Source organism: Bacillus altaicus (assembly GCF_042136375.2).
GTDB lineage: Bacteria > Bacillota > Bacilli > Bacillales > Bacillaceae_G > Bacillus_A > Bacillus_A cereus_U.
This window is the reverse complement of the sequence record NZ_CM143394.1, coordinates 2,588,433-2,646,103: the sequence shown is the minus strand read 5'-3', so window position 1 is coordinate 2,646,103 and position 57,671 is coordinate 2,588,433. Positions and strand designations below refer to the sequence as shown.

The window sequence follows — 57,671 nt, the reverse complement described above, 5'->3', positions numbered from 1 at the left end:
TTTGTATAAAACTCTATTGCCTCATCATAGTCTTTTACTACTAATGCAATATGAACTATCGATTGAATCATTACTGTCCCTCCTAAGCTTACTCACTGATCGAGTTTATATTATAACATTTCTAGTTTTAACCTGTCCGTTAATTCTTCTTACATCACATGCGAATCATTCTCTTTATTCAATATAAATAACCATCTATCAGTATGCAGATAGATGGTTATTTATTCGAAAGAATATAATTAAACAAATGTATTTTTACGACTGTTGATAAGCCGATTTCGATGATTTCACATAATAAACCCCGTGCTCAACCTTAATGATATGATCTGGCTTCGGCTTACCGCGGCCCGCTCTATGTCCAGCTAAGTGCTCTTCACTCGTTTCCCAGTTTTTCCATGCTTCTTCCGATTCCCAGCGAATCATAACTACAACTTCTTCGTCTCCGCGTCTTACTTTTTTCACGAGAACACTTAAGTCGATGAAGCCTTCAAATTTTTCAATAATGCCTTCTCCTGTAAAACGCTCTACAACTATATTAGATGTACCTTCTTTTACTGTAAATGTTTTAGTTTCGATAAACATTTAATCCCACTCCCTTTTTATAATACGAATACTAGTATTCTTCCATTATAATTGATTATGATAATTGTTTTCAATTATAAAGTTTTAAATTATTTGAATTATGCCGATTTCTTTTCAATTGACTCATCCAAAAATTTAAAATACGGAAGCAATATCCCACTTAAAGAAGTGGCACATATAATCGCACCGATGATAAAGTATAATACTCTCACTCCCCACATTTCACTCAGTATTCCCCCTAAAAAGACACCTAATGGCATTGCCGAGCGTATGAAAAATAGTCGCACTGAAAAGACTTTTCCTATCATATTATTTGGGACAGTTTGTTGGCATATCGTCGTGTTATGAACATTGAAAAATGCAATACATATACCGGCAATTACTTCGATTACAATCGCAATAATAATACTATTATTTAAACCTAGTGAAATGTAAGTAAGGCCCCCTACGAATAATCCTCCAAGCATAAGTAGTCGCCTGCTTCTATACTTCACTTTCCCAACTAACATGGAACCAACTACATAGCCAAGCGGGAATCCTGCCATGAAGTAACCGTACTCAGCATATCCTGCTGAAAGTTCGTCTTTTATATAAGGAAGATTTGTAACCATCGTTACCCCTACTCCGAATTGAACGAAAGTAAGAAATACCCCGAGCCAAACGATAACTGGTTTTGTGAAAAAGTATGTAAAGCCGTGAAGAAACTGTTCTAGCCACGTTTTTCGAAGTTCTTGCTTTATCCTCTTTTCTGTAATGAAAAGTAATAATCCTCCACTAATAAATAGACAAACGCACACAAAAAATAGTGTAAGCTTCATTCCAATTAAATGAATTACGATACCACCTAATACTGGCGCTAGAAACATCATAAGGCGAGTCATCCCATCAATATACGCATTTGCGTCTTGAAGCTGTTCTTTACTTACAATGCTTGGTGTAATCGCTTGACTGGCGGGTGTATAAAGCGGCGTAATGAGCCCTACTATAATTTGAACAACATAAACGTGCCACACTTCTACACTGTTAGTAACAAGCATTACTAAAGGCAGTAAGAAAACAGAGGCCCGCATCCACTGCGAAAAAATCATAATCCACTTTCGGCTCCATTTATCAATATATGGCCCGCTTATAAGTTGTAGTATGAGCGACGGGATAAAGTATAGTAACCACATGCTACTTAATGCGGTTTTTGATCCTGTTAATTCATAAACGAGAATTGAATTACATAACGTCCCGAAAGCCCCGCCTAATTCCGAAATCGCACTGCCAATCCACAGAAAAAAGAATGAACGGTTTTTCAATACACTCTTCACTATAACTCACCAACTTTTCTATTAAATTCCTCCCTTTATGTACATTCTCGTTGTATATTATCTATTCAAAAATGCATCTAATTCTTTCGCTAAAGACTGCACTGCTTTCTTTCTCAATACATATTTTCCGTCTTGAATATCAACTAACTTTGCTGAACGTAAAAGTTTCAAATGATGATGTACTGTCGATTTCCCTAGTTGTAATCTTTCCGTTATTTCTTGCAGCGTACGCTCTTGTTCAAATAGTAGTTTTACAATACGCAATCTTGCCTCATCCCCGAGCGCCTTATGTTTATGAACTAAAAAATAACTCGGCTCATACGGATCCTCTGGATGTATACTTTCATTTGCGACCGGATAATGAAAAACTTTCGTATCTTCAATATCAGCTTCTATGTTCCACGGTCTGTATGTAATTTGCGGGATAAGAAGTACGTGATGAACACTTGGCTCTGGCATATATGTAACTCCACCTGTTGCCCACTCTACAAACTCTTCAGGTTGCATCTTTTTATTCATTTCATTTTTCGCTTCATAATCTCGTTGTAGTATAAAAACAATTTCTTCTGCCTCTTTTTTAACAACACTGTCATACCACCCTGTCATAACGGCGATTAAATGCGTTTTTAGTTCACGCACATCAACATGACATACAAACTCTATATACGTAGAAAAAAACTGATGATCATGTGTCAGTTCCTTTAGTTCGTGTATTGCAGATGCTTCCCCGCTTACTGCTAAACGTCTTTTTTCCTCATACACTTCTCCTAAAAACGGTAAACATATATACTTTAAATCTTCTTCTGAAAGTGAATCGATATTTGCAATAAACTGTGATAGATCCTGAAAATCTCCCTCATACAATAACTGAAGCAATGATTTCCATGTATTATTTTCTTCTACAAACTGTAAATGCTCTATCATTTCATGAGGTAATGATTGTCTAACTTCTTCCCATTCACTTTGAGTCTTTTCAAGAGTATCGATTAACCTTTTATGAGTAATTGCCGCAATGCCAAGTGCACATTCGAAAAGTATCGAATACCTCATTTGAACGTTGTATGTTTCCCTCTTTCTACTCGTCACGTGAAAAACTTCCATTTAATCCCCTCCTTATTTGCTATGTATTGAATTCTATATTTATCGAATTATACCTTCTAACTTTTTAGAATTTTAAAACTTTCTGAAACTTTATATTGCTACAAATTTTTAAATTTAAGTTGCACTTGATTTTCTTGTTCAACTATGAGGCAGGTTTCTTGAAGAGAAAGGAGAATTTATTACATTTAGAAAAATGATTTAGAAAGCATAAGTTTATTTCTGCAATTGCTACAACGGCGCCATATTGTTCTTTTAGAAACTTCCAAACATCAATCAGATGATAATTAGGTACGTTTCTATCTACTTTCTATAACACTTATTGTTGGTCTATCTCATAGTTAAGGAGGCTATACGAATGGGTAAAAAAGAAATATTACAAAATGGAGTCAAGCAAGTTTTTTACGAAGAAGAATGGTATCCACCGATATCAGAAGCGTTAAAGAATCTTACTGCTGCACAAGCATGTTGGCACCCAGAAGGAAAGGCCAGTAATTCGATTTGGGAAAATGTAAACCATTTACTAACCTTTAAAGAGCGCTTACTGTCCCGCTTACATCAAGATGACACATTTGTTGCTCCACAAAATAATGATGACACGTTTGTCCAAGGTGGACCTAACGATGATGATGCTTGGCAACAAACAGCGAAGCGAACGATTCAAGTACATGATGCCTTACAATCTTCATTAACATCCCTTCAAGAAGCAGAACTGGATCAACCAAGTCCGTCTCTACCAGTTTGGCAACAATATCTGAATATCCTATTGCACGATGCTTATCATACAGGACAAATTGTACAACTTCGTAAACTCCAAGGTTCATGGCCATCGCATCGTTCATATTTATAAAGTGAAGGCTAATAATCAGTGGGGGTTTACGGACAGTTGATCTCCCACCTAACTACTTTGCTCCACCTGAATTTTGAGGTGGGAGTTTTACTGCCCACAAATAGCGGGATAAGCGATGATAGACAAGCATATGATTCTACATTTAGCAGAATAAGTACAAAAAAAGCAAATGAGATTCTAACTCTCATTTGCCTTTTTGTATGTTGGAGAAACGTCCTACAATGAATTATTAACCCTAATTAAAATTCAACAAAGAATGTTCAATGGATAAAGTAAAACTTTAATTAGGCATTTCCGGGCCATTATCTCCCGCCTCACTTCCTCGTATTCGCCAAGTTTTGAGGTAGGAGTCTTACCGCCCATTAATACAATTCATTTACACTTATTAGTTCATCTGCGCATCGTTCAATAGCCCAATTATTTCACTCAACATTTCTTCTGTAAAAGCACCTGCGCTAAAGTTCACTAATGCTCGTAATGGCATATAGTTCAGCATAGCATCCATCATTTCAGAGACATCACTATCCCCTTCAGCCATACTACCAAACGGACTGTCTTTTAATGCTTTTTCCATAAGCCCTTTTGCGATTGGTGCTAAGATTGGGTCCGCAAATATGTCCCCGAGTAACGTATTACGATGTACTGGCTTTTGAATTATAGTCGTTGATTGAACATACATGCTATCATGTAAAACAATCTCTTTTGAAGACTTTCCTACTAAAATTTCAAATTCACCTGTTTCAACATGCCAGTCCTTTAATTCAACATTATAATAAGCAAATGATCTTTTATTTAAAGTAAAGCTAACCGTTTTTTCTTCTCCCGGCTGCAATTCTACTTTTTCAAATCCTTTTAATTCTTTTTCAGGACGAATCATAGTGCTTTCAACATCTTTTATATAAAGCTGAACAATTTCTTTCCCTGCTGTACTACCAGTATTTTTCACGTTTACACTGATAGAAACAGTATCCTTATCCGTTATCTCTTTCTTATTTATTGAAAGATTACTATACTCAAAATTTGTATAGCTTAATCCAAAACCAAATGGGAACAACGGTTCAATATTTTTCGCATCGTAATAACGGTATCCGACGAACACACCTTCTTTGTATTCCACTTTGTCCCCTTCACCAGGGAAGTTTAAGTAAGAAGGATTATCGCTTAATACTTTCGGGAATGTTTCCGCTAATTTCCCACTTGGATTCGCATCGCCAAATAATAAATCAGCAATTGCTCCGCCTAATGCTTGCCCTCCTAAATAGCCTTCAAGTATTCCTTTTACTTTACCTATCCATGGCATTTCAATTGGAGCACCGTTACTTAAAACTACAACGATATTACTTTGAACTTCAGCGATAGCCTCAATTAATTGCACGTGATTTTCTGGCATCTGTAAATGTTTTCGATCAAATCCTTCAGATTCATAACGATCTGGAAGTCCAACGAAAAGGACCGCTGTATCTGCTCGCTCCGCTATTTTTTTCGCTTCATTAACCATGCTTTCATTTACATCATCACTTGCAATGTCATAGCCTTGGGCAAATAATATGTTAGTTTTTTCACCTGATACCGTTTCAATTTCTTCGAGAATACTTTCAAGATTTGTTGGATTAATATGAGAGCTTCCGCCGCCTTGAAAACGTGGTTGCTTTGCAAATCCTCCGATTACTGCTACCGTTCCCTCTTTTTTCAGCGGAAGAATGGAATCTTCATTTTGTAACATAACCATACTTTCACTTGCAACTTCTCTTGCAAGCTGATGATGCGCGTCCTTACTATATACAGCGTTTTCTAATTGGTTATCATAAGCTTTAAAAATAATGTAAAGAAGACGCTCTGCCGCTTGATCAAGCTTTTCTACGGATAGCTCACCACAATTAACTGCATCAACAATTTTCTTCTCACCAATTCCAAAGCTTGAAGGCATTTCTAACTCCAAACCGTTCGCTAAACTTGCAACACGCTCATTTACTGCACCCCAATCAGAAACGACAAAACCTTCAAATCCCCATTCATCTTTTAAAATATCATTTAATAAATAGTTATTTTCCGAAGCGTATTCACCATTTACCTTGTTGTAAGCGCTCATTACTGTCCAAGGCTGTGCTTCCTTAATGACATCTTCAAAGCTAGCAAGATAGATTTCACGCAATGTTCTTTCATCAACAATTGCATCTACAGACATTCTGCGATGCTCCTGATTATTAGCAGCGAAATGTTTTAATGACGTTCCAACCCCTTGACTTTGTACGCCTTTAACATGGTTTGCAGCCATTTGTGATGATAAATATGGGTCCTCTGAAAAATATTCAAAGTTTCTTCCGCACAGCGGCGAACGTTTTATGTTTGCACCTGGTCCAAGGAGAACTCCTACATTTTCCGCCTGACATTCTTCTCCTAATGCAATTCCTACTTGTTTTATTAATTCTTTATTCCACGTACTCGCTAATCCTACTGCTGAAGGGAAACAAGTCGCTGGAATACTGTTATAAATCCCTAAGTGATCTGCTCCTTCTGCCTGTTTTCTAAGCCCGTGTGGTCCATCAGTTACCATAATTGAAGGAATTTCTAATCGCTCAATCCCTTTTGTATTCCAAAAGTCTAATCCAGAACATAGACTTGCCTTTTCTTCTAATGTCATTTGTGAAATGATTTTCTTAATATCCCTTTTCATGATAGCCCTCCTAAAAATAATTAAGTAAACGCTTTCTTAATATTATTATAGTTATTATTTTTTAGATATTATGGTATATTTTTTAGAATAATTGTAAAAATTTTATCCAATTTTTACAGAATAGAGGTTAAAATAATGAGTTGCTCCAAACTAGAGGATTTATATTATATTTGTAAACTAATCTTTGACGTACATAAAACACCTGTCTATTTTCTTAATAACAAAGGAGATTTAGTATTTGAAATCTCTTCCAATATTCAGCATAACCCTATGTATTCTTCAAAAGAGGCGATACTTAATGAACTATTTAAGGAACAGCCTCACTTTACTTTTCCGTCATTAGAAGAGACAGCCTTTCTTGAAAATTTTTTCGCAATTAATCTACGTTTGAACGACCAAATTAGTGGGAATATCATTGTTGGACCCGTCCTTTATTCCAGGCTATCAGAAACATCAATTAAAGGTATCGTTAATGATCTTCAACTAAAAATAGATAAAGAAGAAATGATTCGATATTATCGTTCTCTATCCATATTAAATAATTTGAGTTTTTTAAATATAAGTTTAGTGCTTTATTACATGCTGTATCAAAAACAGTTGAACATAGCAGATGTTCTGCAAAAAAACATGCTTGTAAAAAAGGTGGAATTTAAAATTGAACAGCCCGAAATACATATATCGGAGCAACGTCAAAGTACATTAACTCATATCGATCCACTAGTTGAAAGGAAAATATTTGAGTGTATTAAGCAAGGGAAAAAGGATGATTTAATTAAAAATCTAAGGAGATTACCTGAATCAGGAGAGCTTGGGGTGTTATCAAAGACAAGTCACCTGCGAAGCCAAAAAAATTCTGCCATTGCAGCTATTACACTTGCAACTAGATCTGCTATAGAAGGAGGACTTTTCCCTGAAATCGCATATACTCTTAGTGATTTATTTATACAAAAACTCGAAGAAATACATAAAAATGAAGCCATTTCCCCTTTTTTGGAGAATGCTTTACTTGAGTTTGCAGAACGTGTCAAAAACGGGACTATAAAAAAACATTCCAAACCTATAAACGAATGCCAAAATTATATATTTACTCATCTTTATGGTGATATTACACTAACTATCCTTGCAGAAATAGTCACATTAAACCCTAGTTATCTATCTTCTCTTTTCAAAAAAGAAGTTGGAATTTCTCTAAATGAATATATTCAGCGTGCCAAAGTAGATGAGTCAAAAAAGTTAATGACTTATACGAGACATTCTATATCCGAAATTTCTACATTATTAAATTTTCACGACCAGAGTCATTTTACAAAGATCTTTAAAAAACATACTGGTATTTCACCTAAACAATATAAAAATAGATGTTTTTAATGTTTATCCTACTATAAAGAGCAGTCTTCCCTCATTCGACCATTAGAATTATTTATTTGCTTTACAAAATCCCCTCGACTTATGTTGAGGGGATTTTACTTATTAATGTAATATACGTTTTTCTTTTTCTTTTAGTTTCTTCTTATATCTCCTAATGTATGAGTAACCTTATTTTCGTCCAGAAAATTCAAATTCAATTTATGAATTGTTTGTCATTCCATATACAAGCCCTGAAATATATGGAATTAACCAAATGAACCACACAATTACACTAAATGTGTGAAACTTTGCAATCATTTTTATATCCTTTTTCTTCAAAACTACAGTAGCCCACACAGCATGAAATAGCATAAGTAAAATTGCTGATAAACCCGTTATGCCATGAAAGCTTAATAGAGAACCTTCTGAAGCCATTTTCTCCATTAATGTAGTACCAATCGTATCGCATGCTAATCCAACCCAAAATATAACCACATGCCAAGGTTTTAATGTCTTTTGAATCTTTTCACTCCAAACCCCAACTGAATAAAAAATAAGTGCTGCCGTAATAAATGTAATAGCTGATGCTAGCACATCAATCACCCCTTTACAAAATTTCTCTTACTATTACAAGATTTATATTATCTAAGAATTATGAACAGAGTATGAATGGGGCATTATCCTTCCAAATATATATCGGATTTTCATTCGTATTTTAAGGTGTATCCTTAGCATTTCTGAAAAAAATGGCTAAACAACAACGCTAAGCAAAAAATACAATAACGACGATATTGTTGCTTACAAAATTACATATAGGGAGTTAGCTGCATCGACAGGCATGCCGAAGAATCATTACCTAACACAAACAGCACACCTGAATGATTGAGTCAGGTTAAAAAAAATAAATTAGGGACAGTCATAACTGCCCCTAATTATTAAATAGAAAAAATCCTATTCGAAGTTTTTATTGCCTATAAAGTTAGCCCGCCATCTACAAGAACAATTGAACCAGACATATAGCTTGCCTTATCTGATGCTAAGTAAGCAACCATTTCAGCGAGTTCTTTCGGATCAGCATAACGCCCCATTCTCATATTGGAAATCTCTTCTGGAACGTATCCACCTTTTGCAAACTGAGCTTCAACACTTGTTGTTAATGCTGTTTTCACACCGCCAGGACAGAGTGCATTAATGCGAATTCCTTTTTTCGTATATTCTAATGCAGCACCCTTGGTTAAGCCTACAACCGCATGTTTGCTTGCAGAATATGCAGCTACACTGTGTTCAGGACGAACCCCTGCAGTAGAAGCAGTATTAATAATTGAGCCACTTCCTTGCTCCTCCATCACTTTTAACACATATTTCATTCCAAGGAAGACCCCTTTTACATTGATAGACATAATGCGGTCAAATTCGGATTCTTCTATTGAAGTGAAAGGTGCGAACTTTTGAATAACACCTGCATTGTTGAAAAATATATCAATACGTCCATATGTTTTGACTGCTTTATTTACATAGTTTTGCACATCTTCAGTTTTCGAGACATCGGCCTGAACAAAGATACCTTCTCCACCTTGGTCTTTCACAAGTTTTAACGTTTCTTCTCCTGTTTCCTGATTGAAATCGACTAATACAACTGTTGCACCGTTGCTAGCAAGTTTCAAACTGCTTGCTCTTCCGATTCCACTTCCTGCACCAGTTATGACAGCAATTTTATTTGATAATTCCATGTTTAATTCCTCCCTACTTATAATTTCTTACATCAATCATTTTATTGCTTGTATAAAAAGAAATATTGTATTATCTTACGAATAATAGTATTTATTTAAGTATTACAAAAATATAACCAATTTCAAAAAAATGAATGGAGTTTATGGAATCGATGGAAATAGTCATAGAAGATTTACAATATATATGTGAGCTTATTTATGAAGCTCATCAAATACCTGTTTATTATGTCAATCAATTTGGTGAGATTGAATACGAATTTTCAAGTAAAGACTTACGGGGACATTCATATTACAGCCAGTTCAAAGAGCAAATCAGTGTCTATACTTATGAAGAGAATCCTAAGGATTTTCCTATTTTCTTTTCGAATTCAAATTTGAACTTTTTCTTTGTCAATCTAAAAAAAACGAACCTATTTTTAGGTACCATTATTTTAGGCCCTACCCTTGATTCACAAATATCTGATGAAAATATTAGTAAGATCCTTGATACTTTTAACGGAAACCTGAATAAAAGGAAACTCATTGAATACTATCGTTCCATCCCCATTATTGATAGTCAACAATTCCTGACGATTAGTCTATTGGTTTATTATTTGATGTACCATAAAAAGCTTGATAAAACGATGGTCATCCAAAACAATAAAGCGTTGACCCTTGATATGATTGAATTAGAGAATCCGGATCTTGAGCTTTCAAAAGGGAGAAGGAATTTCATTTTCCATTCCAATCTTTCATATGAACGAGTTTTGCTTGATTATGTCAAAAAAGGACGGATAAATAAATTAAAGGATATCTTCGATTACTCTATTGTCGGTGAGGCGGAATTAGGGTTATTATCGAAACGAAATCGCCTAAGAAGTGAAAAAAATTTAATGATAACTGGAATTGCTCTTGTTTGCAGAGCGGCCATTGAAGGTGGTTTAAATGATGAAACGGCCTTTACCTTAAATGATTTCTATATTCAACAACTCGAGGAATTAGGAAGCTTAAAAGCAATTTTAAAATTAATGGAAGAAGCCATAATGGATTTTACCAATCGTGTGCACCAATTAAATGAAGAAAAATATTCTGCAACAATTACAGCTTGTCAACATTATATTTATGACCATCTTTATGACAACATCACACTTGATCACCTTGCACAAATGTGTCATTTAAGCCCAAATTACTTATCATCACTTTTTAAAAAAGAGGTTGGTAAACCACTAAGTGAATACATTCAACGGCAACGAGTTGACGAAGCAAAAAAACTATTACTTTTAACAAATTATTCGATTTTAGACATCGGCATGTGGCTGAATTTCAACGACCAAAGTTATTTTATAAAAATCTTTAAAAAATACACTGGTATAACCCCCAGGCAGTTTAGAAATGATCATTTTCCCGATCATACACCGACATAATTATCTATCAATGAAAATTTGAGCAAACTATCAAATAGGGGTACCAGCACATCACTATCAACCTAAGATAAAATTATATCCATAATTCACAGAAAAATGGACGAAAAGACCATCTTGATATTTTAGGTGTCGTTTATCAGTACACTGTATCCAATACCGAGTAGAAAACTGCATAATCTAAAAAATACACCTTATCAAGGTTTATTTGGTATGCGTATTTTTAAAAACAAATAAATAATAATTCAATCATGTAGGTAACAAGGACAGAAGTTTATAGAAAACTCAATCTTGATGGACATGGAGGTACCTCCATCATTTTTGAAAAAACAACGCTAAGCAAAAAATATAATGAGCTGTCCATATGAACAGCTCATTTACACATAATTATCGTTAGCAGAAGTTATTTACTTGCTAATAAATCTTCTGCGTAACATTTAATCATCATATAGCCTGCGGCACCTAGCTGACCGTACGTATCCGCTTCTTCTTGAGTCGCCTGCCTAAGTACCGAGTATCCTTTCATCAACATGCAATTCTCATCATGAACCAGTTGTGAAGTGAAATAATCTTCTTCAATCCCATCTAACTTTAAAGAACGATAGCCACTTATACAACCATCCAATGCTGTTTCATGAATGGTTTTAATGTGAACATTCAGTTGTATTAATGTTTTACACCCTTTTAAATCCTCAGCTATAGGTGGACTATCCCCGACCCAATCCATCAAGCCTGCTAAAAATCCCCTTCTACTATTTGGTTCCATTTCAATTACCCTGCCACAAACAAATTTCCTGTTATCTAAAGGAATAGCCCAAATATGTTTTCGATTTATGAATATTACTCTCTATCCTTTTTACTTTGGGCTTAACCTACCTTGTTAGATTAATAGACCTATTACTCTATAAAGTGAAACTTTAATCAACCCGACTCTCACCTAACTTTCGTGCTCCAGCCGAATTTTGAGGTGGGAGTTTTACTACCCACAAATAGCAGGATACTTTTTTCATCCACGAATCACGTATTTTAGTCCCATTGATCCCCTTACGTGTAGTTTTTGCGTACTGATACCAATTTCTGCTCCGAATCCGAATTCAAATCCATCAGTAAAACGAGTTGATGCATTATGATACAGTGCAGCAGCATCAACAGATGTGAAAAACTTTCAATTCCACCTGCTTGTTTGCTATGTATTAAGTTCTTTTTAGTATTTAAAAATAATATGAATTAATCCCTAACATCATTTACATTCTTCATAACTTATCGTTGTAATCTAAATTAGGAAGAATAGGAGCTTTTTGATATACAAATAATAACTCTCAAGGAGTTGTTGACATGCATTTCATATTAAATATGTTAGGGATTTTCGTTGTAATATTAATCGTTTTCCTATGTTCGCCTAATAAAAGAAAAATAAAATGGAGACCAATCGTTATTCTAATAATATTGGAGCTTTTTATTACGTGGTTTATGTTAGGCACCAAATTGGGCAGTATTATCATTAATAAAATTGCGTCATTTTTCAGTTGGCTACTTTCATGTGCGAATGAAGGTATTCGATTTGCATTTCCTTCAGCTATGGAAAATCAAACAGTTGATTTCTTCTTTAGCGCATTACTACCTATCATTTTTGTTATCACTTTTTTTGATATTCTTTCGTATTTTGGAATCTTAACTTGGATTATTGATAAAGTTGGTGCAATCATTTCAAAGATTTCTCGTTTACCAAAGTTAGAAAGCTTCTTTTCCATTCAAATGATGTTTTTAGGAAATACGGAAGCACTTGCAGTTGTTCGTGATCAATTATCTGTGTTAAAAGAAAATCGTTTGTTGACTTTTGGAATTATGAGTATGAGTAGCGTCAGCGGATCCATTCTTGGTGCTTATCTATCAATGGTTCCAGCGACATATATTTTCAGTGCTATTCCTTTAAACTGTATTAACGCATTAATTTTAGCCAATGTTTTAAATCCTATTGAAGTTACTAAAGAAGAAGATGTTATTTATAAACCTTCAAAAAATGAAAAAAAAGATTTCTTTTCTACTATTTCTAACAGCATGTTTAAATGGTATTTTGAGCTTTTTTGTAGCAGGTTTAACAATTCAAAAAATCTTCTCTATTATCTTTAGTCCCTTCGCTTTTTTACTCGGTTTAACAGGCAAAGATGCTATGTATGTAGCTGAATTAATGGGGATAAAAATAACAACGAATGAATTTGTTGCAATGATGGATTTAAAATCAAACCTAAATTCTTTACAACCACATACAATTGCAGTTGCAACTACATTTCTAGCTTCTTTTGCAAACTTTAGTACAGTAGGTATGATTTATGGAACTTACAATTCATTATTTGGCGGGGAAAAATCATCCATAATCGGTAAGAATGTTTGGAAGCTTCTTGTTAGCGGAATGGCTGTTTCCTTATTAAGTGCTATGCTTGTGGGGCTTTTTGTGTGGTAAATAATCTTTAAAATAAAAGACACTCACTATATGTTAAAGATATATAACTACAATTAAGTATTATAATTAAAAGCCTCTATCAAAAATTACTAAGTAACTTTTGATAGAGGCTCCTTTTATTTAGGTCGCTCTATATTCATCAAAAAAATTGAATACTACTTTACAGGGTTCCGCCAGTATTTCGAAAAAAAACCACGCTTAGAGCATGCAAGATTTTATACAGTTTTTCGGCTAATTCAGTAACAAACGAGCAACCTAAAAACGCGCCATAATAGGAATGTATAAAAAAATGCATAGCTCCATAGAACGAAAAAAGGAGATTCTCTTGTGAAAGTAGGGTTCCTTCTTTTTCCTCTCTACCGATAATGATGCGTTATGTTAACTGAATATACATGATTCCTCGTTAAACAAAAGAGACAGGTTATTTAATAAAAAATGATAGTTTGGAAATACTACCTGTCAGAACATCAAATTAGAATCGAGGTAATAAATTGATAGCTCCATTTCGTTTATTCATTACCTTAATACTTTTAATTAGTTACCCAATGACAATCATTGCTAAAGAAATTAAGTATAATCACAACAGCACTACTATTCCAGAAGTACAGAAAAAAGTTAATTTCACTATTTTATCTCCAAAAAAAATTCCAGATGATTGGACATTAGATACAAAAACATCTCCTTGGATAAGCCTACATTATATGGATAGCAAGGATACAAAGCTAATGGTTGCTATTTCCCTTAATAGAGGAATTCCATTATCCGCTAAAGACTTCCCCCATGCTGAACAAATTGTGATTAACGGAAATAAAGGTTATTTTTCAGCATGGGGAAATAGTGGAACACTGGACAAGAATGGAGAACTCATTACAGGTGGTTTACTCTGTTGGACACAAGCTGGAACATATGTAGAAATGCAAAGTACAAGATTACCAAAGGAAAAAATGCTAGAAATTGCAAGGTCAATGAATTAACGTTATTTACTTATAGAGCGAAAATAAATATTGAATAAATTAAATACGATAACTTCCTATATCGATAATTATGTAAATAAGCTGTCCATATGGGCAGCTTATTGTATTTTTGTCTTAGCTTGTTTTTTCAAAATGCTGCCGATCCCCCTTTACTACGTCTACAATTTTGACAATTTACCAAGTAAAATGGCATAGTCTTTTTTTAATTTTTTGTTTTCTTCATCCACGACCTTTTACTAAGCTAAGCATTCATTTTTTAGGTAAGGTCCTTAAAATAACTTTTATTACCAATCTAAAATTATGCATAAAAAAGGACAGTAGGAACATCGTTCCTTACTATCCTTACTCATATATACAATGTATTTTTAAAACTAATTGAGTGTCTTTTATTTTCGAATCTGTCCATTCCCACGAATCACATATTTTCTGGAAGTTAATGCAGGTAGCCCCATTGGTCCCCTTACGTGTAATTTTTGTGTACTGATGCCAATTTCTGCACCGAATCCGAATTCAGATCCATCTGTAAAACGAGTCGATGCATTATGATAAAGCGCTGCGGCATCAACAGATATGAAAAATTTGCTGACGTTTTCCTCGTTCTCTGTAATAATCGCTTCGGAATGCATGGATCCATACGTATTTATATGATGAATTGCTTCTTCCGTAGTGGAAACCACTTTAACTGCCAGTGTGAGAGATAAAAACTCTGTTTCCCAGTCTTCTTCTGAAGCTAATGCAATAGAAGAATCAATTGCCAATGCTTTACTATCCCCACGTAGCTCCACGCCTCTTTCCTTCAAAGAAGAAAACAGCTCGCTACCAAATTGCTGCGCCCAATTCTCATGAAGTATAATCGTTTCAATTGCATTACATACAGATGGACGCTGCGTTTTTGCATTTGTAATAATATCAATTGCCATTTGTTTACCTGCTGTTTCATCAATGAAAATATGACAATTTCCCGCACCTGTTTCAAGTACTGGAACAGATGCTTCTCTCACTACAGTATCTATTAACTGCTTGCCGCCTCTTGGGATAAGAACATCCAAGTACTCATTCAATGTAAACAACTGCTTTGCACTATCGCGCGTTGTATCTTCTATGAGCTGTACACTTTCTGAAGGCAAGCTTGTTTGTTTGAGCGCCCGGTGAATAACACTAACGATGGCTTTGTTAGAATGAATAGCAGAAGAACTACCACGTAGTATTACTGTGTTCCCTGTTTTTAAGCAAATTGTAGCAGCATCCACTGTCACATTCGGCCTTGCCTCGTAAATCATTCCGACAACACCAAGTGGTACACGCATCTCCTGAATAGATAATCCATTTGGTCTTTCCCATGCACTTACACATTCTCCAACAGGATCACGTAAATCAATTAGTTGCCTAATACCTTCAGTCATATCAATGATACGCTGTTCATTCAGCATAAGGCGATCAAGAAGAGAATCAGAAAATCCTTTAGCCTTACCTTCTTCGATGTCCTGTTTGTTTTCCTCTAAAATATAAGCTGTTTCTAATATCAACTGATCTGCAATCGTAGCAAGTGCTTCGTTTTTTTGATTTGTAGATTTAAGCACAAGTTCTCTAGCAATTTCTTTCGCCTTTTTCCCCTTTGCCAACACTTCATTCATTTTTATTTCCTCCTTTTAAAAAGTTAATAAGTAAAAATTCGAGACCCGTTTATCTCCACCAACTAAGTGTTTCCCGCCTATGGAATTAAAGAATTTGAGCAGTGGACTCTGCCCTCTCTATTCTTAAAATGAAACCCAATGATCCCTATGGATAACTTCATAACTATGCCTTTCCCCTCTTGCTTGAATATCCTGGCTCTGCATACCTTTTAGATCCTTTAGTTCCTGTGCACTATATGTGCATTGGCCTTTCCCTATTACGCGCCCTTGTTGCGTGATTACCTCCACAACCTCACCCACTTGGAAAAATCCTGACACACTAGTAACACCAGCAGGAAGAAGACTCTTTCCATGTTGAATGATGGCAGTGGCTGCCCCCGCATCTACTTCAATTTGTCCGCTAACAAGCGAATGCAAGGCGATCCATTGCTTGTTCATCTTAATCACTTTTTGAGGAGCATTCCCGATATATGTTCCATCACCTTTTCCCTTCATAACATCTAAAAATTTCTCCTGTCCACATCCCGTTCCGATAAATACACTCACTCCAAGAGATAGTGCCGTCTTTGCAGCATCGATTTTTGATTTCATACCACCAGTCCCTAGTTTTGAGCCAGCATCTCCTGCAAGAGAAGCAATTTCTTCCGTTACCTCAGGAAGGAAATGATATTTTTTCGCATCCGCATTTTTCTGAGGATTTTGGTCATATAAACCGTTCACATCTGTAAAAATCATGAGCATATCTGCCGAAACAAGCCCGCTTACTAAAGCTGACAGCATATCATTATCACCGAACGTCAGCTCTTCTAAAGAAATGGAATCATTTTCATTGATTATAGGAAGAGCGGAACGATTTAGTAGCTCTCCTAAAGTAGCGTAAGCGTTACTGTATTGTTCTTTTCTAGAAAAATCACTTCTCGTTAGTAAAAGTTGTGCAGTAACGATACCATATTTACGGAATTCCTCCGTGTACGCCTGCATTAATAAACTTTGCCCGACAGCGGCAGCAGCCTGTTTCCCTTTAATTGTCACAGGTCTGCTAGGATACCCTAGAGCAGAAAAACCTGCAGCGACGGCCCCAGATGTAATCAACAAAACTTCATGCCCTTCCTCTTTCAATCGTGCCAATGCAGCAACGTGATCTGAAAGTTGTTCTTTACAGATGCCTCCATGACTTGCTGCCAAGGAACTGCTCCCAATCTTTACAACAATTCGTTGTTTTTTCACTTTTTTATCCCCCAATTCTAAAATCAAAGTTTTTATGAATTACACTTTTATTTATACAGTTTGCAGCTATGTCTATCCTCATCAATGCTGCACCTATCGTATTAAAGGGCAAAATAAAAATGACCGCTTCGCCCTTAATAAAATAAAAAGGACGAAACGGTCATTGTTCCGCGGTACCACCTTAATTGATATACATAGATATCCACTTGGCGCCTATAACGCAGGCGTACGCCTAAACTTTCATTTAAGACTCAGGGATAGGTTCGATACATTCTATACGAGGAATCTTTCAGCCGGTGAATTCCACTCTCTTTCGCAAGAAGACATATGTACTATTTCCCTTCAACGATTTTCAATTTAATTTTTTATATTATGCTATATATTTCGTTTTTGTGTCAAGAGGTATTTTGCAAAATGAATATGATGACAAGTTTCTTGTATGAGATTATGGACATACTGGATGATAGTGAAAATTGATATAACTATACTCATATTCATAAACATAAAATCTTTAAATATAATGCGTGTACTTACATAATGTCGAATATAATTTATTTTTATCTTTTGTATTGCAAAAAGGCACATACTCTCTTAAAATGTTTCTTTATATTGCATGGAGATATCATTATTATTTTAAAATAACAATATCAGACCGATATAATTTATGATAAAAGGAGCCAGATTGAGTTATTATGGACAAACAAATTGGATTCATCGGATGCGGAAATATGGGAATGGCTATGATTGGCGGGATGATAAACAAAAATATAGTGTCTTCAAATAAAATCATTTGTTCAGATTTAAACACTACGAATTTAAAACATGCTAGTGAAAAATATGGACTAACTATAACAACTGAAAACAATGAAGTAGCTAAAAATGCTGATATTTTGATTTTATCAATTAAACCAGACCTATACGCATCAATAATTAACGAAATAAAAGAAGTAATCAAAAACGATGTTATCGTCGTAACGATCGCTGCAGGAAAAAGCATTAAAAGTACTGAAGATGCTTTTGATAAAAAGTTGAAGGTTGTACGAGTAATGCCTAATACACCTGCTCTTGTTGGAGAAGGAATGTCTGCGCTATGTCCTAATGAAATGGTGACGGAAAAAGATTTAGAAGATGTATTAATCCTTTTCAATAGTTTTGGTCAAACAGAGATCGTAAGCGAAAAATTAATGGATGTTGTAACATCTGTAAGTGGTTCTTCGCCAGCATATGTATATATGATTATAGAAGCGATGGCAGATGCAGCTGTATTAGATGGTATGCCAAGAAATCAAGCATATAAATTCGCAGCTCAAGCTGTGTTAGGCTCTGCAAAAATGGTACTAGAAACAGGAATGCATCCAGGTGAATTGAAAGATATGGTTTGTTCCCCTGGCGGAACAACTATAGAAGCTGTAGCAACATTAGAGGAAAAAGGCTTACGAACAGCCATCATTTCAGCTATGCAGCGTTGTACGCAAAAGTCTGTTGAACTATCCGGTCAAACTAAAAAGTAACAACTGCAAAAAAGACCAGATTAGCTGAATACACAAATCTTTAAACAGCTTTACACTTTATGCACATGTGGTTTACATACTCCCCTGTTTCCACTAAAAGATAAACGGACAAATTCATGAATAATTGAGTTTGTCCGTTTTGTATTTTATTATCTCAAAATAACTTCATGACTCTTATTGTTATTTATTTTGCAGATTAAGATACTCTTGTTATTACGTTAACATCATTTTCATGTCTATTGAAATATTCTCAGGGACTAAGCATAATATCCATTAAAAAAGGTTGTGGTATCAATCGTCTCAAATTATTAACATAATAATTTTATCATCTTCTTATATTAATACCTACTATTTCCTAATCCACCTCCATTACAATTTAAATCATTCAAGTTTTCTCCATATCGTGCATCTACTAGTTAAACAAAAACTCCCCTTAAATCGAAAATGATTAAGGGGAGTCAGTCATATTTGATGAAGTTATAGTTTTGATTTTACTGGAATAGAAACATTGTTTTTCACTAATTTTTTAACGTCTTTAAAGGTAACAAAATTGTTGTTTTGCTCATCCCAAAGACGGAAACGGATTGACCGCAAGCTTGTAGCAAGAGTAATCGTTGGTACATTTTTTAAAGGAAGCGTATTATTGTGTGCCTCTTCTAGTTTATAGTTAGGTACTCTTGGACTTAAATGGTGAACATGATGAAATCCAATATTACCAGTTAGAAATTGCAGGATTTTGGGAAGTTTATAAAACGAACTTCCTTCCACTGCCGCTTTCACATATTCCCAATCTTTATCTTCTTCAAAATAAGAATCCTCGAATGTGTGCTGTACGTAAAACAGCCAAATACCTATTGAACCTGCTATTAAGAATATGGAACCGTGTACTAAAAGAAACGATTGCCATCCGATTGCCCAGCAAAGTAACCCTACTAAAGCAACAATTAAAACATTCGTCAAATAGGTGTTCATGCGTTCCTTCTTTCTAGCACCTTTTCGGTTAAATCTATTTTTAAGTAGGAAAACATAAATCGGACCTAATCCAAACATAACGAATGGGTTGCGATATAAACGATATGCTAAACGGAGTCTAAATGGCGCTGCTAAATATTCGTCCACTGTAAGGGTCCAAATATCTCCTGTACCTCGCTTATCCAAATTACCACTTGTAGCGTGATGAATAGAATGCTCATGCCCCCATTGATCAAACGGGAATAACGTTAACACACCCATACATGTCCCTACTATTCTATTTGCACGTCGACTTTTAAAAAATGAATAATGGGTGCAATCATGAAAAATAATGAAAATTCGTGTCATAAATCCAGCGGCTAACAGAGATGGAACTAACGCTAACCAATAAGAAACGGACAAACTTTTATAAGCAAGGTACCATAAAATAACAAATGGAACTATCGTGTTGATAAGTTGCCAAACGCTTTTTTTAATCGTTGATTTTTCAAAAGGAGCAACTTGTTTTTTTAAATTTTTAGTATTTTGTAAGGTCATTTTTTCTAATTCCTTTCTTGTATGTTGCTAATTCGTATTATAACACATCGTTAGTAGTAGGTGCTATACGTAGGTATAATAAATATTTTATACTATGAAAACCTCTTTTTTCTTACTCATTCCTTACAAATTACTTACGTCCAGAATAGCTTCTATTATAGGATAGAAGGAGCATTTGTGCCGGGAATTTCGAAATTTTTCCCAATAAATATATTAATTAAAAAGAAACACAGAGTTTTTTCACTTCTGTACTGCCCCGTTTCCACAATAAGAAGTGAGCATATCATAAGTCGGTGAACGTAATGTTCACTTGTTGCAACTGATTTTATCGGAACTGGATCTATTTCATGAAACAAATCAAATTACATTTAAAATAAAAAACTAGTCTATTTTGAAAACTTCCTTCACTTTTATTTAACTGTTATTCTATATAAAATATAAAAATTTAATGTCCGTTTATTTAATTTTAAATATATGATATATTCAAAATATTAATCGTACAAAGTTAATAAAATGAAAACAAGGGAAATTTATGAAAAAACGCATTTTATATTCATACTAAAATCACAGAGTTTTTAGTATAGAAAGGAGATTCAAAATTTGAATAAGAATTTAACCAAAATTACATTAATAAGCGGTATCGCTCTTATACTTTATCATTTTTTTAAATGGTATTTAGTTGAATTCCTTACCCCATTTGTTATGCCATTTCTTTCAATAATAGTTCATGGATTGTTTTTCTTAATATTAATTTTCACAATCATACATCTCATCAAATACAAAAATTGGAAACCGTTAATTATTCAACTAATCATAGTAATTACTTGGATATGTATACCATTTAATGAGATTTATATAAATTTAGATTTTATTATCTATAAAGAAGACCGTGAAAAAGTTATAGCACTTATAGAACATAAAGAGTTAACTCCTAATGTTCATTATGATAGTAAACAAATTCATTTACCTAAACAGTTTGCATCCACTTCCAAAAACGGTGGGGATGTAATTATTCAACAAAATAAAAATGGTATTTCTGTTTTCTTTTTTACTTATCGTGGTATATTAGATAATTTTTCAGGATTTATTTACACACCAAATGATACTAGACCAAACAAATACGACTTTAATAATGAATATAAAGAAATCACAAAAATAGAAAAAAGCTGGTATTATGTCACATCATATTAAAGAACACAAAGATTTTCTTTTAATTATATTAAAAACATACCGTATTTATAGAAAGGGAATACTTGTTCTGTACTGTATTCCCTAATTAGACCCGACACGAATTCTTGTCGTATTAGCTCATTCAAGGTGATGCAATTTTTTTACAAGCGATACATCTTTTTTATCATATAGATCGCTTTAACGCCACTCAATATAGAGGTTGCTGTTTCAAATGACTCGAACCCTAACATAGGAGTAGCATCACACATCCATCAACTTAAGAATTTTCTCAGTTTGGATTATTTGTTTTTCTCAGCTTGATTGTGACAGGGCACTACCAACAAAAAGCAATTTTCGTACGCTAAGCGATCTTTTATATAAAAAAGCCGATTTCCTGTAAATTAAAGGATAATCGACTTCTTTATTGTTCATTTAATTGTAGTATTTGAAGACACTTTAAAAATATTCTCACCTTAATTATTATCTAAAAAACAATCCGTTTCTCAGTTTCTGAATCAAAGTAATGAACTTTTTCCATGTTTAATCCGAGCTCTATATTTGATTGACTTTGCACATCTAAAGATGTGTCCACACGTGCTACAAAGGATTGTCCATTAATGTTAGAATATAGATATGTTTCTGCTCCCATTAATTCTGCTACATCAATCGGTACTGTTACTTTTGCGTTATATGGTAAAGCTTCGATTGCTTTTCCATAATAAAAGTCTTCTGGACGTATTCCTATTATGATTGCTTTATTTGTATATCCCTTATTTCGCAAGCCTTTCATCTTCTCTTCTGGTACTTCAATTTTCCACTTATCAATCATAACTGCATTATCTGCTAATACTCCTTTGAAAAAATTCATTCCAGGAGAACCAATGAATCCGCCGACAAATACATTCTCTGGATTATCATACACTTCTTTCGGTGTACCGACTTGCTGTATAATCCCATCTTTTAGTACAACTAAGCGCGTCGCCATCGTCATAGCTTCAATTTGATCATGCGTGACATATACAGATGTCGTTTGTAGCTGTTGATGTAATTTTGTAATCTCAGCACGCATTTGAACGCGCAATTTCGCATCTAAGTTTGATAAAGGCTCGTCCATTAAAAATACTTTTGCATTTCGAACAATCGCTCGTCCTAAGGCAACACGCTGGCGCTGCCCACCTGAAAGTGCTTTTGGCTTTCGGCTTAAATACTGCTCAAGTCCAAGAATTTTTGCTGCATGTTGCACACGTTGGTCAATTTCTTCTTTACTATACTTTCGTAGTTTTAATCCAAATGCCATGTTTTCATACACACTCATATGCGGATAAAGCGCATAGTTTTGAAATACCATTGCAATATCTCTATCTTTCGGTGTAATATCATTTACACGTTTTCCGTCAATATAAAAGTCGCCCTCTGAAATCTCCTCAAGTCCTGCAATCATACGTAATGTTGTAGATTTCCCACACCCTGAAGGGCCAACCAAAACGATAAATTCTCCATCATTTACTTCTAGGTTAAAATCTTTTACGATTGTCACATCATGATCATATTTTTTGTAAATGTTTTTGAATGATAGTTGAGCCATAATATCCTCCTAGAATTCGAGCTATATTTATAGATATTGTTAAAAATTATGATGACATGAATTATAAAATCTTCGAAATATCCTTCATACTGTCTAAAATATAATCCGCTTTTCCTTCTAAATCTTTCTTGCTGCTCGCACCCGATAAGACTCCCACTACTTTAATGTTACTATTTCTCGCAAATGTAACGTCTGTTAATGTATCACCTACCATAAGCACATCTTCTTCAGTTAGTGAAAATTTTTCTTTAAACATATGATAAAAGTCACTTTCAGGTTTTGTTCTATTCACACCATCATCTGCACCTAAAAAATCTACATAATCATATAACTCAGTCATTTTCAGAGAATGAATAGCTGCATCAACATCGTCTGCCGTAACAACCCCAATAATATACTCATTGTCTTTTAAATATCGTAACGTTTCCTTTGCACCTTCCACTTCTGTAAATACAAGATCATCTGCTGTAGAGTACTTTTTGAATAGAAGACATACATTTTGAATGAAATCCTCTTTATCCACATATTGATTTTCTAACAACGAATACCATGCAGCCGCAATAAAGTAATTTGTGCGACAAGCTAGTAAACTCGTACTCTCAAAATCGTTATCATTCATACCAATAATCGTTAAGTAGTCATCTCGTTTACTTTTTTCATTTGGATGCGTTTGAAATATATCATCTAACACACGATGCACAATTTTGTACCAAACTGAATCTAACTGTATTAACGTTCCATCTTTATCAAAAATAATCGCTTTATTCACCTTTTATTCCCCCTATAACTTCATTCCATGTTTTTATATTTTTATTCTGAACTTTATTATGAATAGGATTAATAAACGCTACTAATTCGTCCTCTTCCCATCCCTCAACTCTAGCGTACGCCCCTTCATTTAAGGAGAATGCAAAAGTTGCATCGCTGCCGTATTCTTTTTCAATCGTTCTTCCATTTATAAGTAGTCTCCACTCACACGGTTTATCTGTTTGAACGTTATAAATAATATTTCCTTTAGCCTCATCGCCGACAGCAATCGTTTCACCTTCGTTTTGAATATCTATCGCTAGTTTTCTAAATCGAGAGAAATAAATTCTTCCGTTTTTGATCGCAAATTTCAAGTTTTTAATTGATAAACCGTTACATAATACATATGTTCCTGGATCACCGTAAATGGATGGGTCTTTTGATCCTGGGAATGTTTTAGATGGATGTAAATGAGAATCACTTCCTCCTATTCCCCAGATTTTAAGACCATTTGACCACATTTGATCGAAACAACGCAAAGCTTCTAAAGTAGATGATTTACTTTTTTTATACGTTGGATCACACATAATTTCCATCGTATGAACATTTTCTAAGTTAATATTAACTTGGTTCGCCCAAGGCTTCATAAATGGATGATTCACACTCAATAAATACCCTTTTTCTTTCATGAGTGAAAATAGTACATTCATTTTTTCAGCACTAAATGATTCATCTACATACTCTGTAAAATCAACAAATTCTCTTATACCAAATATGTTGTAATGACCATAAGGAGTTGTGAGTTCCATAGATGGTATAATTAATGTGTTTCCTTTTTCATAAGATGGCATAACAATATTGTGCTCCGTCGCATATAAAAAATCTAATTCTTGTTTTTCACATACTTTCATTCCAAGTTCATCATCTATCTCGCCATCTGTTAAATCTGTATGTTCATGAAAATCCCCTTTGTACCAGCGATGCTCTTCATTTACTACCTTATTAAAACGGTCTTCATCGATAAAAACATTGCCCTTACAAAAATGCTCTCTATTATACTTTCGTTCCAACTGATCATTCACTTCTATATTTACTGTATAGTCAACTTTTCCCCCAGTAAATTTCACTACTTTCTTTGCACAATGAGGGATATATACGACTTCTAATTCCCAATTACCTGACTGTATGTCTCCTCCAATACAACCAGCAGAACAAAACTTTGAATCTTTCGAAACGACTAGTTTTTCATTTACAATTGGAGTTTGATATTGTATACGTACATAACCGTTAGGATCTCTCAAGATTAGTAAAAGCGGAATCTTTCGGTTATCCCCTTGATCAATAGTTAAAGTAAAGTTTGTAATATCAGTTTCATCTATTTGGAAACAATGTTTATTTTTTATGAATGGAGAAAGTGTTATCGTACTTGTTATTTCGATCATAGTTCTCACACCTTTTCAAGTGAATTTTAGAGGCACTTCCTTCGTTCAAAAGCACCTCACGTTCGTACTACAAACAGGTTTATTTCTTCTTTTTCAGAACTTTATCTAATTCTTCTTGCGCAACTTTAGCTGCTTCATCTAATGCTTTTTTGGCTGGAACTCCTTCAATCTCTACTTTATCTTTAGCTACATTTAAAGCGTCATTGATTTTCCCGCCCGTTGGATCTACAAATGTTCCCACTCCATTATTGTTAGCTTGTTCTAACGGAACTAATGCTTGTGGTTGTTTTTTAACAAATTCAGCATATGGACCGTACTCTGTTACATTGTTACGAACAGGAATATAGCCTGTTGCCATTGACCATTCAGCCGTTTTCTCCGTACTTGTCGCAAATTTCATAAAGTCATATGCACCTTTTGCTACTTCTGGATCAATATTTCTCGTTAATGTGAATAAATATGTTTCTAATTTTGGTGCTGGTTTATTATTACCCCAAGCTGGTTGTGGCAATGCGTCAAACGTGTTAAGACGTTCTTCTTCCGTCATTCCTTTACCTAATGATTTGAAAACAAATCCTTGGTCACCAGATGATCCTGTAAACCCTAATGTTCTGCCTTCTACTAAATCAATTACTGTTTTATCCCAATATTCCCATCCAGTACCACCTGAATGTATTTTCATAATTTTATCTTCATGAAGCCATGTGCGGAATTTCTCCCATACCGTAACCCAAGTATCATCGTTAATTAATACTTTTTTACCATCTTCACTTAATACATTGCCACCAGCACTACGGACTGCATCAATTAAGTTTGATGTCCCCCACATTGGCATCCAGCCAGCATATGAAACATTTCCGTTTTCACCACGTTTTGCGACTGTTTTTGCTACCTTTTCTACACCTTCCCACGTCTTTAAATCATCTTTTGTAAAGCCATTTTCTGCTAATGCCTTTTTATTGTAATAAAAGATTTGTGTTGTACCGTAAAAAGGCATTCCATATAACTTCCCGTCAATTGTTGCTTGCTCCATAAAACCTTTTCCGTAATCTTCCTTTTTAAAATCAGTATCATTTTTAACAGATTCATCTAAAGGTACGATTAACTGTTTTTTAACATATTCTTGAATGACGTCTGAACCTAGTAATGCGATTGCTTCTTGGTTATTCGCTGCAAATCCACTTTGTAGCTTTTGATAAGACTCATCGTAGTTACCCGCTTTCGTCGTTTTCACTACATATTTTTCCTGACTTTTATTGTATTCTTCCACGATCTTGTCTACACGATCTGCAAGAGAACCACCCACTCCATTTATGAATGGAACAACAACCTTCTCGCCTTCTTTACTTGCTTTAACCGTACTTCCTTTTCCGCCTGAACAACCCGCAAGTGCACTAACAAACAATGTTAAAACTGTTAGAAGCATGAATAGTTTTTTCATCCCACATATCTCCTTTAATATTTAATTACCCCTTTATTCCTGAATCAGTAACACCAGATAAGAACCATTTTTGTAGAATTAAAAATACGATTAAGAGCGGCACCGTTGCGATTGTACTTGCAACCATAATGTGTGACCAATCTCGTCCTAAAGAACTATTAATGAAATAATCAGCAATTCCATTCGTAATTAGTTTTTGTGTATTATCTTTCAAAATAAGAGCTGGCCAAATGTAATTATTATAGTTACCAATAAATGTGACCAATCCTAGAGTTACAAATGATGATCGTGTCATTGGAAAAATAATCTTCCAAAGAATTCGCCAATCACTCGCTCCGTCAATTTTGGCTGCTTCTACTATTTCAAAACCAACTTTGTGGAACGTTTGTTTCAAATAGAAAATACCGAATACGCTAACAGCCATAGAAATCATGTATCCAAAATGTGAATCAAGCAAACCAAACTTCCCTAACATTACATATACAGGAACATACGATACAGCTCCAGGGATCATATAGGTTGCCATCACAACACTAAACGTAAGATTTTTACCTTTAAACTTATAAAATGCCAACATATAAGCAAAAAGCGCTGACGAAACAAGTACATATATAGTAATGATGAAAGAAGTATAGAAACTATTAAATAAATATGTGCTAAATGGAAGTATATCTAATACTTGCCGATAATTTTCCCAGTGAAATTCCTTAGGCCAAAAACCTCCTTGTAATACTTCACTAGATGTTTTAAACGAACCAAGCACCATCCATATGAATGGAAAAATAAATAGTATACTTGATAACGCTAGAAAGAGATGCTTTACGATTAATGGACCTTTTTTCATATTATTCACCTTAATAGTTCACCCACTTGTCACCTATTATTTTGTTTATAACAGATAGTAGTATTGTAATAATTAGTATGATAAATGCGATTGCTGTTGCAGATCCCATATCAAATTGTTCAAACCCTTGTTGGAAGAATAAATAAAGTAACGTACGCGTCGAACCACTAGGTCCACCTTGTGTTAAAATTTTTATTTGATCGTAAGCCTGCACTGAAGAAATTGTATTGACAACAACTAAGAAGAAAGTTGTTGATGAAACCATTGGCAGTGTTACATATCGAAATTTCTGCCATGAATTTGCTCCATCAATACTCGCTGCTTCATATAAACTATCTGGAACTTTTTCTAATGCGCCAATATAGAAAATCATCGTCCAACCAACTAATTTCCAAACTGTCACAATAATGACTGCTAACATCGCTGTTTGACTACTTTGAAGCCAGTCCAAACCTGGTATCCCGAAAAAGTTTAGAACTTTATTAATAACTCCAAATTGAGGTTCATATAAAAGTGACCACACAATGGATACAGCTATTGTTGGCGTTACCCAAGGTGAAAAGATCATTAATTGGTACAATGCAGAACCTTTGAATTTTTTTCGGAAGAATAATGCGAATCCTAAACCTAATGCAATCGTTGGAATCACTGTTCCAATTCCGAAATAAAACGTATTTAGCAATGCTTGCATAAAAGAATCTTGTGTAAATAAATTGAAATAGTTTTCTAAACCAACAAAGTTAAAATCATTCGTCATAAAATCCCAATCAGTAAAACTAATACCTAAACTAATGAAATTCGGAATAATCCAAAATAATATTAGAGGTATTCCAACTGGTATCAAAAAGAACACAGCTTTTGATAGTTTTATTTGCATTCTTGCCACCTCCTAATTCATATTGTACGAGTATATTATTAACGCAATGTTGTTAATTTGTTAACTAATTGTAAAAGCAACAAATTAACAAAATAAAACAACATATAAACAATAAAAGAAGACTATTTCTCAACTTACTAAGAAATAGTCTTCTTTTTGTTTTTCTATACTGTTATTACTTCTACCCCATTACTTGTTAACACATCTTGCCACGCCTCATCGAGCTTAGCGTTTGTATATAATGCATCTATATCACTAAAATTCCCGCTTTTATAAAACTTTGTTAAATTAAACTTTGACTCATCTACCATCATTACAACTTGTTTGGCATTATGCTTTAACTGCTTATATATTTGTGCATCTTCAATATACGAACATGTTAGTTCTTTTTCTAAAGAAATTCCATCACACGAAGCAAATAACTTATTAACAGTGAAATGGTCAAGATAGTTTAACGTCATCTCCCCAGACAATGCTAATGAATTTGTATTCAATATTCCTCCAATGACTATTAACCTGCAATCAAAGGAATCATATTGTTCTTTAAGCTCAATAATTTTATTTACAGCTGGTATCGAGTTTGTTAAAATCGTCAAATTCTTTTTATCGTGTATGTAATCCAAAATTTGCATTGTGGTTGTCCCAATTTCAATTGCGATAATATCATTATCTTCTACGAGTTTACTTGCTTCCATTGCAATTTTTCGTTTTTCTTCAATATTCTCAGCTCGGCGCTTATCAAAATGAAATTCTAGTGTTTGATCTTTTTTCTTAATTGCGCCACCATGTATTTTCGTAAGCTGCCCTTCCTTGTGCAACATATCTAAATCTCTTCGTATCGTTTCTGTTGTAACATTTAATACCTTCGCCAAATCATTCACCATAACTCGGTTGTACTTTTCTAACTCATCTAGTATGTATTTTCTTCGTTCAAATTGCGTGTACGATTTCATTTCATTAACACCTCTTCAAATTACGAAAAATATTGTTTTTCTAAAAACTCTTATTATTAGAACGACTTAATCGTTACTTTTAACATAACATCATTTACAGAAAGAAGGAACGATTATCTTCACTATATTTCGTCAAAGGAACAATGATATATCACCATACTTTTTTATTACAGGAAGTCTATTTGTTCGGCACCCCTTTTTATAAAGAGCAGCACTTTTTATTTTCATCTAAAATCCAAATTGGTTTAACAATAAAAACAAGATTATAATAAATAAAAATTTATTGTTAAACGATAAATTTCATGTTAGATTAAATAGATAATTAATAAATGAGGTGCTTTATATGAAACAAGGATCAACACTCTTTTTAAAGACAGTTATTATTCTGATTGGAATCCCTGTTCTTGCTTTATGTATATTTTTAGTTCCTAACATAGGGAATTATGCAGCGGAATTGTATCCCGATATTACATATATAAAATATCTTATTTTAATCAATCTGTATGCAACGGTGGTACCTTTTTATTTCGCTCTGTATCAAGCTTTTAAACTTGTAAGCTTCATTGACAAGGGTAACGCTTTCTCGAAATTATCTGTTAGAGCTTTAAAGAAGATAAAAAACTACGCAGTAACAATCAGTATTTTATATGTGGTAGGTATGCCACTCTTCTATCTTGTGGCGGAGAGAGATGATGCACCAGGTATTATTATACTTGGTATGCTCCTAATCTTTGCTTCAATGGTTATCGCAGTCTTTGCTGCCGTTCTCCAAAGACTTTTAAAAGATGCGATAGATATAAAATCAGAAAATGATTTAACGGTCTGAGGTGAATAACATGGCAATAATAATTAATATTGATGTAATGTTAGCTAAACGAAAAATGAGTGTAACTGAACTTTCAGAGAAGGTTGGTATTACAATGGCTAACCTTTCTATATTAAAAAATGGAAAAGCAAAAGCAATTAGAATTACAACTTTAGATGCTATTTGTAAAGCATTAGAATGCCAACCTGGGGATATTTTAGAATATAAACCTGAAATCTCTGATGTAGATCATGAATAAACAGAGTACCCGCCATTAGGTACTCTTCAACAAATAAGTATGGCGCTCCAAGTTCCACCTCATATGATAACTCGTCCCACGAATTCATCATATGTTTGTCTTATTAGAATGTCCACTGGTTTAATGTTTAATTTCTATATAATAAAGAAAACATACTAAACTAAGAGTAGTAGTGCAGACCAAGGCATTGGTTGCACTACTATTTTTATATAGTAGAAGTGAAGAAAAGATTGTGGGTGCTTTGGGATTCTGAATCCGTAAAAAAGCTGATCTTCTTCACTTACCTTATTTGAATCAGTTTTTAGTATGTTGGTCCTCGAGATCGTGAATCGATAAGTGTAACTATACGTCAGGAGAAACCTTATGAGACGCGTAATTGCATTTGATATCATGTATTCTTTTACAATAAGAGTCTTAATCCAAAGAACACTTTTGGAAGAGTGCGCTTTTAGGTTTGAAAGAATAAAAATCTGAATCCCGTATATACTGTGAATACGCCAATCTGTAACATTGATTTTTCCTCCAAAGCGGAGCAGTTAGCTTTTGCTATCTGCTCTTTTGTATTGATCTAATAATAAAATTTTGTTCTTATTTCTTTTTCACACCATATACTTCTAACCTAGACGTTTCGCTCATAGAGTTACCTCCTATCTTAAAGAGCACCGTGAGTAAGTGCTCTTTTTTAGTTTCCCCTTTTCTAAAGAATGAAATTTCTATACCGTTTCCCGAAAAAATATTTAAATATCCAAATTTCCAAACATTACGTATAAATAGTATGTTAGTATTAATACGAAGATATTTACCAACTAATTTTTATGTCCTAGTCTTACACCATACTAGGGCATATTTATTTTTAACGAATTTAATACTCTCTTCTTTTAAAATAAAGTTTTTTTCAAATGATGACCCTATTCATTTGGACACATTTACCAGTTTTTCCACCAAAAAATTCATGATATTTTTAATTAGTCGAGTACGTCATTACTTGACGATTACCCTTAGGAGCCCCGCGGACATACGGGGTTTCTTTTATTTAAATAAGGATTTTGTTTTAAATGTCTTCCCCTTCAACATCCCAGCTACCCTTAATCAATTTACCAACTTAAATTGATTCCTTTTATTCTTAAGCTTTGTTTTCTTTCATAAAAAAAGCTTGTCTCTTTACTCCAAATAAGCTGTTAATAAACGCTTGTCTCAATCTTTTATATATTTTTTTCATATCTTATATCATGTAAATTAATAACTGCCCCTGTAAAGTAGGTGAAATATTTGAGTCGATATAAAAAAGAACCACATATACCTTTTCAATGTTTAATCCCATTACCTGAAAGTGGAACAACTGGAAATACTGGTCTTGAATCGGCATTTAGGGCCATTAAAACTACTGATCAGTCCGTATCCGCAAATGTCCTTTCGATAATTACATTTGAAACCATAGAATTTGATTTAAATAACGAATATGATAGGACGTCTACTTTCTCACCACAACAAGATGGTGTATATTTAATTATTGCTGCTGTAACTTTTGAACCAACAGATATATCAGTAAATTATGTAACTCAAGCATTAATATCCGTTAATAATAGTTTTATAGCTGGTAGCGATAATTTTATGGGTGGAAATTCTGGGTTTCTAAATGCTGTAAACCCCTCTACTATCGTCCAATTGCAAGCTGGCGATGTAGTCAGAATCTCCGCTAGTAGCAGTGTAGCTGGCCAATTCCTTGCCGTTTTATCTCATTTTGAAGCGACTAGATTACCATCTCCAGCATCAAATCCTAGTTCTCCAATTACTATTTCATCCTCAAAAATAAATAAACAAACTTTTGATAAAAAACTCTAGATTTATATGTGAATATTATTACCTTAATAAAATATTGCGAGTATAGATACCAAACTAAGATTGGTATCTTCCAAAACACATCTTGTTTCTCACAGAGAACCTCAAAGTAATTCACACATATAATCACATAAGAAAACGCTGTTGTTAATTCATGATTTATATGGCAAATAGAAGGTATAAAAGGTTCTTATTAGGTTGAATGAATTTCTAGTTTTGCACATACGTTTCCCTTGAAAGAATTAATCCACTATAGTTTTTTGATAAAACATAGAATAAAACCTCTACTTTTCGAGTAAAAAAGTAGAGGTTTATTCAAACTAATTATAATGAAAGCTCTCTATCAATAACCACTTTAAAAAATTCGGAGTAATGCGACAAAGACCACTCCGCTATTACATTGTTACATATTATGTATTATTAAATCCGCCCTCTCCCTCGGCGATTCCTTTTCCAAATAATAATCCTCAGCCTTCCAATACCTATTTTGAAACTTTGAAAGGTTCCTCTGCGTTTCTACACTTTCACGTAAAAACCTTGTCTCTCTTGAACAATCCAAATACACCATATAATGAAAGAAATCTCTCCATTCTTTCCGCTGAAGAAAAACTCCTTCTACAATTATTACACCTACTAAAGGAAGTTGTATTTCTTTCATTTCACATGAGTCTGTTTCAGACTGATAAAAAGGTAATTCTAATTCAATGTCGCTTTGTAACTTTTGAAAAAGGTTTCGCAGCAACCAATCGATATCCCACTGAAGGTTGTAATACTCATGCCACTCTGCAAATCCAGTATTATATCGCTTGTTACGCTCGGTAATGTGATCATCAATATGAAAAATATGAAACGGGATTCCATTGCGTTTCATATTTTCTTCTAATTTTTTAACCAACGTTGTTTTACCCGAACGACTTAGTCCGTCTATACCTAGTATAAATCGCTCATCCTTTTGTTCCTTAATAACTTTCATTATTTCATTTGTGCTCATTACTTTTGCCAATCTTCTTTTAATAATGAATAAACGACCGTGTCATGAGCAACATCATTTTGAATCATATATTTCCGAAGTAATCCTTCTTCTTGAAATCCGATTTTTTTTAATAAATTACGGGAAGCTTCATTTTCTATATATACGACAGCTGCAATTCTTATAAAGTGCAACGTTTCAAATCCGTAAGCTAGCATTGCTTGCAGTGCTTCGGTTGCGTATCCTTGTCCCCAATATGTATCATCTAGCTCATAACCAATTTCAGCTCGTTTATGATGATTGTTAATTAAATGAAACCCGCACGTACCAATTAATTGATCCGTACCTTTCTTCTCTATCCCCCAGCGAAACACACTTCCCTCTTCATTACGCTTTCTAAACGTTTGAATAGTTGTTTTCGCTTGCTCAATATTTTCGAAAGAGTCCATTCCAAAATAACGAATAACGGATTCTTTTGAAAAATAATGGAACATCGTTTCTGCATCTAATAGTGTAAGTTCTCTTAATAGTAAGCGTTCTGTCTCTAATCTTGGAAACCCCATCCTCTTTTTCTCCTTCTATTCTAAAGAACTACAAATTTCAATATAATTACCGTCTGGATCGGCAATGTAAGCAATTGTTTGTCCCCACGGTTTTACGATTGGCTCAACTAGAACTTTAACCCCTTGTTCTTTTAATTTCTCAATCGTTTCCTTTACATCTTCTACAACAAACCCTAATTCAAAATGAGAAGATTGTAGTACACCTTCTGTAAGAGGTAGTCCTGTTAACTCCTTAACATCCTCTCGCGTATTCATCGCTAAAATTGTTGCTCCTGTTTCAAATTCGATATATGTACCGTGCTCTGCTCTTATTGGTAATCTTAAAATTTCTTTATAAAACTGAAGACATTGCTCAAACTTTTCTACATATAAAATAATGTATTTCATTTTTAAGTTCATACTTATTCCCCCTTTACCTTCACCTCTAAAAATTCGACAAATGTTTTTAAAAACCTTGTACCTTATAGAGCCGAGCACAAAAAAATGAGGCCGATTTCTCGGCCCCCCAGCTTATTGGCATAAAACAGGAGATTTGGTTTGGACATAACCAGTTCTTACATTTATTATATTTTATTTTTTCTGAATTTTAAATATAATAAATACCTATTTATGTTGAGAAAGTTTTTTTACTTGCATAAAATCATACCGCTTAAGAAATGCTACAAATGGAGGTGTATACATATGGAACCAATGCTATGTCCAAGTTGTAAAACGAACCGAACTCGCTTTAATATTCTTGAGCAACAAGTAAAACCAGTAAAATTAAATCCGCAAACTGGTCAAGTAGAAGAAGAATACACAAATGAAACGATGAACGCTTTTCATATGGCTTATCAAGGACCTACTTACCGCGTCCAATGTGCTGTATGCGGGCTTGTTGAAAACCCAGAGCAATTTATAAAACCTGCGCAAAATCAGTCTTTCTCTTGAAAAAAAGTTGCTTGTGTTTCAAGCAACTTTTTTTGTAATCTCATTCTGCACTTACTTTAGACTCTCTGTAATATTACTTTTCCTTTCAATAGGAATAGTCGAACAAGCACAAATAAATCGATCAACATGTGTATAAGCATAGATGGATAAATTGATCCTGTTGCAACATATACTCTTCCTAACATGAAACCTAAAATCGTTGTCCCGACTATACCTTTCCAGCCTTGATAAAAATGTGCTAAACCAAAAATGATTGACGAGATAACTAGTACCCCTATTGTCGATAGCGCTGGGAATAGTTGTGATAAGTAATTCATCATGAAAGAACGAAATAATAGTTCTTCTGTTACGCCTGCTGTAATGCAAATAAAAATCCATAGTATTGATTCCCGGTAATTACTGGGGAGCATTTCTGAAACATCACTCATTTGTTTCTCTGTATACCTTTGAAAAACTTTATTTTTCTTTAAAATAATCAACGGCACTATCAAACCAATACATACACCTATCAACCATGATATATTCATATTTCCAAATTGCTTACTTATCGTAGAATTAACATTTGGTAGTTTGAGTCCATATTCCTCAAATGGGATGTCGATTGAGTATGATGTTATTAGCATAATGACAGTTAACCCCCACAGTAAACTCATTGTTCTTATATAAAATGAAACTCGTGCATTTTGGTTTATTTGTATATCTTCTTTCAACCTATTATACAGACGCTTTCCAAGAATCCCTTCGCCTAAGGTCAAATATATAAATAACATAGTCAAAATAATCATTTCAATCCCCCCTTACTTTATTTTTAAAGGATTTCTTTTTTTAATTTCTTTATTTTCCAAAATAACCTTACAAATATATACACATATATACAACCTAAAAATCCTATTAAACCTTTTATAAAAGTTGGAATCCTAACTTCCGAAGAACCTAGGAAACTCGGAGACATGCATAGCATTGCAAGTAAAAAGACAAATAAAAGAAATTTAAATAAGTCCTTAAACTTTTCAATTTTCGTCTCTTTTTCCGAATATATATCTGGCAATTCATTATCATCACCTATGTCTTTGCAAAAGTAGTGCCACTTGGTGAAACTAGTTACATACCTCCAACCAGACATTTCATATATTTCGAAATATTCTTTTTGTTTTTCTATTGAAACTCGGTAATCTAGTTTAAAATCAGCTTTATATACAACATCTCTAGGCTCTGTTTTCTTAAAGGTATACATCATATTATATTTTTGTAATGCCCAGCCTTGTTGATGCATTTTTCTTAAAAAAGTTTCTTCTTTTTCTAAACTCCATGCCGCGAAAAATTTCATTACCCTCTTTATCTCCATCTTCCATTCACTCCCCTAATATACTATTTCCATTCCTTACAGATCTCTGCAACCTGTTATACTCTAGCTCTAACACTTCTCTACCAAGTGGTGTTAACTCATAGCATTTCTTTCTATCGGTAGATGCTACCTCGACAATTAACTTCTCTTTTAATAACTTCGTCGTATTCCCGTATAAAGTACCAGGACCGAGCTTTACTTCCCCATTTGTCATCTCTTCTACCATTTGCATAATTCCATAACCATGCATTGGCTTTACAAGTGACAACAATATGTAATATGTCGCCTCAGTTAATGGAATGTATTTTTGCGCTTTCCCATTCATTATAACTACCTCCGATACATCGCCTTATGATATATCGACTTACGATATATCATATACCGATATTGTATAATCATATTCCAAAATATGCAAGTGCAATTTTAAAATTAAATATCCATCTCTTCGGATTAAAAAATCATATTAATTTTCTGAATAATTTGTTAAAATATAGAAATATCCACTTTTATTTTGAAAGGAATGATACATATATATGATAACTAAATTGAAAGAAAACATAGGATCTGTTTTTGTCGGTAAGGAAAATGTAATTGATTTACTCCTCGTTTCACTGCTTGCTGACGGACATGTACTTCTTGAAGACGTGCCTGGCACTGGAAAAACATTACTAGCAAAAACAATTTCTAAAAGCATTGGTGGTAATTTTTCTCGCGTTCAATTTACCCCTGATGTACTTCCGAGCGATGTAACAGGTATTGAATACTTTAATCCGAAAACTAGTGAATTCGAGTTAAGACTTGGACCAGTCGTGACAAACATATTACTTGCGGATGAAATTAACCGCGCGATGCCGAGAACACAGTCTAGTTTGTTAGAAGCGATGGAAGAACGACAAGTAACGCTTGAAAAGCAGTCTACTCCTCTTCCGAAACCGTTCTTTGTTATTGCGACGCAAAACCCGATTGAATCACAAGGAACTTTCCCGCTTCCAGATGCACAACTTGATCGTTTTTTAATGACGATTTCAATTGGTTATCCGGCTCCTGAAGATGAATTAAAAATGATGCGCCGTTTTCGTAACAATGCACCACTAGAAAGCGTCACATCTGTCATTTCTTTAGAAGACATTTTAGAAGCGCAGAAACAAGTGAAAAAAATTTTCGTATCAGAGGCGCTAGAACACTACATTATTAAACTTGCGCAAGCTACCCGAAATCACGATTACATTGCTAACGGTGTAAGCCCGCGTGCCACATTAGCTTTAGTACGCGCAGTTCAAGCACTAGCTTTTTTACGCGGCCGAGAATATTGCACACCTGAAGATATACAATTTTTAGTTCCTTCCATTTGGAATCACCGTATCGTCTTGTCAATGGAAGGAGCTTTACGTACGACAAAAAATGAATTAATGCAAAGGATTTTAAAAGAAGTTGACGTACCCGTGGAGATTGAGCAAGCATGAATGGACAGCGCGTTGTAACTGTGCCTTTATTTTTTCAAATCCATATTATCCAACTAACTGTACCGGTCGCTTTACTATTTACCGTATTTTTCCCACAACGATTTCTTATGTTTCTCTTTTTCTTCTACTATTTATTTGCGATTTTCATTTATAAATATGTCGCTTACATAGAGAAAAGATTTCAAGTTATAAATGAAAAACAAACAACTCGGCTTTTCCCTGATGAATCCGGACAGTTTTTTATTCATTTAAAAAATGGAGCAAATATACCACTCGTTAATGGTGTTTGTTATTTTCATTTAAATTCTTCCCTTATACCGCATAAAGATCAAGGGATTGAACAAATATCAAAAACGTTATTTTCTTTCCCATTTTCACAACCTGCTCATTCAGCGCAAAAATGGGATTTAACATTAACCGCAACGAAGCGTGGTGTCTTTCAAATTGAACAATTTGAATGTGTTTTAAAAGACCCTTTTCATTTATTAACTGTACATTTACCTGTTTTCGATAAATTAAAGACTGAAATTATTGTATACCCTACTCCTAAAGAAGTAGCCGGTTTACAAGAACTGCAGCAACTATTAACAGGTTCGTATCGAACGAATTTCTCTTTTTACAATGATGAAACATCCATTATCGGTGTTAAACGATATGAACGTGAATCTTTCCGCTCTATTCATTGGAAAGCATCTGCTAAAATGCAGGCGTTACAAGCGAAGCAATATGAACCTGTAAAAAATTATAGTTGGACGATTTGTCTTTCTTTAGCTGCTGATCGCGGATTCGGCTGGAAAGAGAATGTAGAAGACCTTATTTCATTTACAACATACATTTGCCAATACGCAGCGAAGCATCAAATTCCGTTTGAGCTATTTATTAGTGTATTAGCAGAAGGTGGTCCTTTGCTTTTACCTTTAAACGAAGGACAAACACATTACGGGAAGGCTTTAGAGGAATTGGCACGTATTTCAGATGATAGTACGCTTCTTCCGAAACAAGGATTTCTTCACTATGTAACGAGAAAAAGGGAGCGCTCATCTACAATGATATACATTGGTTTGCAGAAAAAGGAGCTCCCTCTTCTATCTCAACCTACGTTCCTCATTAATAATGAAGGGATGGTGGAAAAGCTTGAAAACTTGGCTCTATCACGTTAATGACTTTATTCTGCTCCTCCTTCTTTCATTATTAACGGAAAGAGATGAACTCATTGGTATTGCTATATTTTTAGCGACCGGTTATGTAGGAGTATTTCTTATTCATAAACTAATGAAGAAAAAAACAACAGGATTCGTAATACTGTTAGTTATTCAAATAGTCGGTTTTTCTTTATTTTTACCTTTTTCTCTTTTTGGCACAATTATATTACCGCTATTTTTCTTTATCGTACATGCGGTCGGGCCTGGATATCCAGTTCAAAAATCGTTAGGCGGTATTGTATGGTTTGTCGTCTCAGCTATATTTTACGTCCCCTTTCCACCATTGTGGAAATTGTTACTATTAGCTTTACACATTATGATTACATTTTGGTTAACCGGGGCGAATCGTAAACAACAACTATTACGTTTTGCTTCTATCATTACGATTGGTGTAATGAGTATATTAATTGTTCAAGTGTTCCCTTTTATTCGACTTATGTTTAGTTTTATGACGGAAGTTATCGCGTTAGGAGTCGGCTATGCTTTAATGCCATTAATTAAAGCAGCTGAAATGAAAGATACAGAAGGAGTTTGGGCAAATAAAGGGCATCTCTTAAAACCTCAAATTGAAGACGGTAAAAAACTTCCTGATTTTGACCCCATACTCATAAATAGCGCTACAATAATACTCTGTACAACCATCGCTATTTACGTCGTTTGGAAAATAGTAAAAAAACGAAAACATTTAAGTTTACCAAACATGCCAGTCTTCGAATCTACTATCATTACTGATAAAGAAGGAATCGGCCAAAAACGCTTCAAACGAAATAAACCACCAAATAACGAAATTCGAAAAGAAATTTTCAAACTAGAGAGTAAGCTATCTCCTCCTTTAAACCGAGAACGAGGAGAAACTGTTGAGGCGTGGTTAGAAAGAGTAAATCATGAAGAAGATGTAAATATTAAAAGTCATATTATTATAGATGCTTATAATGCAGTAAGATATTCGAATCGTGAGGATATGATACTACTTCAAGAATTTAAGGAAGAGGTTCATAAGCTTTATGCTTATCAGAAGAGTTTGAAGAAGAAGAGAAAATGATGTATACAAAAAGGCTCCTATTAAACTAGGAGTCTTTTTGTATACAAGTCCACGTTGCTTTTCAAAATTTATGCTTTTTTCCCTGCTTCAATTTCTAAAGATTCTTCATGCCACCAAAGTGTTTCTTCAGGGTCTTCTTTAGCGATTAGATGTGCTTCTTTCTTCGATTCTACGGTAGGATAAGATCCTTTTAATGCACGTCCTGATGTTGTAACAAACAGTACACTAAATGCAACTAATCCAATTACACTTACACCTGTTAAATAAAATGCTGGTGCCAGTGGATTACCAGTAGCATGAACTAAGTATGAACATACAAGCGGCGTTGTACCACCGAATATAGATACAGAAATATTAAAGGAGATAGAAAGTGCACGATAACGTACATCGGTGAAAAAGAGTGCTGGTAATAACGAAGGCAATGTCCCTTCATAAACACTAAGGAAGAAACCTAAAATGAAAATACCCGCAAACATGGCTACAATATGTCCGTTACCAATTAATAAAAATGCTGGAATTGAACATAATGCTAAACCAATTAAACCAATTTGTACTACGCGTTTATTACCAATTTTATCACTTAATTTACCGAAATAAAGTGCCAGTGGAATCATAAGTGCCATCGTAATTGAAATAATTAATAAGCCAGTTGTTTCTTTGACTTTTAGTACTTGTGTTAGATAAGAAGGAATATACGAAAGGATCATATAGTTTGTAATGTTAAAGAAGGCAACAATTACTGTGCTTAATAAGAAGTCTTTTTTGTGATATTTTAATATATCCATAAATGAAAATTGTTCGTTGTCTTCAGATTCCTCTTGTGCTTTTTCCATCTCTTGAAAGATTGGAGATTCATCTAAATGACGTCGTAAATATAAACCGACCAAACCAATTGGTGCAGCAATTAAGAAAGGAATACGCCATCCCCAGCTGAGCATTTGCTCATCTGTTAATAATAACGTCAAAATGGTAACAATTACCGAGGCAGCAATGTAACCTGAGAGTGTTCCAATTTCAAGACCACTACCGAGTATACCACGCTTTTTATCTGGAGAAGATTCTGCGATATAAACCATTGCTCCTGAATATTCGCCGCCTGTAGAGAAGCCTTGAATCATTCGAGCAATTAAAAGTAGTATTGGTGCCCATACACCAATTTGTTCATAGGTTGGTAGTAATGCGATGAATAATGTAGAAAGTGCCATTAAAATAATAGTTGTACTTAAAACAATCTTTCGGCCGTATTTATCTCCAATTCTACCAAAGAAAATACCTCCAATTGGTCGAACTAGAAAGGCCGCCGCAAATGTACCAAATGTTAGTACAAGTTGCAAACCACTATTATTCACACCTGAGAAGAATAATTGACTTAAAATTACCGCTAAATACGCGTATAATCCAAAGTCAAACCACTCCATTGCATTCCCAATGCCAGTAGCAACAACTGCTTTCCTCGCTTGTTTAGGATTGACAATATTAACGTCTTGAGGTTCAAAATTTAAATCATTATTTTGTTGCATATAATAAAACAGCTCCTTATTTAATTTAACTTCTTTAAGCACACCTTCTCTTACTAGAATAAATTCAATACGAAGCACTTAAGGAAAAGCAACGTCTCCTTATCTGTTATTATTGTTTCACATAATTAATTATTTGTCCAATGAGATGCTTTCCAGGTTAAGGAAATAAGTGCTTCAAAAGCTGAAAAAGGCGCTGTATGAGCGCCTTTTTCAGCTTTTGAATTTAATTGTATGAGAGAGCATAAATTCATTCATTTCTCCCCTACTTTCTTCCTGTACGAATTACAAATAAGATACTTTTTTTATCAAAATTTTTAAATGCTTGCTATAGCTGCTAAACTATGAATACAGGAAATAAACTCATCAACAAATGCATCAATTTCCTCTTTCGTAATTATATACGGGGGAAGTAAACGGATGATATTCCCTTGTGTAACATCGACTAACATCCCTTTCTCCATTAATTCTAACTGTAATTTCTTTACGTTTTCATTTGTATCATTCATACTAATTCCAAACATCATCCCAGCATGACGTACTTCTTTAATAAAATAAGAATTTTCTTTCTGAATTTCTTGCAGTTTGTCATTGAAATACTGTGACGTTTCATAAGCTTCTTGCATTAAACCATCATCAATTAATGTTTTTAATACCGTTAAACCTAAAGCCGTTCCGATTGATGAATGAGCAAATGTTGTTCCGTGATCTCCTGGTGAAAATACATTACATAACTTTTCACCTACAATGATTCCTCCTAGCGGTATCCCGCCTCCTGCTCCTTTACCAATTTGAATAATATCTGGTGTAATATTGAAATTTTGATAAGCAAATAGTTTTCCAGTTCTACCCATACCACTTTGTACTTCATCGACTATGAGAAGTACATTATACTTTTCACACAGAAGCTGAATCCCTTCTAAATATTCACTTGATAAAGGATAGATTCCACCACTTCCTAAAACAGGCTCTAGCATAATTGCAATGGGATGTTCATTAACAATTGTATCTTCTAATTCCTTTATATTTTCACACTCCACTTCATATACAGGAATGGATGTTTTCGGGAAATTTTGATATACATTTTCTTGTCTCGTAAAATGAAGAGCTCCTAATGTTCTCCCGTGAAAACTACCTTTCAGTACAACGACTCCGTCACGTTCTTCATTCGTAATAAATCTATATTTATCTATTAATTTTAACGTTGTTTCTGTCGCTTCTGTACCAGAATTTGCAAAAAATACTTTTCCATTTTTTAATGAATAATCAACTAATTTCTTTGCAAATTCAATCGCTACTGGATTTAAAAAATGAAAAGGAAGATGCAACGATTTCGTAACTTGCTCCATGGTCGTTTGCACAATTTTAGGGTGATTGTATCCTAATACGTTTACTCCTACACCAGAAAATAAATCTAAATACTCTTTACCATCCACATCATACAGTTTACAACCTTCTCCTCTTTCTATCGCAACCTTCGTACGACAATACGTAGGCATAATATATTCTTTATCTAATTGAAACCAATCCGACACGATAAATTCCTCCTAGTGATTTTCCCCGTTTTTAATGTTCATTATCTATAAAGTCATTTTTAAGATTGAAATTTTAATAGTGGTTTTCTTCCACCTTTTTAATAAAACGTTTTATTTCTCTTTCCGATATTCATTTTTTCATAATTTCTTCTATTTCAACAGGTCCACTGTATGTGCCTTTTTTTCATCTAGCGGTATGTTACTAATTTGAACTTTGTATGTAATACATAATCAAGGCTAAAGAATCATATTTAGTAACAATCGGCGAAAAAATTTTGGAGGCTATATCGATGAATGAAAAACATGATAAACAGAGGCAATCTTTATTAGGAGAAGACTTAAATAGCAATCGAGAACTTAACGAACAAGCTAAACTTCACTCTCAAACTGTTGGTTCACGTGGGCCTGTTTTAAAACAAGATAATGTACTTCACGAAGCGTTACAAGAATTTATTCATGAAAAAATTTTAGAAAGACCTGTTCATGTAAAAGGATTTGGTGCATTCGGTTATTTTCAAACGATATATCCGATGTCTGAACATACAAAACTGAACTTTTTACAAAATTCAAATGAGAAAATTCCTGTTATGGTGCGGTTTTCATTAGCTGTTAGTACGAAAGGAACACCTGATACTTCTAGAAATGTACGCGGTTTTTCTACAAAATTCTATACAAAAGAAGGCGTATTTGATCTTTTATGTAATCACCTTCCTGTCTTTTCTGTTCGTGATCCGATGCGCTTCCCTGAAACTATTAAAGCCTTATTGCCTTCACCTAAAAATAACTTAATAGACCCTGATAGATTTTGGATTTTTGTCGCTAGAGCACCCGAATCCATTCATTTTGTTGTCCGTTTATACTCTAATGCTGGTACGGCAAAAAGTTTTCGCCACATCCCAGGACATAGTGTAAATACATATGTTTGGAGAAATGCTCAAGGTTATCGAAAGTACGTAAAGTATCATTGGTATCCATTTGAAGGTGTACAATCCATTACTAGTGAGGAAGCAAATAAACTAGCTGCCGAAAATCCTGATTATAGCGGGAAAGATTTATACGATGCAATTGAGGCTGGTAAACCAGTGGAATATGGTTTATACGTCCAGCTCATGGATCCAAAAGATGAAGCACATCTTTCTTATGACCCCTTAGATGATACTAAAGTATGGGATGAAAAGGAGTATCCCCTTATGCCAGTAGGCAAAATGGTATTAAATAAAAATCCTGAAAACTATATGGAGCAAGTAGAAAAAGTCTCCTTCTCCCCATCTAATTTACTAGACGGTGCAGAACTATCAGATGATAAAATGCTGCAAGGCCGTGCTAATATTTATAGCGATTCTCAAAGAAGAAGAATTGGACCCGAATTCCGCAAATTAACGATTAACCAACAGCAAGATTGGACACCGGCTAATCAAATAACAAGCGGTGACGGAAGGTACGTTGAAGGTAAACTCGAAAGGACTTCTATAACTAAACAGGATGACTTTAAGCAGGCTGGTGAATTTTATACGAAGTTATCACACATTGAAAAAGAACATCTTGCTGAAAATTTAGCTAATGATTTGAAAGTTATATCCGAAGATATTAGAAAGATAGTTTTGGGGTATTTCAATAAGGTATCAACTGATTTGAAAACAAGCATTGAGACAAAAATGAAAGAGCATTAAGAAGATTAAAACATGCTTTACGAATGAGAATTCAAATCTATATTAATTATTTTCTTGTCAAAATCCAATGAGGTTATTTAATTTAAAAATATAAAGCCAATATACCCCTGTTCTATAATTAGAACAGGGGTATATTGAAGTAGTTTAATGTTTAACATTAACTACTTTACTTAGCTAAAAAATGCAATAAGTAGCCTTTCAAAACAAACTATAGTAAATTATTTTACTTGCACTGTATAATTCCCTGTTCCACCGCCATATTTATATACACTTAAGTAATATTTCCCTGGCTTCGCATTATAATTTCCAAGCAATTTGTTTCCATCACGTTTCGTTGCATAAGTTACATAATTATCTAGATCTGATTCAGAATATAACACCCAGTTCAGTCCAATGTTTTGTTCGTTCGTAACGGTAATTTGTAAATCTTTCGGATCCTTTACATCGATAACAAATCGGTCAACTTGGTCTTGATCACTTAAGTTTCCTCTTAATAACGTGTTCAAAGATAATGGATTTGCTGTATCAAATGAATTATTTGGTTCTTTTTCGACAGCAGTACCTTCTTCCGTATTCACTCCACTAAATACAACATCATATTCAAATTGTCCAGCATCATTGACACGGTAATTTACAAAATAAGCAGTCAATGTTTTGTATCCACTCCACTCTTTTTCTGAGAGATGTTTCAGCATATCATTCGTTGCTTGGTTCATCACTTTCCAGTCTTCAATTTCTCCTTTTGCTGCACTTCCTGTATATGTTCCCTGTAGTGTGAATGTATTAAAGAATTGTGATTTATCCTTTGTTACTTTCACATTTTTCAACTTTGCTTCATTGGTGATATCTGACGCAACATCTGAAAGCGGTTTCGGAGCATGCTGCGCTAGGTACTCATCTGATACTTGTGGAATTGTATACTTATCGCGATTATCAATAAGCATTTGCATATAAGATTGATATTCTTCATTTAATTTATTATCTTTGCTTAATGTAGAACGGTATGCGTCGTAACTTGAAACATCATTTGCACGAATTAAATCATGCACTTTATCGAACATTTCAGGACGGTTATTATACATATATGATTGCAATGCAAACGAATAGTTATAAAAATCCCATGTTCCATATTTCGCATTTAATGTTTGTGATGCTGTATAACGTTTTGCAGGATCATAAGATAATCCACCAATTATACTTTTTCGCGGTACTACACTATCTAATCGCGTTGAACCTGCAAAGAACTCTGCATTCCCTTCTTCAAACCATGTTAAACGTTCATTTTGATACATTTCCCCTTGGCCCCATAATCCCTGAACCTCGTATCTTCCCTGTAAGTAGTGCGTAAATTCATGGCGGAACAACTCTTCCAAACTATAAATACTTTGCTGTGGTGTACGTTCATATGTGAAGAAAGTCCCTGTCCCTTCAATGTACATTCCTCCATTATTCGTTTCATATCCGTACAGTTGACGATTAAATTGATATTCATCTGGACTATTATAAATAACCATTGTTAAAACATCATCAGCATGTCCACTTTCAAGTGGTTTATCACTACCAACTGTACGATAAAATTGAGAACGTACTTCTTTTGCCGCCCAGTATAGACGTTTAATTTTCTCTTCGCTAACTTTATCCCCAGCTTTAAAGACAATTGCTCCATCATCAAACGTATACGTTTTCGGTAAATATTTCTTTTTACCATCTTCTCGAATTTGATCTAAATTTATTGTTTTTCCGTTTGCATCTACTCCGCCGTAATTTGTAGTAATTTGTTCTGCCGCAACAAAATATTGCTCCCCTAAATGTGGATAAATCTTCATCGCTTCGGTAACAACTTGCTGGCCTTTTGTTGGTGTACTATAAAGCTTGCCTAATCGACCAGCATAGTAAATTCCATTATTAATTAACCATCCGTTTTTATTTGTTACTGTACCAATTAGTGCAAAGCGATTTACTTCATTAATAAAGTTATCAATATTTCGATACCACATCGTATCTTTTGGCTCTTTTCCAGTCGTGTACATATCCGTCTGAATATCAAAATCAATTCCCTTCATCAACTCATAAATAGCGTCTCCTTTCGTGGAGTCTTCAATGAAAGTTGCAAGATTATCGTTATATTGTTTAAAAATTTCACCTGCATATAAAACCGTTTCAACATCAGCCGATGCATTTCCAATTAATTTTCCATATGATGAAATAACTTTATTTTGTTCTGATGTACCAAGTTTGAAATTCGGATTTTTTGCAATTATTTTTAAAGCCGGTAAACATTTATCATGGTAACTACGCTCATTTAGTTTGCTTAATTCATCATGGTAAAAGCCTAAATAAAATGCTGCACGTAGAGCTTCTACTAATGTTTCAATCCCTTTTGAATCATCTTTCGTATAAGTTTGACCTTGTTCTGCTAGTTTATCAATGATTGCTTGCATGCGACTATCATCTTGATAGAACTTGAGACTATCACTATTAAACTGAAATAACTCCGGGATTTGATACCATTTAATCGTCACAAGAAGATCAGTTAATTGTTTGTTGCTTAATTGATTTAGTTCGGCCATCGAATACTTTTTTTCTTCAGCTAACGGTTTAATATTATCGGTTGGTGCTAGTGGACGCTGCGATAAATCCGCTAACTTTAACCGTTTTGTAAAAGATGCATTTTCTTGTACTGTTGAAGAGTGCGCCAACTCATCAACGGGTTTCTGTATGCCTACCGGCTCCATTTGTAATACGTTCTTCACATTTTTTTCTTTTGTCTCTGCTTGAATTTGTAAACCATTGCATGATATTGTCACTAGTCCAACACCAAGAATCAACTTAGAAATTTTCGAATATTTAACCATACCATTGCCCCCTAATAATTTTAAAGAAAATTCTGAATTTTAAAATCAGAACATACTTATTTGTATGTACTTACAGTTCCGCTATAAATACAAGTATGATCAATGATGCAATAGTAGCTTGTTTTATACTATTACGAATACAGATTCCTTAAATACAATTCCCCTTCCTTAAATTTAATACAAGCAAAAACTGTGCCAATGCTATTTCTTATGAATAGCCAACATTCTTTTATTAATACTGTAGAATAAAATATACATAGATGTTTCAGCAATGTATAAATTTTTTGACACAAACTCCTATATTTATGAAGACAGGATCCGTTGAATATGATAAGTTCATTAGCCAGTAAGCCATTTTCAACAAACAACATTCCGAATTTTAAAATCCCTCAAAAAAAGGTAAATAAGCATATTACATAAGGCTAATATGTTTACTTACCTTTTCCTATTTTATATAGACAACAAACTATCAGTGGATAAAAACAACATTAATTAGTATTTTGTTACATCATTTTAAATTATGGTACTCATTTCTCTTTTTCAAATAATCTTTTTCACATTGTAACGGCTTGTATTCCACGATTTTCCCTTGCTTCTTTTTCGTTTCGGTAACAATCCATGCCCCTTTTTCAAGCTCGAGATGTTTCATAACATTTGTATCGTCTATTTCTTTATAAAGTAAAAATGCTTCAAGTTCCCTCACAAACAACCTAGGCTCTCCTCTATATCCACCACTATCAAAAATTTTAGTTAGCGAATTATAATATGTATCATCAACCCGCCCACCATACATCAAATGCGCAGCCTCTAAATCGCTTTTACTAACTTCCATAAAACTATTTTCATCAATATTTAAATCAAACGTAGATATAATGTCCTTCATAATGTTTTTCGCATACTTTTCATCACGCATTTTACTTTCTTCCAGACAATCCGAAGATAACCTTGGTGCATTTGACTGAGAATGTACCACATGCTGTATAGATACGCACAAAATAAATACACTTAAAACATACAATAGTTTTTTCATATTTAAGTATCACCTCAAATAATTTAGATACTATATTATTTGAGGCTTACAATATTCTTATACTAATATTACTTTATTAAATTCACCGGTGAAGCAATTACCTTACTACTTTTCACATCATATAAACCTATAGGTGTTACCCGTATAAATGGCAAATGCGTTGCAGAAAAGAATAAAATCGTAAATGCCGGATCGTTATAGGCGTAGCCTCGCTCTTGCAGTAATTTCACCATCATTTTCTCTTTATGTATTAATGCGCTCATTTCTAAGTTTGACATAATACCTAATAAAGGTAATGCAATTTCGTGTAACACTTCATTCTTTTCGGCAATTACCATTCCACCACCGAGCTCTTTTACTCTATGAAAAGCTGTAAGCATATCTTCTTTACTCTTTCCAATAAGAATGATGTCACCTGTACCAGAATAAGAACTTGCAAGACCTCCTAATTCTTTCGCAAAACCTTTCACAACTGTATTAACTCGCCAAGTGCCATCACGAGCAATCATCATAAGGAAACACTCATCATGGTCAAGGGAAAGTTCATCACAGTTTAATTCGATTTCACTAACATATGGCTTTGTTATGACGTCGTTTAATAACTTTATACCCTTTGCATCATTGAAAATCATATCTTCTTTCTGCAAACACCAGTCTAATTGTAAAGGTGCCACTTGGAATTTATCCCACTCTATACTTACTGATTTATTTTTATTTATTCCATCACGCTTCATCCAGTTCCCTTTTGCAATTACACTAATTGGAGTTGGATTTTCTTTACTTTCCAAAATATTAATATTGGCGATTCTACCTGTGGAAATCGCACCATGTAAATGCTCCATATTATAATAACGAGCAATATTATAGCTTGCCATATTATAAGCATCAATTACTGGAACCCCTTGCTTTATCGCTATTTCTATCATCCTATTCGTCATTCCATTTTCATAAAATGACGGATGTGAACCATCTGTTGTGAAAATGAATCTATCAAATTGCTTAACACCTAATTCCATTAGTTCTTTCAGTAAAACTTCTAAATCTGGACGAATTGAAGAGTTTCTAAGAGAAACGGTGTAACCTTGCATAAGACGTGTTAATGCTTCCTGCCCCGTCATCGCTTCATGATCGCAATCCGTACCTAATAATTTTAACTTCGCTAACGTTGTTTCAGACGCACCTGGAAAATGACCTTCTACTTTCTTCTGTAACCACTTTGTTTCCTGTACCCAATTTAACATTTCCTCATCACCATTTAATAATTTGGGCCATGCAGTTAACTCGCCGCCCTGAAGAACATCTTCATGCTTCAGCCACTCCATTATTTCTTCACTATTAAATAAAGATTCCCCATTTTGCAGTTCAGTCTGTCCATCAAAACGACACCACCAATACATACTTGCAGGAATCTTTTTAAATTCATCTAACAAACGAAACGCTACTTCACGTTGTAATGTGAAAAATAAAGTTAAATTATCATTAATGAAAGTTGTTGTCCCAAATTGCATCGCATGATTTGCTAACGTTTCTGGGTTATACAACTGATATGGATGCGCATGTGGTTCTATGTAACTAGGAACCACATACTTCCCATCACAATCAATGATCTCACATTCATGTAATTGCTCTGGTAATTTTTCTCCTACATATACAATTCTGTCATCATAAATCCAAATATTCGCTATCGTCCATTCACGTATGTATGGATTTAAATATGTTGCATTCTTTAATAAAATGTGCGGACTTCTCTTGCCATCTACTACTTCAATATGCTCTCGTAATTGTTCATTACTCCATTTAAAATAATTTTGTCCCAATGTATTCAACTCCAAATCAATTCATGATTATTTTGGTTAAAACGAGAAATAATTAACTAACTAAAGTATTATCTATTCATAACTCCCCTGTATAACCCCTATAACCTTCATTATATGGAAAGATTATAAAAATAACAATTTTCAGAAATAAACACACCTCTTTTTTCTAAAATAAAAAGAATGCCATGCAATAAAATGTACCCTATAGAATAGACACTGAAAAAAAGTCTATTCTATAGGGTATTTCTTGTATAATGAGAGAAAATTGGGATCGGAGAAAGTTCAAAATGACAAAAAAGCTATTTACAGAAAGAGACATTCAAATTCTATCAAATAACCCCTTCATAAAATCTGTAAGTCAGAAAGGTATCACTTATACAGATGAATTTAAGCGTATTTTTATTGAGGAAAATGAGAAAGGAAAACTACCTCGAAATATTTTTGAAGAATGTGGTTTTGATATAGATATGATTGGAATGAAACGAATTATGTCATCAGGAAGTAGGTGGCGTGCTGCTTACAGAAAAAATGGTGTATTTGGTTTGCGAGATACACGCACCCAAAACGCGGGAAGAACTCTTGAGAGAGAGCTTACGTTAGAAGAGAAGTATGCTCGTTTAGAAGCCGAACGGAACTTACTAAAGGCAGAAAATGAATTGTTAAAAAATAAAACTATGGAAGGGAGGATGAGAAGGAAATAACGTTATCACCTAGTCAGAAATATATCCTGATTCGTTCTGTCATCATAAAATATAACTTAAGAAATATGGTGAGTTATTTGTGTAAAGTAGCTGGTGTATCCCGTTCGGGATACTATAATTATTTTTCCATTTCATCTCAAGAACAACGGAAACAAAAGAACAATCAAGATGAAATCGTGAAAAAAATCATATTAAAAGCACTTCGATTTAGAAATCGAAAGAAAGGGGCTCGTCAAATAAAAATGACATTGGTGGGTCATTTTCAAGTTGTCTACAATTTAAAGCGTATCCGTAGAATCATGAAAAAATATGAGATTATCTGTCCGATTCGGAAAGCAAATCCTTATAAAAGAATGCTGAAAGCTTCAAAAGAACATCGAGTAGTGCCGAATCAATTAAATCGAGAATTTAAACAAAACACCCCAGGAAAAACGCTTCTTACAGATATCACTTATTTAGTTTACGGTAAGAATAAAAGAGCTTATTTATCTACAATTTTAGATGGCTCAACCAATGAAATTTTAGCTTACCATGTTTCAGAACAGATGACATTAGACCTCGTAACAACAACTCTTCATAAACTAAAACGGAATAAGAGGATTCGATTGACTGAAGGTGCATATATTCATTCAGATCAAGGAGCCCACTACACAAGCCCTACCTACCAAAAATTAGTCAAAAAGCTAAAGCTCGGACAATCTATGTCAAGAAGAGGGAACTGTTGGGATAACGCTCCACAAGAATCATTTTTTGGTCATCTGAAAGATGAAGCACATATAAAACCTTGCGAGTCTTTTACTGAGTTGAAACAAGAGATTAAGAAATATATGACGTACTATAATCACTATAGATATCAATGGAATTTAAAAAAGATGACTCCTGTTGGATACAGAAATCATCTTCTTGATGTTGCCTAACTTTTTTAAAAATGTCCTTTACAAAGGGTACAGATTACAACTGACATCCTTTTTATTTTTATACTAAGCTATAAGATTAACTTTCACTTTGAAATACACTTGTATCGTATTTACGTTCTACATAAACTTGATGCCATACCATAAATGCTAATACTGTCCATATTTGCAAAATTTAAAAAGCACCTCTTTTATATACAACTAAAGCAGATTCTAATTCATTTTCTTTTTCTATTTATTAAATTCAATTTGCATCATTTTATTAAACTGCGTAATAATATCAATCGCACCTAAAGAGTTATTACTGACCGTCAATGTATGTTTGCCTCCAATTACTCCCCCAGCAAAAGTAGTAAATCCAGGAATTGCCCCTCCGTGACCCCAAATTGAAACACCGTTTGGAAGTTTAGTCTCATAGATTCCAAGACCATATCCGTCACCAACGCCTTCTCCTTCTATAGGAACTGTAGTAAGCATTTCTTTTAGTTGATTTCCCTTCAGTAACTTACCACCGAGTAAAGAAGAAAAGAACTTATTTAAATCGTCCGCATTAGAAATCATATCTCCAGCTGAATTAGCTAAACTCGGATTATAATACGTTATGTCTTTCAACTCGCTTGTTCCGTCAATTTTCATATACCCCCGAGCATGATTCTTTCCTGGTATAACGGCCGAATTCCCTGGTAAAAACGTATTTGACAGGTCCAAAGGTTCAATAATTCGCTTTTCAATTTCTTCCGCATAACTATTTCCAGTTATTTTTTCAATAAGCATTCCCAATATGACGTATCCTGTGTTTGAATACAACCATCCCTTACCTGGCGAAAAATCTGGAGGCAGAGAAAGTCCCATTTTCACTATTTCTTCTGCTGTATACGTTTTTTTTGAATTCATTATGTCAGCGTCTTTTGACTTTAAGTATTCAGCTATACCACTCGTATGATTCAAAAGTTGACGTATCGTAATTTGATTGCCATCATACCCATTTCCTTGAATGAGGCCTGGTAGCCACTTTTCAATTGGATCGTCAAGTTGTACGCGATTTTCTCCTACTAATTGAAGAACAGTCGTAGCAGTAAACGTCTTCGTCACGCTACCAATCCGAAAACGATAATCCGATTTTATCGGTTTCTTTGTACTTAAATCCGCCACGCCAGCAGTATAGCTACTAGTTTTCCCGTTGTTAAACGTCTTAGCTAATACCCCTGGTGTTCCAAGCTGTACTGATTCCTGCATTACTTGTTTCCAACCATTCCGATTCTTTTGATCATGTGATTGTGACGGACTTGATATATTTTGTACTGACTCTGCTTTCACAGTAAAACCTGGTGTGAATAGAGTAGTACCTGCTAATAGAACTGACAAACTTGCTAACTTTATTGAATTACATTTTTTCATAAGGCTCTCTCTCCTCTATTAATATCGTATTGATTCAAGTTATACTCTAATCCTATATGATAAATCTCTCTTTTTTCTTATCCATTCCTTACGAAATACTTACGTTCAAATCTTGATACGATAAGCTGAGAAAGAGTTGTGTATGAAACTAAAAAGGTAAAATAAAAATAAGGACAGTCACTTAACTGCCCTTATTTTCATTCCACCTCGTCTTTATTATTTTTAAGATGATTCATTAATTGTGTTCGCTTCAAAGGTACATATATGTTTGTTTCAATAACATATATTTTATCCTGATTGGATTATCTTATGAATATAATGAGTTCATATTAAGATTAACAATAAAAAAGAACGTGTTTTCATTTTTTATGTAAACACGCTCTCTTAAATATTTAAAACCCTATATCAACTTTTTATTCCATTCTATTCTTTAAACAACTAATCTCTATTCACTTTTACCATCCTGCACTAGCATTCATACCATTTCCAAGAATAGTAAGAAATAGTGGCCACAATACTGGTCCTAAAGTAAGAAATATATTTAGAAGTATAAGTATTCTATATCCCACGGTGAAATTATGATTTTTACGATTTACCAATACTAAAATAACTAATAATATTATGGTCGTTAAAAATAAAAATAGTATTAGCACCCAATACCAAACCATTAAACTGAGACTCCATGGTGTTAATAGCTCGTGTATTATACCAAATGTGATTCCTAATACTCCAAAACTAAAGGTAGTAACTGTTGATTTTATAAGTAATTTATTTAATATTTTTTCGTATGTATTTTTGCAATATAAATCTATTAAAGTGTATAAAGATAAATATACCATTAATACACCTATCCAAGACAATAACCAATCTCCGCCTCCTCTAAATAACATGAGCAGTAGCCAACACATCCCTACTGCAGAAAAAATAAAGGAAAGAAGTATACTTTTCAATATCGGTTTCATTATATTTTCACACCCTTAAAATAAATTATAAGTTTTTACTAAACTCATGTAATTTTTTATTTACATGCTACCCGTTAATCGTTTAGCTTTAATACATCCTTTTTTCATTCTATATTAATAAAACAAAGATATACTCATGAACAATTAAAGAAGCAATACTCTATAAAGAGTTACATATAGCTTGTATATTCTTTTTCCATTGGTAGAGATATTAAAAAATTAACTATACATTAACATGCAATTAAATATAAGTAAATAAAATTATATAAGTAAATTAATTTCATTTACTTATATAATTTTTACATTCAGATTAACCCCGCCACCTTTTTTATCTTGATATAGTACATTCTACTATTCATACCGACCTTTTCCATCCCGTTCTATCCACCGGATAGTCTTCTCTACATCTAACTCCGTATACGTCTTTTCACCATAGCGAACAGACTCATATATCGGAATAATGTCTATCGTTCGACATATTCGTTTTAACCATTGCTGTATCGTTTCATAAGACCTTCTCTGTTCATGAAATGGTAAAGTTCTTTCACATCAAAATATTCGAGACCAATGACATCGCCCGGCAAAGTATCAGCTGTGAATTGAATTCTTTGAAACTTAGCCTCCACACTTTTTGCTAAACTTTTCGCTAAAGTTGTTTTTCCAGTCCCCGGTACATCTTCTAATAAAATATGTCCTCTTGCTATAAGAGCTATAGCTGCTAGTTCAATCGATTCATCTTTCCCTATAATGACCTTTGAAATATTGTCAGTGATTTTCTTTAATATGCTCATATATTTATCTCCCGCCTCTTATTTTTCTGAAAATTAAGGATTATTATTTTCAGAATTATAACACATTGTTTTAAAAGGAAATATAGGAATGACTTATATAAAAACAAAAAAGATGACTTCAGCAATACGCCAAAGTCACCTTCTATAACCATATTATTTTACTAGTTCACCGCTATAAACCTTTATATCAAGCGGAGCAGTTAAAAACTGTGATGCTTTACTAACGAAAGATGTGAAGTGTTCACTCGTATTATGACTCGCAACTGCTGCTTCATCTTTCCATACTTCTACCATCGTATAAACACTTTCTTTTTCAGTATCTTTATATAAATCGTAAGATACATTTCCACTTTCTTCTCTTGAACCATGAAGTAGTGGCTGAATTTCTTCTAAAAATGATTGTTGTTTTGCTGGATCTACTTGAAATATTGCGTGAATAATAATCATGGTGTTTCCCCTCTCATATCTCACTTATTTCTGTTTTTATAAAATTACTTCCACTGGGCAACTTTTTCAATTGGAAGACGTACTGATGGATAACCACTGTCAGCAGCTTTTCCGATTGAAATTAACATAACTGGTACGTGACGATCTTTATCTAATCCGAATGCTTCTGCGATTTGGTCTTTTTCAAATCCACCAATCGGGCAAGTGTCATAACCGTGAGCACGAGCTGCTAGCATAAATTGCATTGCTACAAGACCACCATCAATTAAAACAGTATCTTTCATTACTTCTGGTGTAACCATTGAGAAGTAACCTGAAAGTTTTTGCATTTGATCTTCTTTTACTTCAGCTGGCATTAAACCGCGCTCTACTGCTGTACCGTAAATTTCTTCTGCGTTATCAAAGTTGTTTAAGTCACCAAATACAGCGATCATTGCTGAAGAGGTTTCTACTTGAGATTGATTAAATTTCGCAAGTGGCGCAAGTGTTGCTTTTGCTTCGTCACTTTCAATCACTAAGAATCTCCATGGTTGCATGTTTACTGAAGATGGTGCAAGGGTTGCTTCTGTAAGAATTTCAGTCATTTCTTCTTTACTAATTTTCACTGAAGGATCGTACTTACGAATTGAACGACGTCCTGTTAAAATTTCGTTAAAATCATTTGTTTTTACTGAGTTAGTCATAGTTGTATTCTCCCTTTTTTAAAGTTCTTTTATATTTTCTTGAATGCGGTCTAACATCGTTAAAAGATTGTCGCGTTCTTCTTCACTTAATCCTTTAAATGCTGAAGTAGCGAAACGCTCTTTTTCCTCTTGATACACTTGAATTTTATTTCGCCCCTCTTCTGTAAGAGAAACTAACGTAATTCTGTTATCATCTGGATTTTTACGTCTTGTAATCATTCCGTTTGCTTCCAGCTGTTTTAAATGCCTCGTAATCGCGGCATTATCAATATTCACTTCTTGCTGAAGTGCTTTTTGACTAATTTCATCTACTTCATATAACTGAAGTATGAGTTCTAATCTAGACTGACTCATACCCGTACACCCTTCAAACTTCGAACTTACTTCTTTATTGAGAAAGTGTAATTTATATAAAATTATTGCTTCTTTTGAGCATGAACTTGTCAAATTACCCCTCCTTTACTTTTGGAACAAAAAACATTTGATGCATCAATAGTTGATATGTCAATTAATATAATAGATACCAAGATAAAATGCAAGCATTTTGTTTTTCCTGTTTATTTTTTTAATGTTCACCTATTAATATTTTTCCAAAACAAGGGACTTTATCACGTTACAAAAAATGTAAATTGCATTATAATAGTAATAATTTAAGTGACTGGAGAGTGATCGTAATGCGGCAATACACAAATAGAAATGAGGAAATAAAAATGGAAAATGAAATGAGGATATTTATATATGACAACAATAAATATAGGGATTGTCGCGCACGTAGACGCTGGCAAGACGAGTTTGACTGAGCGTATTCTTTATGAAACGAATGTGATTAAAGAAGTTGGCCGAGTAGATAGTGGCAATACGCAAACTGACTCAATGGAATTAGAAAGACAACGCGGAATTACGATTAAAGCATCTGTCGTTTCTTTCTTTATTGATGATTTAAAAGTAAATGTCATTGATACACCTGGACACGCTGATTTTATCGCTGAAGTGGAACGATCATTCCGCGTTTTAGACGGTGCCATTTTAGTTATCTCTGCCGTTGAAGGTGTGCAAGCACAAACGAAGATTTTAATGCGAACACTACAGAAACTAAACATACCGACTGTTTTATTTGTAAATAAAATAGACCGTAGTGGCGCAAATACTGAAAAAGTTATGAAACAAATAAAAGCAATTCTTTCAAATGATGTATTCCCCTTCTACTCTGTAGAGAACGAAGGAACAAAGGAAGCTCGTATTATTGAATATAAGTCATATGACGATTGTATTGAACGATTAGTGCCATATAAGGAATCATTGCTTGCATCATATGTAAATAACGAAAGAATACCGGACGCACTATTAAGAAAAGAACTCGAAAAGCAAATACAGCAAGCAAATGTGTTCCCTATCTTTTTTGGTTCAGCAATGACAGGTATAGGTGTAACTGAACTACTTGAAAATATTTCAGCCTTAATTCCAGCTACTAAATCGGCACAAGATGAAACATTATCCGGTGTTGTTTTTAAAATTGAACGTGAATCTTCTGGCGAAAAGATTGCTTACGTAAGACTATTTTCTG

Annotated in this window: 51 protein-coding genes, 4 pseudogenes and 1 other annotated feature (2 of these 56 cut by a window edge); of the genes and pseudogenes, 17 read left to right on the top strand and 38 right to left on the bottom strand. The window is 34.0% G+C overall.

Annotation, left to right across the window (positions count from 1 at the left end; all coding sequences use genetic code 11):
- From ACE38F_RS13785 to ACE38F_RS13770, 4 genes are all read right to left on the bottom strand, one after another.
- Positions 1-71, bottom strand: partial view of a VOC family protein gene (locus ACE38F_RS13785; RefSeq protein ID WP_375368842.1) — the beginning only. 367 nt of this gene lie to the left of the window's left edge; 71 of the gene's 438 nt are visible here — the first part of the coding sequence; it begins with the start codon at positions 69-71; the stop codon falls past the left edge of the window.
- A 184-nt stretch (positions 72-255) separates the two neighbouring features.
- Positions 256-582 (bottom strand): heme-degrading monooxygenase HmoA, encoded by a 327-nt coding sequence (gene hmoA, locus ACE38F_RS13780; protein ID WP_000469495.1) that lies wholly within the window; start codon positions 580-582, stop codon positions 256-258.
- A 98-nt stretch (positions 583-680) separates the two neighbouring features.
- The gene (locus ACE38F_RS13775) at positions 681-1,895 is read right to left on the bottom strand and encodes an MFS transporter (RefSeq protein ID WP_215553434.1); all 1,215 of its coding nucleotides are present in this window, start codon (positions 1,893-1,895) and stop codon (positions 681-683) included.
- A gap of 57 nt (positions 1,896-1,952) precedes the next feature.
- Complete coding sequence (locus tag ACE38F_RS13770) at positions 1,953-2,996, bottom strand: ArsR/SmtB family transcription factor (RefSeq protein WP_215553435.1); 1,044 nt, start codon at positions 2,994-2,996, stop codon at positions 1,953-1,955.
- 355 nt (positions 2,997-3,351) lie between these two features.
- On the opposite strand from ACE38F_RS13770, the gene ACE38F_RS13765 reads away from it, so the two are divergent.
- Entirely contained in the window at positions 3,352-3,843 is a 492-nt protein-coding gene (locus ACE38F_RS13765) for a DinB family protein (protein ID WP_375368841.1), read from the top strand.
- Between the two features lie 385 nt (positions 3,844-4,228).
- Here the strand turns inward: ACE38F_RS13765 and ACE38F_RS13760 are convergent, their stop codons facing one another.
- Positions 4,229-6,517, bottom strand: a complete 2,289-nt coding sequence (locus ACE38F_RS13760; protein WP_375368840.1) for a glycoside hydrolase family 3 C-terminal domain-containing protein — start codon at positions 6,515-6,517, stop codon at positions 4,229-4,231.
- A gap of 135 nt (positions 6,518-6,652) precedes the next feature.
- Here ACE38F_RS13760 and ACE38F_RS13755 point away from each other — a divergent pair, with 135 nt between their 5' ends.
- Positions 6,653-7,885 (top strand): helix-turn-helix domain-containing protein, encoded by a 1,233-nt coding sequence (locus ACE38F_RS13755; RefSeq protein WP_341025111.1) that lies wholly within the window; start codon positions 6,653-6,655, stop codon positions 7,883-7,885.
- A gap of 198 nt (positions 7,886-8,083) precedes the next feature.
- Here ACE38F_RS13755 and ACE38F_RS13750 read toward each other — a convergent pair whose 3' ends face one another.
- Both ACE38F_RS13750 and ACE38F_RS13745 read right to left on the bottom strand, forming a co-directional pair.
- Entirely contained in the window at positions 8,084-8,458 is a 375-nt protein-coding gene (locus tag ACE38F_RS13750) for an HsmA family protein (protein ID WP_215553439.1), read from the bottom strand.
- A 377-nt stretch (positions 8,459-8,835) separates the two neighbouring features.
- The gene (locus tag ACE38F_RS13745) at positions 8,836-9,594 is read right to left on the bottom strand and encodes an SDR family NAD(P)-dependent oxidoreductase (protein ID WP_215553440.1); all 759 of its coding nucleotides are present in this window, start codon (positions 9,592-9,594) and stop codon (positions 8,836-8,838) included.
- 152 nt (positions 9,595-9,746) lie between these two features.
- On the opposite strand from ACE38F_RS13745, the gene ACE38F_RS13740 reads away from it, so the two are divergent.
- Positions 9,747-10,997 (top strand): helix-turn-helix domain-containing protein, encoded by a 1,251-nt coding sequence (locus ACE38F_RS13740; RefSeq protein ID WP_375368839.1) that lies wholly within the window; start codon positions 9,747-9,749, stop codon positions 10,995-10,997.
- Between the two features lie 400 nt (positions 10,998-11,397).
- Here ACE38F_RS13740 and ACE38F_RS13735 read toward each other — a convergent pair whose 3' ends face one another.
- Complete coding sequence (locus ACE38F_RS13735) at positions 11,398-11,760, bottom strand: hypothetical protein (protein WP_375368838.1); 363 nt, start codon at positions 11,758-11,760, stop codon at positions 11,398-11,400.
- A gap of 240 nt (positions 11,761-12,000) precedes the next feature.
- Positions 12,001-12,156: pseudogene (locus tag ACE38F_RS13730) on the bottom strand (gamma-glutamyl-phosphate reductase); the annotation flags it as partial.
- Between the two features lie 173 nt (positions 12,157-12,329).
- On the opposite strand from ACE38F_RS13730, the pseudogene ACE38F_RS13725 reads away from it, so the two are divergent.
- Together ACE38F_RS13725 and ACE38F_RS13720 are read left to right on the top strand one after the other, a co-directional pair.
- Positions 12,330-13,455 (top strand): annotated as a pseudogene (locus ACE38F_RS13725) (nucleoside transporter C-terminal domain-containing protein).
- A 491-nt stretch (positions 13,456-13,946) separates the two neighbouring features.
- Positions 13,947-14,429 (top strand): DUF4367 domain-containing protein, encoded by a 483-nt coding sequence (locus ACE38F_RS13720; protein WP_375368837.1) that lies wholly within the window; start codon positions 13,947-13,949, stop codon positions 14,427-14,429.
- A gap of 386 nt (positions 14,430-14,815) precedes the next feature.
- Here ACE38F_RS13720 and ACE38F_RS13715 read toward each other — a convergent pair whose 3' ends face one another.
- Both ACE38F_RS13715 and proB read right to left on the bottom strand, forming a co-directional pair.
- Positions 14,816-16,063, bottom strand: a complete 1,248-nt coding sequence (locus ACE38F_RS13715) for a glutamate-5-semialdehyde dehydrogenase (protein ID WP_375368836.1) — start codon at positions 16,061-16,063, stop codon at positions 14,816-14,818.
- Between the two features lie 123 nt (positions 16,064-16,186).
- Positions 16,187-17,290 carry a glutamate 5-kinase gene (proB, locus tag ACE38F_RS13710; RefSeq protein WP_375368835.1) on the bottom strand — a complete coding sequence of 368 codons (1,104 nt, stop codon included), beginning with the start codon at positions 17,288-17,290 and terminating at the stop codon, positions 16,187-16,189.
- A gap of 144 nt (positions 17,291-17,434) precedes the next feature.
- Positions 17,435-17,645: a binding site (T-box leader), on the bottom strand.
- A 337-nt stretch (positions 17,646-17,982) separates the two neighbouring features.
- On the opposite strand from proB, the gene proC reads away from it, so the two are divergent.
- Positions 17,983-18,801 (top strand): pyrroline-5-carboxylate reductase, encoded by an 819-nt coding sequence (gene proC / locus ACE38F_RS13705; protein WP_375368834.1) that lies wholly within the window; start codon positions 17,983-17,985, stop codon positions 18,799-18,801.
- Positions 18,802-19,278: 477 nt separating this feature from the next.
- Here the strand turns inward: proC and desA are convergent, their stop codons facing one another.
- Complete coding sequence (gene desA / locus ACE38F_RS13700) at positions 19,279-20,310, bottom strand: Delta(5) desaturase DesA (RefSeq protein ID WP_375368833.1); 1,032 nt, start codon at positions 20,308-20,310, stop codon at positions 19,279-19,281.
- Positions 20,311-20,910: 600 nt separating this feature from the next.
- On the opposite strand from desA, the gene ACE38F_RS13695 reads away from it, so the two are divergent.
- The gene (locus tag ACE38F_RS13695) at positions 20,911-21,501 is read left to right on the top strand and encodes a hypothetical protein (RefSeq protein WP_060750431.1); all 591 of its coding nucleotides are present in this window, start codon (positions 20,911-20,913) and stop codon (positions 21,499-21,501) included.
- A gap of 463 nt (positions 21,502-21,964) precedes the next feature.
- On the opposite strand, the gene ACE38F_RS13690 is transcribed toward ACE38F_RS13695, so the two are convergent.
- The 7 genes from ACE38F_RS13690 to ACE38F_RS13660 all read right to left on the bottom strand — a co-directional run bounded on the left by ACE38F_RS13690 (position 21,965) and on the right by ACE38F_RS13660 (position 29,369).
- Positions 21,965-23,065: an ABC transporter ATP-binding protein gene (locus ACE38F_RS13690; RefSeq protein WP_375368832.1), complete on the bottom strand. Its 1,101-nt coding sequence runs from the start codon at positions 23,063-23,065 to the stop codon at positions 21,965-21,967.
- Positions 23,066-23,126: 61 nt separating this feature from the next.
- The gene (locus ACE38F_RS13685; protein WP_375368831.1) at positions 23,127-23,834 is read right to left on the bottom strand and encodes an HAD family hydrolase; all 708 of its coding nucleotides are present in this window, start codon (positions 23,832-23,834) and stop codon (positions 23,127-23,129) included.
- Positions 23,827-25,254, bottom strand: coding sequence for a CehA/McbA family metallohydrolase (locus ACE38F_RS13680; RefSeq protein ID WP_375368830.1), 1,428 nt, complete (start codon positions 25,252-25,254; stop codon positions 23,827-23,829). The genes ACE38F_RS13685 and ACE38F_RS13680 overlap by 8 nt, the downstream gene beginning before the upstream one ends.
- Positions 25,255-25,333: 79 nt before the next feature.
- Positions 25,334-26,695, bottom strand: coding sequence for an extracellular solute-binding protein (locus ACE38F_RS13675; RefSeq protein WP_375368829.1), 1,362 nt, complete (start codon positions 26,693-26,695; stop codon positions 25,334-25,336).
- 25 nt (positions 26,696-26,720) lie between these two features.
- Entirely contained in the window at positions 26,721-27,539 is an 819-nt protein-coding gene (locus ACE38F_RS13670; RefSeq protein WP_375368828.1) for a carbohydrate ABC transporter permease, read from the bottom strand.
- 10 nt (positions 27,540-27,549) lie between these two features.
- On the bottom strand, positions 27,550-28,416 hold the full coding sequence (locus ACE38F_RS13665; protein WP_002200097.1) for a carbohydrate ABC transporter permease: 867 nt from the start codon (positions 28,414-28,416) through the stop codon (positions 27,550-27,552).
- Positions 28,417-28,580: 164 nt separating this feature from the next.
- Positions 28,581-29,369, bottom strand: a complete 789-nt coding sequence (locus ACE38F_RS13660) for a DeoR/GlpR family DNA-binding transcription regulator (protein WP_215553452.1) — start codon at positions 29,367-29,369, stop codon at positions 28,581-28,583.
- Between the two features lie 343 nt (positions 29,370-29,712).
- On the opposite strand from ACE38F_RS13660, the gene ACE38F_RS13655 reads away from it, so the two are divergent.
- The 3 genes from ACE38F_RS13655 to ACE38F_RS13645 all read left to right on the top strand — a co-directional run bounded on the left by ACE38F_RS13655 (position 29,713) and on the right by ACE38F_RS13645 (position 32,275).
- Positions 29,713-30,195, top strand: a complete 483-nt coding sequence (locus ACE38F_RS13655; RefSeq protein ID WP_375368827.1) for a DUF2975 domain-containing protein — start codon at positions 29,713-29,715, stop codon at positions 30,193-30,195.
- Positions 30,196-30,205: 10 nt separating this feature from the next.
- Complete coding sequence (locus ACE38F_RS13650) at positions 30,206-30,433, top strand: helix-turn-helix domain-containing protein (RefSeq protein ID WP_341306452.1); 228 nt, start codon at positions 30,206-30,208, stop codon at positions 30,431-30,433.
- 1,269 nt (positions 30,434-31,702) lie between these two features.
- Positions 31,703-32,275 (top strand): exosporium leader peptide, encoded by a 573-nt coding sequence (locus ACE38F_RS13645; RefSeq protein WP_215553454.1) that lies wholly within the window; start codon positions 31,703-31,705, stop codon positions 32,273-32,275.
- Positions 32,276-32,675: 400 nt separating this feature from the next.
- On the opposite strand, the gene ACE38F_RS13640 is transcribed toward ACE38F_RS13645, so the two are convergent.
- Genes ACE38F_RS13640 through ACE38F_RS13630 form a run of 3 tightly spaced genes read right to left on the bottom strand, consistent with a single transcriptional unit; the run spans position 32,676 to position 34,204 of the window.
- On the bottom strand, positions 32,676-33,263 hold the full coding sequence (locus ACE38F_RS13640; RefSeq protein WP_375368826.1) for a kinase: 588 nt from the start codon (positions 33,261-33,263) through the stop codon (positions 32,676-32,678).
- A complete protein-coding gene (locus ACE38F_RS13635; RefSeq protein ID WP_215553456.1) occupies positions 33,263-33,805 on the bottom strand; it encodes a GNAT family N-acetyltransferase in 543 nt (180 codons plus the stop codon). The genes ACE38F_RS13640 and ACE38F_RS13635 overlap by 1 nt, the downstream gene beginning before the upstream one ends.
- A gap of 15 nt (positions 33,806-33,820) precedes the next feature.
- Positions 33,821-34,204, bottom strand: a complete 384-nt coding sequence (locus ACE38F_RS13630; RefSeq protein WP_002084828.1) for a VOC family protein — start codon at positions 34,202-34,204, stop codon at positions 33,821-33,823.
- Positions 34,205-34,486: 282 nt separating this feature from the next.
- On the opposite strand from ACE38F_RS13630, the gene ACE38F_RS13625 reads away from it, so the two are divergent.
- Positions 34,487-34,735, top strand: coding sequence for a hypothetical protein (locus ACE38F_RS13625; protein ID WP_000433610.1), 249 nt, complete (start codon positions 34,487-34,489; stop codon positions 34,733-34,735).
- Between the two features lie 56 nt (positions 34,736-34,791).
- Here ACE38F_RS13625 and ACE38F_RS13620 read toward each other — a convergent pair whose 3' ends face one another.
- Genes ACE38F_RS13620 through ACE38F_RS13610 form a run of 3 tightly spaced genes read right to left on the bottom strand, consistent with a single transcriptional unit; the run spans position 34,792 to position 36,405 of the window.
- Positions 34,792-35,520 carry a CPBP family intramembrane glutamic endopeptidase gene (locus ACE38F_RS13620; protein WP_215553457.1) on the bottom strand — a complete coding sequence of 243 codons (729 nt, stop codon included), beginning with the start codon at positions 35,518-35,520 and terminating at the stop codon, positions 34,792-34,794.
- A 23-nt stretch (positions 35,521-35,543) separates the two neighbouring features.
- Positions 35,544-36,080 carry a DUF2812 domain-containing protein gene (locus ACE38F_RS13615; RefSeq protein WP_375368825.1) on the bottom strand — a complete coding sequence of 179 codons (537 nt, stop codon included), beginning with the start codon at positions 36,078-36,080 and terminating at the stop codon, positions 35,544-35,546.
- A 7-nt stretch (positions 36,081-36,087) separates the two neighbouring features.
- On the bottom strand, positions 36,088-36,405 hold the full coding sequence (locus tag ACE38F_RS13610) for a PadR family transcriptional regulator (RefSeq protein ID WP_375368824.1): 318 nt from the start codon (positions 36,403-36,405) through the stop codon (positions 36,088-36,090).
- Between the two features lie 208 nt (positions 36,406-36,613).
- On the opposite strand from ACE38F_RS13610, the gene ACE38F_RS13605 reads away from it, so the two are divergent.
- Genes ACE38F_RS13605 through ACE38F_RS13595 form a run of 3 tightly spaced genes read left to right on the top strand, consistent with a single transcriptional unit; the run spans position 36,614 to position 39,787 of the window.
- Positions 36,614-37,543: an AAA family ATPase gene (locus tag ACE38F_RS13605; RefSeq protein ID WP_375368823.1), complete on the top strand. Its 930-nt coding sequence runs from the start codon at positions 36,614-36,616 to the stop codon at positions 37,541-37,543.
- Complete coding sequence (locus tag ACE38F_RS13600; protein ID WP_375368822.1) at positions 37,540-38,703, top strand: DUF58 domain-containing protein; 1,164 nt, start codon at positions 37,540-37,542, stop codon at positions 38,701-38,703. The genes ACE38F_RS13605 and ACE38F_RS13600 overlap by 4 nt, the downstream gene beginning before the upstream one ends.
- Positions 38,678-39,787, top strand: coding sequence for a DUF4018 domain-containing protein (locus ACE38F_RS13595; RefSeq protein WP_375368821.1), 1,110 nt, complete (start codon positions 38,678-38,680; stop codon positions 39,785-39,787). Before ACE38F_RS13600 ends, ACE38F_RS13595 begins: the two co-directional genes overlap by 26 nt.
- Positions 39,788-39,855: 68 nt before the next feature.
- On the opposite strand, the gene ACE38F_RS13590 is transcribed toward ACE38F_RS13595, so the two are convergent.
- The 3 genes from ACE38F_RS13590 to ACE38F_RS13580 all read right to left on the bottom strand — a co-directional run bounded on the left by ACE38F_RS13590 (position 39,856) and on the right by ACE38F_RS13580 (position 42,839).
- On the bottom strand, positions 39,856-41,307 hold the full coding sequence (locus ACE38F_RS13590; RefSeq protein ID WP_375368820.1) for an MFS transporter: 1,452 nt from the start codon (positions 41,305-41,307) through the stop codon (positions 39,856-39,858).
- Positions 41,308-41,432: 125 nt separating this feature from the next.
- Positions 41,433-41,558 carry a hypothetical protein gene (locus tag ACE38F_RS13585; RefSeq protein WP_286675771.1) on the bottom strand — a complete coding sequence of 42 codons (126 nt, stop codon included), beginning with the start codon at positions 41,556-41,558 and terminating at the stop codon, positions 41,433-41,435.
- Between the two features lie 63 nt (positions 41,559-41,621).
- Positions 41,622-42,839, bottom strand: coding sequence for an aspartate aminotransferase family protein (locus ACE38F_RS13580; protein WP_375368819.1), 1,218 nt, complete (start codon positions 42,837-42,839; stop codon positions 41,622-41,624).
- Positions 42,840-43,129: 290 nt separating this feature from the next.
- On the opposite strand from ACE38F_RS13580, the gene ACE38F_RS13575 reads away from it, so the two are divergent.
- Positions 43,130-44,509 carry a catalase gene (locus ACE38F_RS13575; RefSeq protein ID WP_375368818.1) on the top strand — a complete coding sequence of 460 codons (1,380 nt, stop codon included), beginning with the start codon at positions 43,130-43,132 and terminating at the stop codon, positions 44,507-44,509.
- 218 nt (positions 44,510-44,727) lie between these two features.
- On the opposite strand, the gene colA is transcribed toward ACE38F_RS13575, so the two are convergent.
- The 3 genes from colA to ACE38F_RS13560 all read right to left on the bottom strand — a co-directional run bounded on the left by colA (position 44,728) and on the right by ACE38F_RS13560 (position 50,211).
- Positions 44,728-47,364, bottom strand: coding sequence for a collagenase ColA (gene colA / locus ACE38F_RS13570; RefSeq protein WP_375368817.1), 2,637 nt, complete (start codon positions 47,362-47,364; stop codon positions 44,728-44,730).
- Between the two features lie 508 nt (positions 47,365-47,872).
- Positions 47,873-48,394, bottom strand: a complete 522-nt coding sequence (locus ACE38F_RS13565; RefSeq protein ID WP_078182227.1) for a hypothetical protein — start codon at positions 48,392-48,394, stop codon at positions 47,873-47,875.
- Between the two features lie 68 nt (positions 48,395-48,462).
- The gene (locus ACE38F_RS13560) at positions 48,463-50,211 is read right to left on the bottom strand and encodes an adenine deaminase (protein WP_375368816.1); all 1,749 of its coding nucleotides are present in this window, start codon (positions 50,209-50,211) and stop codon (positions 48,463-48,465) included.
- Between the two features lie 287 nt (positions 50,212-50,498).
- On the opposite strand from ACE38F_RS13560, the gene ACE38F_RS13555 reads away from it, so the two are divergent.
- Positions 50,499-51,829 (top strand): IS3 family transposase gene (locus ACE38F_RS13555; RefSeq protein WP_462782386.1). Its coding sequence is split into 2 segments (ribosomal slippage): positions 50,499-50,898 and positions 50,898-51,829, totalling 1,332 coding nucleotides; the frame shifts between segments, so codons are not numbered across the junction.
- 228 nt (positions 51,830-52,057) lie between these two features.
- On the opposite strand, the gene ACE38F_RS13550 is transcribed toward ACE38F_RS13555, so the two are convergent.
- From ACE38F_RS13550 to ACE38F_RS13520, 7 genes and pseudogenes are all read right to left on the bottom strand, one after another.
- Positions 52,058-53,224 (bottom strand): serine hydrolase domain-containing protein, encoded by a 1,167-nt coding sequence (locus tag ACE38F_RS13550; protein ID WP_078182225.1) that lies wholly within the window; start codon positions 53,222-53,224, stop codon positions 52,058-52,060.
- Between the two features lie 455 nt (positions 53,225-53,679).
- Positions 53,680-54,186, bottom strand: a complete 507-nt coding sequence (locus ACE38F_RS13545) for a DUF3902 family protein (protein WP_375371379.1) — start codon at positions 54,184-54,186, stop codon at positions 53,680-53,682.
- A 351-nt stretch (positions 54,187-54,537) separates the two neighbouring features.
- A pseudogene (locus ACE38F_RS13540) lies at positions 54,538-54,732 on the bottom strand (signal peptidase II); the annotation flags it as partial.
- Positions 54,726-54,977 (bottom strand): annotated as a pseudogene (locus ACE38F_RS13535) (AAA family ATPase); the annotation flags it as partial. The pseudogenes ACE38F_RS13540 and ACE38F_RS13535, both read right to left, overlap by 7 nt.
- A 153-nt stretch (positions 54,978-55,130) precedes the next feature.
- Entirely contained in the window at positions 55,131-55,424 is a 294-nt protein-coding gene (locus ACE38F_RS13530) for a putative quinol monooxygenase (RefSeq protein ID WP_000583822.1), read from the bottom strand.
- Positions 55,425-55,468: 44 nt separating this feature from the next.
- Positions 55,469-56,107, bottom strand: a complete 639-nt coding sequence (locus ACE38F_RS13525) for a nitroreductase family protein (protein WP_375371378.1) — start codon at positions 56,105-56,107, stop codon at positions 55,469-55,471.
- An 18-nt stretch (positions 56,108-56,125) separates the two neighbouring features.
- Positions 56,126-56,554, bottom strand: a complete 429-nt coding sequence (locus ACE38F_RS13520; protein ID WP_000204168.1) for a MarR family winged helix-turn-helix transcriptional regulator — start codon at positions 56,552-56,554, stop codon at positions 56,126-56,128.
- A gap of 291 nt (positions 56,555-56,845) precedes the next feature.
- On the opposite strand from ACE38F_RS13520, the gene ACE38F_RS13515 reads away from it, so the two are divergent.
- Positions 56,846-57,671, top strand: partial view of a GTP-binding protein gene (locus ACE38F_RS13515; protein WP_375371377.1) — the start only. 1,118 nt of this gene lie beyond the right edge of the window; the window shows 826 of its 1,944 coding nt (coding positions 1-826); its start codon is at positions 56,846-56,848; the stop codon falls past the right edge of the window.

What these genes read in the sequence shown, in the direction of transcription:
- ACE38F_RS13760 (WP_375368840.1), bottom strand. Translation starts at nt 6,517, where the DNA reads ATGAAAAGGGATATTAAGAAAATCATTTCACAAATGACATTAGAAGAA.
- ACE38F_RS13635 (WP_215553456.1), bottom strand. Translation starts at nt 33,805, where the DNA reads ATGGGGTTTCCAAGATTAGAGACAGAACGCTTACTATTAAGAGAACTT.
- ACE38F_RS13650 (WP_341306452.1), top strand. Translation starts at nt 30,206, where the DNA reads ATGGCAATAATAATTAATATTGATGTAATGTTAGCTAAACGAAAAATG.
- ACE38F_RS13655 (WP_375368827.1), top strand. Translation starts at nt 29,713, where the DNA reads ATGAAACAAGGATCAACACTCTTTTTAAAGACAGTTATTATTCTGATT.
- ACE38F_RS13745 (WP_215553440.1), bottom strand. Translation starts at nt 9,594, where the DNA reads ATGGAATTATCAAATAAAATTGCTGTCATAACTGGTGCAGGAAGTGGA.
- hmoA (WP_000469495.1), bottom strand. Translation starts at nt 582, where the DNA reads ATGTTTATCGAAACTAAAACATTTACAGTAAAAGAAGGTACATCTAAT.
- ACE38F_RS13550 (WP_078182225.1), bottom strand. Translation starts at nt 53,224, where the DNA reads ATGAAAAAATGTAATTCAATAAAGTTAGCAAGTTTGTCAGTTCTATTA.
- ACE38F_RS13735 (WP_375368838.1), bottom strand. Translation starts at nt 11,760, where the DNA reads ATGGAACCAAATAGTAGAAGGGGATTTTTAGCAGGCTTGATGGATTGG.
- colA (WP_375368817.1), bottom strand. Translation starts at nt 47,364, where the DNA reads ATGGTTAAATATTCGAAAATTTCTAAGTTGATTCTTGGTGTTGGACTA.
- ACE38F_RS13665 (WP_002200097.1), bottom strand. Translation starts at nt 28,416, where the DNA reads ATGCAAATAAAACTATCAAAAGCTGTGTTCTTTTTGATACCAGTTGGA.
- ACE38F_RS13575 (WP_375368818.1), top strand. Translation starts at nt 43,130, where the DNA reads ATGAATGAAAAACATGATAAACAGAGGCAATCTTTATTAGGAGAAGAC.
- ACE38F_RS13715 (WP_375368836.1), bottom strand. Translation starts at nt 16,063, where the DNA reads ATGAATGAAGTGTTGGCAAAGGGGAAAAAGGCGAAAGAAATTGCTAGA.
- ACE38F_RS13680 (WP_375368830.1), bottom strand. Translation starts at nt 25,254, where the DNA reads ATGATCGAAATAACAAGTACGATAACACTTTCTCCATTCATAAAAAAT.
- ACE38F_RS13755 (WP_341025111.1), top strand. Translation starts at nt 6,653, where the DNA reads ATGAGTTGCTCCAAACTAGAGGATTTATATTATATTTGTAAACTAATC.
- ACE38F_RS13625 (WP_000433610.1), top strand. Translation starts at nt 34,487, where the DNA reads ATGGAACCAATGCTATGTCCAAGTTGTAAAACGAACCGAACTCGCTTT.
- ACE38F_RS13660 (WP_215553452.1), bottom strand. Translation starts at nt 29,369, where the DNA reads ATGAAATCGTACACGCAATTTGAACGAAGAAAATACATACTAGATGAG.
- ACE38F_RS13545 (WP_375371379.1), bottom strand. Translation starts at nt 54,186, where the DNA reads ATGAAACCGATATTGAAAAGTATACTTCTTTCCTTTATTTTTTCTGCA.
- ACE38F_RS13670 (WP_375368828.1), bottom strand. Translation starts at nt 27,539, where the DNA reads ATGAAAAAAGGTCCATTAATCGTAAAGCATCTCTTTCTAGCGTTATCA.
- ACE38F_RS13765 (WP_375368841.1), top strand. Translation starts at nt 3,352, where the DNA reads ATGGGTAAAAAAGAAATATTACAAAATGGAGTCAAGCAAGTTTTTTAC.
- ACE38F_RS13770 (WP_215553435.1), bottom strand. Translation starts at nt 2,996, where the DNA reads ATGGAAGTTTTTCACGTGACGAGTAGAAAGAGGGAAACATACAACGTT.
- ACE38F_RS13585 (WP_286675771.1), bottom strand. Translation starts at nt 41,558, where the DNA reads ATGAATTTATGCTCTCTCATACAATTAAATTCAAAAGCTGAAAAAGGC.
- ACE38F_RS13530 (WP_000583822.1), bottom strand. Translation starts at nt 55,424, where the DNA reads ATGATTATTATTCACGCAATATTTCAAGTAGATCCAGCAAAACAACAA.
- ACE38F_RS13565 (WP_078182227.1), bottom strand. Translation starts at nt 48,394, where the DNA reads ATGAAAAAACTATTGTATGTTTTAAGTGTATTTATTTTGTGCGTATCT.
- ACE38F_RS13620 (WP_215553457.1), bottom strand. Translation starts at nt 35,520, where the DNA reads ATGATTATTTTGACTATGTTATTTATATATTTGACCTTAGGCGAAGGG.
- desA (WP_375368833.1), bottom strand. Translation starts at nt 20,310, where the DNA reads ATGACCTTACAAAATACTAAAAATTTAAAAAAACAAGTTGCTCCTTTT.
- ACE38F_RS13525 (WP_375371378.1), bottom strand. Translation starts at nt 56,107, where the DNA reads ATGACTAACTCAGTAAAAACAAATGATTTTAACGAAATTTTAACAGGA.
- proC (WP_375368834.1), top strand. Translation starts at nt 17,983, where the DNA reads ATGGACAAACAAATTGGATTCATCGGATGCGGAAATATGGGAATGGCT.
- ACE38F_RS13740 (WP_375368839.1), top strand. Translation starts at nt 9,747, where the DNA reads ATGGAAATAGTCATAGAAGATTTACAATATATATGTGAGCTTATTTAT.
- ACE38F_RS13600 (WP_375368822.1), top strand. Translation starts at nt 37,540, where the DNA reads ATGAATGGACAGCGCGTTGTAACTGTGCCTTTATTTTTTCAAATCCAT.
- ACE38F_RS13630 (WP_002084828.1), bottom strand. Translation starts at nt 34,204, where the DNA reads ATGAACTTAAAAATGAAATACATTATTTTATATGTAGAAAAGTTTGAG.
- ACE38F_RS13615 (WP_375368825.1), bottom strand. Translation starts at nt 36,080, where the DNA reads ATGGAGATAAAGAGGGTAATGAAATTTTTCGCGGCATGGAGTTTAGAA.
- ACE38F_RS13690 (WP_375368832.1), bottom strand. Translation starts at nt 23,065, where the DNA reads ATGGCTCAACTATCATTCAAAAACATTTACAAAAAATATGATCATGAT.
- ACE38F_RS13675 (WP_375368829.1), bottom strand. Translation starts at nt 26,695, where the DNA reads ATGAAAAAACTATTCATGCTTCTAACAGTTTTAACATTGTTTGTTAGT.
- ACE38F_RS13610 (WP_375368824.1), bottom strand. Translation starts at nt 36,405, where the DNA reads ATGAATGGGAAAGCGCAAAAATACATTCCATTAACTGAGGCGACATAT.
- ACE38F_RS13590 (WP_375368820.1), bottom strand. Translation starts at nt 41,307, where the DNA reads ATGCAACAAAATAATGATTTAAATTTTGAACCTCAAGACGTTAATATT.
- ACE38F_RS13605 (WP_375368823.1), top strand. Translation starts at nt 36,614, where the DNA reads ATGATAACTAAATTGAAAGAAAACATAGGATCTGTTTTTGTCGGTAAG.
- ACE38F_RS13640 (WP_375368826.1), bottom strand. Translation starts at nt 33,263, where the DNA reads ATGAGCACAAATGAAATAATGAAAGTTATTAAGGAACAAAAGGATGAG.